This window comes from Halioxenophilus aromaticivorans, from assembly GCF_042850945.1.
GTDB lineage: Bacteria > Pseudomonadota > Gammaproteobacteria > Pseudomonadales > Cellvibrionaceae > Halioxenophilus > Halioxenophilus aromaticivorans.
Genome location: NZ_AP031496.1, coordinates 4,030,467 through 4,088,137 on the forward strand (window position 1 = coordinate 4,030,467; position 57,671 = coordinate 4,088,137).

Annotated in this window: 49 protein-coding genes (2 of these 49 cut by a window edge); 11 read left to right on the plus strand and 38 right to left on the minus strand. The window is 50.2% G+C overall.

Features of this window, described 5'->3' with window-relative positions:
* From ACGHM3_RS17290 to ACGHM3_RS17310, 5 genes are all read right to left on the minus strand, one after another.
* Nucleotides 1-299, minus strand: the start of a protein-coding gene (locus ACGHM3_RS17290) for an enoyl-CoA hydratase/isomerase family protein (RefSeq protein ID WP_345425640.1). 478 nt of this gene lie to the left of the window's left edge; 299 of the gene's 777 nt are visible here — the first part of the coding sequence; the start codon lies at nucleotides 297-299; its stop codon lies off the left edge, out of view.
* Nucleotides 300-330: 31 nt separating this feature from the next.
* Nucleotides 331-1,209, minus strand: a complete 879-nt coding sequence (locus tag ACGHM3_RS17295; RefSeq protein WP_345425642.1) for an alpha/beta hydrolase — start codon at nucleotides 1,207-1,209, stop codon at nucleotides 331-333.
* Nucleotides 1,210-1,417: 208 nt separating this feature from the next.
* Nucleotides 1,418-2,221 (minus strand): enoyl-CoA hydratase-related protein, encoded by an 804-nt coding sequence (locus ACGHM3_RS17300; protein WP_345425644.1) that lies wholly within the window; start codon nucleotides 2,219-2,221, stop codon nucleotides 1,418-1,420.
* A 63-nt stretch (nucleotides 2,222-2,284) separates the two neighbouring features.
* Nucleotides 2,285-3,442, minus strand: coding sequence for an acetyl-CoA acetyltransferase (locus ACGHM3_RS17305; protein WP_345425647.1), 1,158 nt, complete (start codon nucleotides 3,440-3,442; stop codon nucleotides 2,285-2,287).
* A 77-nt stretch (nucleotides 3,443-3,519) separates the two neighbouring features.
* Nucleotides 3,520-5,739: an acyl-CoA dehydrogenase gene (locus tag ACGHM3_RS17310; RefSeq protein ID WP_345425649.1), complete on the minus strand. Its 2,220-nt coding sequence runs from the start codon at nucleotides 5,737-5,739 to the stop codon at nucleotides 3,520-3,522.
* Nucleotides 5,740-5,835: 96 nt separating this feature from the next.
* Between ACGHM3_RS17310 and ACGHM3_RS17315 the strand changes: the two genes are divergently transcribed.
* The 3 genes from ACGHM3_RS17315 to ACGHM3_RS17325 all read left to right on the plus strand — a co-directional run bounded on the left by ACGHM3_RS17315 (nucleotide 5,836) and on the right by ACGHM3_RS17325 (nucleotide 10,830).
* On the plus strand, nucleotides 5,836-7,383 hold the full coding sequence (locus tag ACGHM3_RS17315; RefSeq protein WP_345425651.1) for a long-chain-fatty-acid--CoA ligase: 1,548 nt from the start codon (nucleotides 5,836-5,838) through the stop codon (nucleotides 7,381-7,383).
* A gap of 26 nt (nucleotides 7,384-7,409) precedes the next feature.
* On the plus strand, nucleotides 7,410-8,639 hold the full coding sequence (locus tag ACGHM3_RS17320; protein ID WP_345425653.1) for an acetyl-CoA C-acetyltransferase: 1,230 nt from the start codon (nucleotides 7,410-7,412) through the stop codon (nucleotides 8,637-8,639).
* 571 nt (nucleotides 8,640-9,210) lie between these two features.
* Entirely contained in the window at nucleotides 9,211-10,830 is a 1,620-nt protein-coding gene (locus tag ACGHM3_RS17325; protein WP_345425655.1) for a GMC family oxidoreductase N-terminal domain-containing protein, read from the plus strand.
* Between the two features lie 51 nt (nucleotides 10,831-10,881).
* On the opposite strand, the gene ACGHM3_RS17330 is transcribed toward ACGHM3_RS17325, so the two are convergent.
* Complete coding sequence (locus tag ACGHM3_RS17330) at nucleotides 10,882-12,360, minus strand: aldehyde dehydrogenase family protein (protein WP_345425658.1); 1,479 nt, start codon at nucleotides 12,358-12,360, stop codon at nucleotides 10,882-10,884.
* Nucleotides 12,361-12,513: 153 nt separating this feature from the next.
* On the opposite strand from ACGHM3_RS17330, the gene ACGHM3_RS17335 reads away from it, so the two are divergent.
* On the plus strand, nucleotides 12,514-13,275 hold the full coding sequence (locus tag ACGHM3_RS17335; protein WP_345425661.1) for a TetR/AcrR family transcriptional regulator: 762 nt from the start codon (nucleotides 12,514-12,516) through the stop codon (nucleotides 13,273-13,275).
* Between the two features lie 68 nt (nucleotides 13,276-13,343).
* Here ACGHM3_RS17335 and ACGHM3_RS17340 read toward each other — a convergent pair whose 3' ends face one another.
* From ACGHM3_RS17340 to ACGHM3_RS17385, 10 genes are all read right to left on the minus strand, one after another.
* Complete coding sequence (locus ACGHM3_RS17340; RefSeq protein WP_390517322.1) at nucleotides 13,344-14,582, minus strand: acetyl-CoA C-acetyltransferase; 1,239 nt, start codon at nucleotides 14,580-14,582, stop codon at nucleotides 13,344-13,346.
* Between the two features lie 54 nt (nucleotides 14,583-14,636).
* Nucleotides 14,637-15,665, minus strand: coding sequence for an acyl-CoA dehydrogenase family protein (locus ACGHM3_RS17345; protein WP_345425667.1), 1,029 nt, complete (start codon nucleotides 15,663-15,665; stop codon nucleotides 14,637-14,639).
* Nucleotides 15,666-15,692: 27 nt separating this feature from the next.
* Complete coding sequence (locus tag ACGHM3_RS17350; RefSeq protein WP_345425670.1) at nucleotides 15,693-16,847, minus strand: acyl-CoA dehydrogenase family protein; 1,155 nt, start codon at nucleotides 16,845-16,847, stop codon at nucleotides 15,693-15,695.
* Nucleotides 16,847-18,082: a CaiB/BaiF CoA-transferase family protein gene (locus ACGHM3_RS17355; RefSeq protein WP_345425673.1), complete on the minus strand. Its 1,236-nt coding sequence runs from the start codon at nucleotides 18,080-18,082 to the stop codon at nucleotides 16,847-16,849. The genes ACGHM3_RS17350 and ACGHM3_RS17355 overlap by 1 nt, the downstream gene beginning before the upstream one ends.
* A 72-nt stretch (nucleotides 18,083-18,154) precedes the next feature.
* Complete coding sequence (locus ACGHM3_RS17360) at nucleotides 18,155-19,345, minus strand: acyl-CoA dehydrogenase family protein (protein WP_345425676.1); 1,191 nt, start codon at nucleotides 19,343-19,345, stop codon at nucleotides 18,155-18,157.
* Nucleotides 19,338-20,459 (minus strand): acyl-CoA dehydrogenase family protein, encoded by a 1,122-nt coding sequence (locus tag ACGHM3_RS17365; protein WP_345425679.1) that lies wholly within the window; start codon nucleotides 20,457-20,459, stop codon nucleotides 19,338-19,340. The genes ACGHM3_RS17360 and ACGHM3_RS17365 overlap by 8 nt, the downstream gene beginning before the upstream one ends.
* Nucleotides 20,460-20,468: 9 nt before the next feature.
* The gene (locus ACGHM3_RS17370) at nucleotides 20,469-21,242 is read right to left on the minus strand and encodes an SDR family NAD(P)-dependent oxidoreductase (RefSeq protein ID WP_345425682.1); all 774 of its coding nucleotides are present in this window, start codon (nucleotides 21,240-21,242) and stop codon (nucleotides 20,469-20,471) included.
* A gap of 106 nt (nucleotides 21,243-21,348) precedes the next feature.
* Nucleotides 21,349-21,723 carry an OB-fold domain-containing protein gene (locus ACGHM3_RS17375; protein WP_345425686.1) on the minus strand — a complete coding sequence of 125 codons (375 nt, stop codon included), beginning with the start codon at nucleotides 21,721-21,723 and terminating at the stop codon, nucleotides 21,349-21,351.
* Nucleotides 21,724-21,949: 226 nt separating this feature from the next.
* Nucleotides 21,950-23,023: a hypothetical protein gene (locus tag ACGHM3_RS17380; RefSeq protein WP_345425689.1), complete on the minus strand. Its 1,074-nt coding sequence runs from the start codon at nucleotides 23,021-23,023 to the stop codon at nucleotides 21,950-21,952.
* A gap of 82 nt (nucleotides 23,024-23,105) precedes the next feature.
* A complete protein-coding gene (locus ACGHM3_RS17385; protein ID WP_345425692.1) occupies nucleotides 23,106-24,416 on the minus strand; it encodes an amidohydrolase family protein in 1,311 nt (436 codons plus the stop codon).
* Nucleotides 24,417-24,575: 159 nt separating this feature from the next.
* Here ACGHM3_RS17385 and ACGHM3_RS17390 point away from each other — a divergent pair, with 159 nt between their 5' ends.
* The 3 genes from ACGHM3_RS17390 (at nucleotide 24,576) to ACGHM3_RS17400 (ending at nucleotide 28,528) form a co-directional block, all read left to right on the plus strand.
* Nucleotides 24,576-26,207 (plus strand): AMP-binding protein, encoded by a 1,632-nt coding sequence (locus ACGHM3_RS17390; protein ID WP_345425695.1) that lies wholly within the window; start codon nucleotides 24,576-24,578, stop codon nucleotides 26,205-26,207.
* A gap of 70 nt (nucleotides 26,208-26,277) precedes the next feature.
* Nucleotides 26,278-27,036: a crotonase/enoyl-CoA hydratase family protein gene (locus ACGHM3_RS17395; RefSeq protein WP_345425697.1), complete on the plus strand. Its 759-nt coding sequence runs from the start codon at nucleotides 26,278-26,280 to the stop codon at nucleotides 27,034-27,036.
* Between the two features lie 439 nt (nucleotides 27,037-27,475).
* Complete coding sequence (locus ACGHM3_RS17400) at nucleotides 27,476-28,528, plus strand: hypothetical protein (protein WP_345425699.1); 1,053 nt, start codon at nucleotides 27,476-27,478, stop codon at nucleotides 28,526-28,528.
* A gap of 358 nt (nucleotides 28,529-28,886) precedes the next feature.
* Here ACGHM3_RS17400 and ACGHM3_RS17405 read toward each other — a convergent pair whose 3' ends face one another.
* From ACGHM3_RS17405 to ACGHM3_RS17440, 8 genes are all read right to left on the minus strand, one after another.
* A complete protein-coding gene (locus ACGHM3_RS17405; RefSeq protein ID WP_390518262.1) occupies nucleotides 28,887-28,970 on the minus strand; it encodes a hypothetical protein in 84 nt (27 codons plus the stop codon).
* Nucleotides 28,934-29,131 carry a hypothetical protein gene (locus tag ACGHM3_RS17410; RefSeq protein ID WP_345425701.1) on the minus strand — a complete coding sequence of 66 codons (198 nt, stop codon included), beginning with the start codon at nucleotides 29,129-29,131 and terminating at the stop codon, nucleotides 28,934-28,936. Before ACGHM3_RS17410 ends, ACGHM3_RS17405 begins: the two co-directional genes overlap by 37 nt.
* 542 nt (nucleotides 29,132-29,673) lie before the next feature.
* Nucleotides 29,674-30,909 carry an oxidoreductase family protein gene (locus ACGHM3_RS17415; RefSeq protein ID WP_345425703.1) on the minus strand — a complete coding sequence of 412 codons (1,236 nt, stop codon included), beginning with the start codon at nucleotides 30,907-30,909 and terminating at the stop codon, nucleotides 29,674-29,676.
* A gap of 82 nt (nucleotides 30,910-30,991) precedes the next feature.
* Nucleotides 30,992-34,519 (minus strand): indolepyruvate ferredoxin oxidoreductase family protein, encoded by a 3,528-nt coding sequence (locus ACGHM3_RS17420; protein ID WP_345425706.1) that lies wholly within the window; start codon nucleotides 34,517-34,519, stop codon nucleotides 30,992-30,994.
* Between the two features lie 315 nt (nucleotides 34,520-34,834).
* On the minus strand, nucleotides 34,835-36,205 hold the full coding sequence (locus ACGHM3_RS17425; protein WP_345425709.1) for an MFS transporter: 1,371 nt from the start codon (nucleotides 36,203-36,205) through the stop codon (nucleotides 34,835-34,837).
* A gap of 54 nt (nucleotides 36,206-36,259) precedes the next feature.
* On the minus strand, nucleotides 36,260-37,477 hold the full coding sequence (locus tag ACGHM3_RS17430) for a multidrug effflux MFS transporter (RefSeq protein WP_345425712.1): 1,218 nt from the start codon (nucleotides 37,475-37,477) through the stop codon (nucleotides 36,260-36,262).
* Between the two features lie 65 nt (nucleotides 37,478-37,542).
* Entirely contained in the window at nucleotides 37,543-38,676 is a 1,134-nt protein-coding gene (locus tag ACGHM3_RS17435; protein WP_345425715.1) for an acyl-CoA dehydrogenase family protein, read from the minus strand.
* A gap of 72 nt (nucleotides 38,677-38,748) precedes the next feature.
* A complete protein-coding gene (locus tag ACGHM3_RS17440) occupies nucleotides 38,749-39,549 on the minus strand; it encodes a crotonase/enoyl-CoA hydratase family protein (RefSeq protein WP_345425718.1) in 801 nt (266 codons plus the stop codon).
* 490 nt (nucleotides 39,550-40,039) lie between these two features.
* Here ACGHM3_RS17440 and ACGHM3_RS17445 point away from each other — a divergent pair, with 490 nt between their 5' ends.
* Nucleotides 40,040-40,789 (plus strand): alpha/beta hydrolase, encoded by a 750-nt coding sequence (locus ACGHM3_RS17445; protein WP_345425721.1) that lies wholly within the window; start codon nucleotides 40,040-40,042, stop codon nucleotides 40,787-40,789.
* 111 nt (nucleotides 40,790-40,900) lie between these two features.
* Here ACGHM3_RS17445 and ACGHM3_RS17450 read toward each other — a convergent pair whose 3' ends face one another.
* The 4 genes from ACGHM3_RS17450 to ACGHM3_RS17465 form a co-directional block, all read right to left on the minus strand.
* Entirely contained in the window at nucleotides 40,901-42,103 is a 1,203-nt protein-coding gene (locus tag ACGHM3_RS17450; RefSeq protein WP_345425724.1) for an MFS transporter, read from the minus strand.
* A 57-nt stretch (nucleotides 42,104-42,160) separates the two neighbouring features.
* Nucleotides 42,161-43,204, minus strand: a complete 1,044-nt coding sequence (locus ACGHM3_RS17455; protein ID WP_345425726.1) for an aromatic ring-hydroxylating dioxygenase subunit alpha — start codon at nucleotides 43,202-43,204, stop codon at nucleotides 42,161-42,163.
* Nucleotides 43,201-44,214, minus strand: coding sequence for a Rieske 2Fe-2S domain-containing protein (locus ACGHM3_RS17460; RefSeq protein ID WP_345425729.1), 1,014 nt, complete (start codon nucleotides 44,212-44,214; stop codon nucleotides 43,201-43,203). Before ACGHM3_RS17460 ends, ACGHM3_RS17455 begins: the two co-directional genes overlap by 4 nt.
* Nucleotides 44,215-44,343: 129 nt before the next feature.
* Entirely contained in the window at nucleotides 44,344-45,975 is a 1,632-nt protein-coding gene (locus ACGHM3_RS17465; protein ID WP_345425732.1) for an ATP-dependent acyl-CoA ligase, read from the minus strand.
* A gap of 387 nt (nucleotides 45,976-46,362) precedes the next feature.
* On the opposite strand from ACGHM3_RS17465, the gene ACGHM3_RS17470 reads away from it, so the two are divergent.
* Both ACGHM3_RS17470 and ACGHM3_RS17475 read left to right on the plus strand, forming a co-directional pair.
* On the plus strand, nucleotides 46,363-46,680 hold the full coding sequence (locus ACGHM3_RS17470; RefSeq protein ID WP_345425735.1) for a 2Fe-2S iron-sulfur cluster-binding protein: 318 nt from the start codon (nucleotides 46,363-46,365) through the stop codon (nucleotides 46,678-46,680).
* 112 nt (nucleotides 46,681-46,792) lie between these two features.
* Nucleotides 46,793-47,623, plus strand: a complete 831-nt coding sequence (locus tag ACGHM3_RS17475; protein WP_345425738.1) for an SDR family oxidoreductase — start codon at nucleotides 46,793-46,795, stop codon at nucleotides 47,621-47,623.
* Nucleotides 47,624-47,723: 100 nt separating this feature from the next.
* On the opposite strand, the gene ACGHM3_RS17480 is transcribed toward ACGHM3_RS17475, so the two are convergent.
* From ACGHM3_RS17480 to ACGHM3_RS17515, 8 genes are all read right to left on the minus strand, one after another.
* A complete protein-coding gene (locus ACGHM3_RS17480; protein ID WP_345425741.1) occupies nucleotides 47,724-48,527 on the minus strand; it encodes an enoyl-CoA hydratase/isomerase family protein in 804 nt (267 codons plus the stop codon).
* Nucleotide 48,528: 1 nt separating this feature from the next.
* Nucleotides 48,529-49,491, minus strand: a complete 963-nt coding sequence (locus ACGHM3_RS17485; RefSeq protein WP_345425744.1) for a lactoylglutathione lyase — start codon at nucleotides 49,489-49,491, stop codon at nucleotides 48,529-48,531.
* Nucleotides 49,492-49,565: 74 nt separating this feature from the next.
* Complete coding sequence (locus tag ACGHM3_RS17490) at nucleotides 49,566-50,402, minus strand: SDR family oxidoreductase (protein ID WP_345425747.1); 837 nt, start codon at nucleotides 50,400-50,402, stop codon at nucleotides 49,566-49,568.
* Nucleotides 50,403-50,426: 24 nt separating this feature from the next.
* Entirely contained in the window at nucleotides 50,427-51,602 is a 1,176-nt protein-coding gene (locus ACGHM3_RS17495; protein WP_345425750.1) for a thiolase family protein, read from the minus strand.
* Nucleotides 51,599-52,504 (minus strand): 3-hydroxyacyl-CoA dehydrogenase, encoded by a 906-nt coding sequence (locus ACGHM3_RS17500; protein WP_345425753.1) that lies wholly within the window; start codon nucleotides 52,502-52,504, stop codon nucleotides 51,599-51,601. Before ACGHM3_RS17500 ends, ACGHM3_RS17495 begins: the two co-directional genes overlap by 4 nt.
* A 56-nt stretch (nucleotides 52,505-52,560) precedes the next feature.
* The gene (locus ACGHM3_RS17505) at nucleotides 52,561-53,424 is read right to left on the minus strand and encodes a fumarylacetoacetate hydrolase family protein (RefSeq protein WP_345425756.1); all 864 of its coding nucleotides are present in this window, start codon (nucleotides 53,422-53,424) and stop codon (nucleotides 52,561-52,563) included.
* Nucleotides 53,425-53,426: 2 nt separating this feature from the next.
* Entirely contained in the window at nucleotides 53,427-54,509 is a 1,083-nt protein-coding gene (locus ACGHM3_RS17510; RefSeq protein ID WP_345425759.1) for an amidohydrolase family protein, read from the minus strand.
* A gap of 217 nt (nucleotides 54,510-54,726) precedes the next feature.
* On the minus strand, nucleotides 54,727-55,527 hold the full coding sequence (locus ACGHM3_RS17515) for a glucose 1-dehydrogenase (RefSeq protein ID WP_345425761.1): 801 nt from the start codon (nucleotides 55,525-55,527) through the stop codon (nucleotides 54,727-54,729).
* Between the two features lie 137 nt (nucleotides 55,528-55,664).
* Between ACGHM3_RS17515 and ACGHM3_RS17520 the strand changes: the two genes are divergently transcribed.
* Nucleotides 55,665-56,399: a hypothetical protein gene (locus tag ACGHM3_RS17520; protein ID WP_345425763.1), complete on the plus strand. Its 735-nt coding sequence runs from the start codon at nucleotides 55,665-55,667 to the stop codon at nucleotides 56,397-56,399.
* A gap of 103 nt (nucleotides 56,400-56,502) precedes the next feature.
* Here the strand turns inward: ACGHM3_RS17520 and ACGHM3_RS17525 are convergent, their stop codons facing one another.
* Together ACGHM3_RS17525 and ACGHM3_RS17530 are read right to left on the minus strand one after the other, a co-directional pair.
* The gene (locus ACGHM3_RS17525; RefSeq protein ID WP_345425766.1) at nucleotides 56,503-57,057 is read right to left on the minus strand and encodes a 3-phenylpropionate/cinnamic acid dioxygenase subunit beta; all 555 of its coding nucleotides are present in this window, start codon (nucleotides 57,055-57,057) and stop codon (nucleotides 56,503-56,505) included.
* A gap of 51 nt (nucleotides 57,058-57,108) precedes the next feature.
* Nucleotides 57,109-57,671: the final stretch of an aromatic ring-hydroxylating dioxygenase subunit alpha gene (locus tag ACGHM3_RS17530; RefSeq protein ID WP_345425769.1), read on the minus strand. The gene runs 832 nt beyond the window's last position; only the last 563 of its 1,395 coding nucleotides appear in the window; its start codon lies beyond the right edge, outside the window; it ends in the stop codon at nucleotides 57,109-57,111.

Consider the following 57,671-nt stretch of genomic DNA (forward strand, 5'->3'; position numbering starts at 1 on the left):
ATTGTGGGCTTCGGTCCGGCGCTGAGCAGACGAATGATCCGGTGAGCCCGCTCTATACGCAGGCGCGAGCCCAACAACGGTCGGTCTGCTTGCATCTCGGACACATCCCCTCCAGCACAAAAGTGATCACCTGCCCCGGCCAGCACTATCGCCCGACAGCGAACATCGGCGTGCGCCGTTTCAAGAGCGGCTATCATGTCGATCACCATTTGTGTCGAAAGGGCATTGCGGCTTTTAGGATTATCCAACGTCAAACAGGTTATCCCGTTGTACGACGTCACTGAAATGGCACCAGCCATACGATTTCCTCAATATTTATTTAACAGCCTGTCACACTAAGCCGACCTTACCGGTAAGTACTCCCATAACGACACGAGCGGTATCTTCAGGGTGATCCAGCATTAAATGATGGTAAGCACCATCTACGGCAATGGGCCCCCTACCTTGCGGTAAAGCGTGAACAACACTAGCCGCCCGCTCAGCGCTAACGATTGAGCTCATCGTTCCGTAAATAATCGATACAGGTAACGTTAATTTAGTCGCGACATCAGCCAGTGCTAATGGCTCAATTTTTGACAGGTTCGGATCAAACTTCCAACACCATCCGCCTTCAATATTGCACATACTTTTGTGAGCCAATGCCACCAACAATTTTGGCTCAATTGGTTGTGGAGGCGATAATCGAAAAGCCGCCGCCGCCAATTCAGCACTGGGGTATAACCGACGATTGCCTATGGGTACCGGGCCGAACTCACTGACCTCGCCTGGCAACACGCAATAGCTGTCCAAGATCAATAACTGGCTGGCAATACTGGGGTTAGCCGCCGCAGCCACCAGGGTAATTTGCCCTCCCCAGCTGTGCGCAATAATTGCGCTCACAACCTGCTTCGTATAATGGCTAATATAATCCACAACGCATTGTAAATCCCAAGCGTGGCCATCTTGGCTATAACCGTTGGCACCACGTGTTTCTGCACGTCGTTCGCTATCACCCATCCCGGAGAAATCCATCGCAAATACGCGGTAGCGAGTGGATAAGATGGGTAAAATACCGTCCCACCAAGATAAATGAGCGCGATGCCCATGCACTAATAACAGTACGGGTTTATCCGGTGTGTCTTTGAGGTGCTCGACCACATGTAGATTTACACCTCGACTCAATACCCGATGGGTAACGGGCTTTTGCGCATCACCCAACTGTTTACTCATGACCTTCAACCTTTTTGGCGCAAAGGATAAACAATATCAACAATACGCCACGAAAAGGGCTAAATATTGTGTTCTGATGACAGCGCGATTGAGAGCCAACGTCATTTTTTACATCAAGCAGCAAACCACACAAATTAGAAATCGTGTTTATTTTATTTTGATTCAATGAAACGGCTCCCACAGGTAAACGCCCTACCCTAAAATACGTTTATTTACCCTTGAATACCGGCTTGCGTCGCTCACGAAACGCGTTAATAGCTTCTTGGTGATCCTGCGTTTGACCAGCGATGTGCTCATAGGCCATTCCCGCATCCATCATGCTGTGAGCGAGCTGTTTTAATGGGATATTAATCACCTGCTTGGTCCACCGAACCGATTGCATTGGCATAGCCAATAACCGCTGGCAATACGCATCAACTTCAGCATTTAATGCTTCGGCCGGTACGGCTTGATGAATTAAACCCAACTCTTGTGCTTTGCTACCGCTGAGTATATCCCCAGTAAATAAGTAATGTTTGGCACGCGCATACCCCATTAATTGCGGCCAGATAACACTGCCACCGTCACCGGCAATCAGAGCAACATTATTGTGCGGATCACCAAATTTCGCCGTCTCGGTTGAGAAGGTAATATCAGCTAAGAATGACAACGTAGTACCCAAACCGATGGCATCGCCATTAACTTTGCAAATAACCGGCTTCTCACAATCCAGCAATGTATACACAAAGCGCTTGGCTTCTCGAATAGTACGATGCATTAATTCAGGGTTATCACGTAACTTTTGCATGTATTCCAAATCACCCCCGGCGGTAAATGCCCGGCCGGCACCGGTAACCACAATTATTTCACTGTCAAGGTCTTCGGCCGCATCAAAAAATACGCGCGACAACTCGCGGTGCCCGGTCTCACTAAAACAATTCAGCTTTTCTGGATTATTAAGAATAATATTGAGTATTTTGCCGTTGCGCTCGAACTTAAAAAATTCGTAACGACTGAAAAAATCATCTGACATGTAATATGCTCCGATAGAGGCCTTAACCTAAAACAAGTGCCGTTAATTATTATTAATCGGTAATTAAAGGGTTTCTTCCAACCCCATAACCAATGTCGCCTGACTGGACAGTGTACCGCCGTTGGCGTGAGAAACCGCCAGCTTAGCATTTGCTACCTGACGCCGACCCGCCTGAGAACGCAATTGCATGCAGTTTTCAACGATCGTAAACAAACCGTACATTCCCGGATGACAGCAAGATAAGCCTCCGCCATTAGTATTTACGGCCAGTGAGCCACCCGGCGCGATGCGGCCTCCAGACACAAAATCGCCACCTTCGCCCTTGGCACAAAAGCCCAAATCTTCAAGAAACAATATGGTGTTAATCGTAAACGCGTCGTAGACATTAACCACGTCCATATCGGCGGGCTTATAACCCGACAATGCGAACGCTCGCTGGCCGGACTCCGCCGCAGGCGTAACGGTTAAATCCTGCATCTGATCAACATTGGAATGCCAAACCGCCGCCGCGCCACCCAACACAAAAACCGGCTGCTTAACTAAATCTTTAGCTCGCTCTGATCGAGTCATAACAATGGCTGCTGCACCATCGGTAATTAAACAGCAATCGGTTTTAACTAATGGGTCTGAAATCACGCGAGCATTCATACAGTCGTCGATACTTAAATCGCCTTTACCATACATAAAGGCATCGGGATTCAGGTTGGCCCACTTTCTGGCAGCAACCGCGACCTCCGCCAAACTTTCACGACGGGTACCGTACTCGTGTATATGCCGAGCAGCGGCCAACGCATAAGATGAGAGCGGATTCATTGGGCGATACGGTTTCTCGTAAGGCGACGCCTGCCGCATAGAGACCAACCCACCAGCGCCTGTGCGTTGATTGCTGCCGTAGAGGATTAACGCCGTATCGATGTAACCCGCCTCAAGCATAATAGCGGCGGTAATCGCGTGAGATACAAACGCTGATCCTCCGGTTCTATTGTTATCGGTAAACCGTGGCCGTATACCTAAGTATTCAGCTGCCGATAAACCCGACAACGCATCGTCACCGGTACAAACAAATAAACCGTCTACGTCGGCTAAACGCAAATTGGCATCGGCTAGGGCAAGCTTGGCGGCATTGGCGGCTAAGTCCAGCGGTTTATAACCCGGCGCCTCACCCATACCAAAAGTGGCGGCACCAACAATGGCCGTATTGCCTCGCGGAAATGTTTCCATAATCTTCCTTACTGGTTTTTTCGGCAAGCAGGTTTGACACCAGCCAATTCGCACGCCGTTAATCCGCCAAATTGGGGTTAGCGGGACTTGGGCATCGCCAGGGCTTGCTCTGCTACCAACGAACGCTGCACCTCACTGGTGCCACCATAAATGGTCGTACCGATGGATTGTCGATAACCCAACTCCACATGCCCCAAACCCTGGTTGCTGGCAAAAATACTGTCGGGCGCGGTGAGATCCATAAGATCCAACGCGTCGGTCTGGTACATCTCACACGCAAAATATTTGGCCATTGGCCCCCAATAGCGGCTGTGTATTTTTTCTTGCAAAGCCCAAATCGCTCGTCGGCAAAGCACCGTAGATACTTCAAGATGGGTTTTGGCACGCGCTAAACGATCACAGGCATCGCGATCATTAAGCAGCGGTTGCCCTAAACGTTTGGCGTTTAATGCCCACTGCTCAGTAGCATGCACCATCGAAACGTGACCATGACGATACTGATCGGCTGCACCATGCTCCATCTCCAACGTACTGGCCATCACTTTCAAGCCGCCATCTAGAGGACCGATTAGATATTTGTCTTCCAGGTAAACATCGCTAAAATAAACGATATTCGTTCGCTCATCCTGCAACGTGTGCACAGCATGCACTTCTATCCCCGGGGACTGCATCGGCACCAAAAACACACTTAACCCGGCGTGCTTTGGTTTATCTGGATTGGTTCTGGCCAATAAGAAACAGTAATCGGCCAAGTTCGCTGCAGTGGTAAAAATTTTCTGTCCGTTGATCAACCAGCGGCCGTCTTTTTGTTTTTCAGCTTTAGTTTTAGCCGCAAAAACATCGCAACCACACGAAGGCTCGGTAAACCCCATACAGGCAAGAGATTCGCCACTACCAAAACGAGTCAACACCTCTTCTTTCACTTCATCACAGGCAAACAACATCAAAATCTGTGCTACCTGGTTGGTAATGGGTGCGGTGACGTGCTCCCAGCCATTGGCTTCTAGAACCGCTGTCATGGCTGCCAGATCATAGGCATCACGCTCTTGGCCTCCGTATTGTTTTGGCCAATGCGGAAACAGCAAACCATCACGGGCCAACTGCTTATTAAACGCTGGGTGAAACCCTGCCACCGAATGGTGAGCATGGGCTCGTAACTCGGGCGTCATATTGGTTTCAAAGTATGCGGCGACTTCAGCGCCAAACGCTTCGGCCCGTTCACCGAGGCTGAAGTCCAAGTCAATTTGGCCGGCATTGGGTAACGCCACGGAGACACCGTGCCAAAGTCGTTGTCCTATCTGATGCAATTCTTGCTGGGGATCCCCCAACGGTAAAACCGCCGATTTCGACTTGCGGTAGTACATTTGGATGTCGTATTCCAACGACACACCGTAACCACCAAAGGTACGCAAGGCACGCGTCATGGATTTCGAGGCCATCTGAGCGGCCCACCAATACGCCATGGACACGCTCGCGGCAGCGTCTACTCGGCCTTTGGCTATTGCCCAAGCGGCCCGCCAGGTTAATAACTGCGCGCCTTCTGTTTCCGTTATCGCATCGGCCAATGGGTGAGAAATACCCTGAAAGCTGCCTATAGGGCTACCAAACGCAAAACGCTCTTTGGAATAATCAGCCGCCATTTGCAAACCCTGGCGCGACAGCCCAGCCAAACGCGCTGCCGTTAACAATTTCCACTCCTCAATGGCGGCCTGAAACAGTTCGGCTGCCCGATTGCCTTCACACAACACCATCCGCTCACCGGCATCCTGCGGCAGTGTCAATTGCGCTATCGCATCAGACCCTAAATTGGCTTGCCGTTGTCGCGCGGCAAAGCCACTGCACAAAATAAGCTGCTCGCCATTAAGAATTAACACTGCATCAGCTATTAAACCTGCGGGCACCACTTGTTGTGGACACACCTGAACGTCGTGCAAGGCTAACGAAATAATCGCGCCATCAAAGACGCGCTCCAACCATTCCTGCGCAGCCGTATTATCGGTACTGGCTAAGCCCAATAAGCGGGTGGCAACTAAGATCTCAACAATCGGTGCAGCAGCGATGTAACGGCCCGCTTCCTCCGCAACCAACAAGGCATCCAATAACGAGCTTTCTAGCCCGCCTGCCTGTTGTGGAACCCGCAGCATCGCAATGCCAGCCGCAACAACCCGACGCCATAGAGCGGCGTCGATGCCTTCGGTTTCAGCCGCACGTAAACGCTCTGACGTGGACTCCGTGGAAAACAGTTTAGCCATGGATTCGCGCAACATGCGCTGTTCGTCGGACAAGTAAAGATTCATGCATTGTTATCCATGTACGAGTAATGGAACCCATGTTAAACTAACTATCCATCAGTTTTCAATACATATAAATCCGATGCTAATGGAGCAACGCCCATGCGCGAGTACCTACCTTTAACGTTAGGAGACACTCTGGAAGACAACGCCAGTCGCTTCTACGACCAACCGGCTTATGTGATGGAAGATCAGCTGTTGACCCACGGGCAATTGCTTACCGGGGCAAAAAAAATCGCCTCAGCCCTGGAAAAAGCCGGCGTTCGCCGCCAGGACAGAATCGGCATAGTGTCCATGAACTCTCTGCCTTTTACGCAAATTATGGCGGCCGGACAATGGAGCGGAATCATAGTCGCTACCGTTAACTTTCGCTTAGCGCCGCCGGAGATGGCGTACATCATCAACGACAGCTCGCCGCGTGTACTGTTTTTTGAAGCACAGTATTTGCCGATTATTGATCAATTACGGGATCAATTGCCCTCAGTGGAAATCTTCGTCTGTATAGGCGACAGCACAGATTGGTCGATCGGTTTCGAACAATTACTGGCCTGCGGTGACGACGAGGGTTCAACGTTTACAGCTCGAGAAGATGACATCGCATGCTTAATTTATACCAGCGGTACAACCGGCAAACCCAAAGGCTGTATTCTCGGCCAGCGTGAGATGCGCAACTCAGCCCAGTGCATGGCGACTGAAACCCGCTCCGGGCCAAGTGATCGAATTTTACTGGTAATGCCATTGTTCCATATCGGCGCTACCGCCATGCAACTGGGCACGCATTTTCGTGGCGGCTGTGTTGTGCTACACCGCCAATTTGACCCCGGCGCACTGCTGCACAGCGTTACCCACGATAACGTCAGCATATTGCATTTGGCTCCCACGCTGGTGCAAATGGTGCTCGATCACCCCGATATTGAAACCACGCACTTTACACGTGTCCATACCGTGGTTTACTCCGCCGCGGCCATGCCCCTACCGCTGCTTAAACGCGGTATCGAAAAACTCGGCAATATTTTCGTTAACCTATATGGCCAAACCGAAGTATTCAGCTCGGGCTTATTACGCGAGCAACATCGCCCCTACGGTACGGCACGAGAACAACAATGGCTAAGTTCGGTCGGGCAGCCGTTTCCCAATACTCGCATTCGAATTGTGGACGACAACGGTAGCGATTGCCCGATCGGCGAACCCGGGGAAATTGTTGTGCAATCGGTGGCTATGGCACGCGGATATTGGAATAACCATGCGGCCACTTTAGAAACTTTTCGCGATGGCTGGTGTTATTCCGGCGACGTCGGCAAGTTCGATGCGGATGGCATGCTCTACCTAATCGATCGAAAAAAAGACGTGATTATTTCCGGTGGCGAGAACATTTATTCTCGTGAAGTGGAAGACGCAGTGTTAACGCATCCGGCGATCAGTGAATGCGCCGTGATCGGCCTGCCGGATGAAAAATGGGGCGAAGCGGTCTGTGCGGTGGTGGTGTTTAAAGCCAATGAACAGCCGACCGAAACAGAAATAATCGAACACACCCGTAAACAGATAGCCAGCTATAAAAAACCACGATCCGTTATTGCTGTGGATCACATTACCAAAATGCCTACCGGTAAAATTGATAAGAAAGCGTTGCGAGCTCTATTACAGAGCTGACAAGCCGTAAACTACAGGAAACCACTATGAATGAAGCATGGATCATTGACGCCGCTCGCACCCCTCGCGCCATTGGCAAGGTGGGTAAAGGGGCGTTAGCCGATATACACCCCCAACACGTTTTATCAACCGTGCTCAAGTTTTTAGCCGAGCGTAATGACCTCAATACAGCCGACATAGACGATGTAATTGTAGGCTGCTCGGCCCAAATCGGCACCCAATCCAGTGACATCGCGCGCATGGCTGCATTAGACGCAGGCTTTAGCATTAACGCATCGGGCATCACAGTTGATCGCTTTTGCGGTTCCGGTATTAGCGCGACCAACATAGGTGCTGCGAGCATCATGGCCGGTATGGAAGATTTGGTTGTTACCGGTGGCGTAGAAATGATGTCGATGTGCGTGCCTAAGGTAATGGCGCAACCTACGGATGTCTGGAACCTTCGCCTGCGCGAACAATACCCAATGACCAACGTTGGCATAATGGCTGATCTTATCGCCAACGAAGAGGGCTTCAGCCGCGAAGCGCTTGATCGCTTCGGCGCAGAGTCTCAACGACGGGCTCATGTTGCGATTACGCAAGGCCGCTTCGATCGCAGTTTGGTTCCTGTCTATCGGCAAGACGGTAGCCTAGCATTAGACCAGGAAGAGTACCCCAGACCCAGTACCACCTACGAAACATTGGCGCAGATGGAACCCACCTTTGGGATGGTTATGGATTTACCATTCTTCGATTCCGGGGTCACGTTTCGTCAATTGATCGAACAACATTGGCCCGGTGTTAAAATAGATCACCGACACCACGCCGGCACCTCTTCAGGCGTAGTAGACGGGGCCGGCGCGCTGATTTTGGCGTCACCCCAATACGCTAAAGCTAACAACCTTAAACCACGGGCACGCATTCGAGCCATGGCGAACATGGGCCACAAACCGGAATACATTCTCAATGCTCCCGTCGATGCCGCCCGCAAAGTACTGTCAAAAGCGGGCATGAGCACCCGTGATATTGATCTATTCGAAATCAACGAAGCCTTTGCGGTGGTTGCATTAAAGTACATGCGCGACTTAAACCTCGACCCATCAAGGGTAAATATCAACGGCGGCGCTATCGCCATGGGTCACCCCGTTGGCGCTACCGGCGCCATGTTAATCGGTACCGCGCTAGACGAACTGGAACGGCAGGACAAATCCTTAGCACTTATCACGATGTGTGCAGCCGGTGGCATGGCACCAGCCATTATCATTGAAAGGCTGTAATCGACAACACCGGCACGTGCGATCTTGAGTAACAGAACTGGCCATAACGGACAGTATAATCTACTTGATTGGGTTGGCTTCCAGGCAGGCCAACCCAACACGCACCTGGCGCCACCAGTGCCCCGCAACACCGCTCGTTAAAACACGACCCTAAACACCCCATCCAGGGCGTCGCGTTGTGCTATACCGTAAACCACCATCACACCGGTTAAATGCCGCAAACGGTATAACTTGCGCGGCTTTTTAGTAAAGCTGGTAAAGCGACAAAACGGTTAATGATGACCACCGTGAGGGTCAAATAGACTTTGGCCTAAGGCCAGTTAACATTAATCTGATGCCACTGCTGGCGGCGATTTTTTCGCTCAACTAGACGCTAAACGAGAAACACAGTGGGCCTAGCTGAACGGTTTTCATCAACAATGAGTGAAAATACAGCTCCTGCCCGCTGGGATAAGCCTGAAAGTAGTGTCGTCGAGCCCCCACCAAAATGCGACCGTATATAGCTTGATAGCGCAGCTTGCCATTAGGTAATTTATAACGCCCAAGACGTTATAAAAATAAAGGCTCAAGTATGATCTACGACTACATTATTGTTGGCGCCGGCTCGGCAGGATGTGTGCTGGCAGACGCCCTCAGTGAAACCGGTAAACACCAAGTGTTAGTGATTGAGAGCGGGCCCAAAGACGACAGCTTTCTGCTTACTATGCCCCGGGGGATCGGAAAAATACTGCATCCGGAAAGCCCTTACGTTTGGCAATATGACGTCGACAAAGGGCTCGCCCAATTCACGCGTGGCGATAACAATAAAGAAACCTGGCTAAAAGGCCGTGTTCTGGGTGGCTCCAGTAGCATTAACGGTATGGTGTACGCCAGGGGGTTTGCCCATGACTACGACCAGTGGGAAACCCTAGGGTGCAACGGTTGGAATTGGCACAATCTACGACCGCACTTTATGGCCCACGAACAACATGAACTTGGTAGCAACAATGAACGCGGCGCCGACGGCCCATTGCGCATCACGGTGCACCCTAAAAACGATAACGGTCAAGCCGTCCGGCACCTAAGTGATGCCATTTTACACGCTATGGCAGACAACGGTATTACCACCACGGACGATACCAATGACAACGGCGGCGCAGGTTATCAACCCAGAACAATCTTCCAGGGTAAGCGCTGCAGTGCGGCGAAGGCATTTTTAAAACCGGCAATGCATCGGCATAATTTAACCGTAATGCACGATACTACCGTGCAAAAAATACTGTTCAACGAAAACCGCGCGATCGGTGTAGAACTGAAACACAACGGCAATATTATCCGTAAAGAAAGTCGCCGCGACATCATCCTGTCAGCCGGGGCCATTGAATCACCGAAACTGTTAATGCTATCGGGCATTGGTGATCGCGCGCATTTAACCGACCTGAAAATCCCGCTCGTACAACATGCGCCTGAAGTTGGCCAAAATCTGCAAGAGCATTTTTATATTCACACTCGATTTCGGGTCCGTAAAGGCAGCCTGAACAAAGCCTTCCAGGGTGTTGGATTAATCAAGAGCCTGTGCCGGTACCTATTAACGCACAAAGGCCCCTTCAGCCACGCCGCGCACGAACTGATCGCGTATAGCCGCAGCCAACCCAATATTACAAAGCCCGACTGCCAGATCGGTGTGGGTCTCTATTCACTGATTCCTCAAACATTCCCCCCACAACCCGATAAGTTTCCAGGGATCACCATCGGTGGCTACCCCTTACACCCAACCTCGAGAGGCCATTTACGGTTACAGTCAGCGCAACCCCAAGTGGCGCCAAAAATCCTGGCTAATTTTCTGAATACTGAAGACGATAAAAAGACCGCCGTCGCGCTGCTACGTCAAATCCGAAGTATTGCCCAACAATCTGCACTGGCTGATCATATCGAGGAAGAACTCAACCCTGGTGTCAACGCCACCAGCGATGAACAGTTATTGGCCTACTACCAAAACTATGGTGGCACGGCTTATCATGTAGCCGGTACTTGCCGAATGGGCAGTGATCCAGGTGCAGTGGTGGATACTCGCACTAAGGTATGCGGTGTGGAGGGTTTACGGGTCGTGGATACGTCGATTTTTCCGCGCTTACCATCGGGTAACACCAATGCGCCAACCATGGCCGTAGCACGCTTTGCGTCCAGCCTGATTCTGGCAGACGCTCGGTAATTTTGAATAGGGTAGGCACCCGGTTCAATGAACCGAGTGCACGCTTTGGGATCAACCAGCGTGAAAGCTAATGCTTTTGGTTTGACAAAAATCCAGCAGTCCGTGACGGCCTAATTCCCGACCAAAACCAGATCGTTTATAACCACCAAAAGGCGCCGAAGATAACATCGTGCCAGCGCCACCGTTGATAGAGACACCGCCGGTCCGCAATTGCAATGCCATGCGATACGCTTGCCCAACATCCTGGGAATAAATCATTCCGCCCAGCCCAAAATTTGACTCATTTGCCAACTCCACTGCTTCATCGTCACTATCGAAACCAATCACAACACCTACTGGCCCGAAAATTTCTTCTTGAGCAATAAGCGATTGGTTGTCGACATTATCGAATAACGTTGGATTAACATAAAAGCCTGTAGCCAAATCACTCGGGCGATCACCGCCAAACACCAGCGTTGCTCCACTATCGATGCCTGCGGCTATGTATTGCTCAACGCGTTGCGCGGCAGTCTCTCTAATTAACGGCCCCATCGTGACATCGGGCTGTTGCGGATTACCCACCTTAATGTGGGCAGACATTTGTTGTAACATCGCAACGTATTGCGCGCGCGCATCGTTGTGCACGAGGTGACGGGTCGTGAGCGCACAGCCCTGACCAGCCTGCAACGTAAAGCTCATCAACCCGGCCTGTGCTGCTTTTTGCAAATCGGCATCGCGCCTTATAATCAAAGCCGATTTGCCACCCAGCTCCATATGCAAGCGTTTTAACGTTGCGGATGCTTGGCTCATAATTTTCGCACCGACTACATCCGAGCCAGTAAAGCTAACCATATCGATACGGGCATCTGTAGTGATCCGCTCTGCCAACCAAAGATCACCATTGATGATATTCAACACGCCCGCGGGCAACTCACTGTGTTCGGCCGCTTCGCCCAGCACCAGCGCTTGCAATGGCGTGTAGGGTGAGGGCTTTAAAATCACCGTATTGCCGGTTACCAACCCATGAAACACTTTGACAATATTGAGGAAAAAGGGAAAGTTGTACGCGGTAATAGCCGACACCACACCGACCGGCTCGTAAACAAGTTGCCCACCACCCAGCACCGTCGTACCATCCATGGCTTGTGACAGTTCCATAGGAACGGATTCTGGCTCCAGTCGCAGCGCCTCTTCAAGTAGATTGTGCGCATGCTTCATACTGGTATCAAAATGTAGCGCCGCCGCAATCATCTGAGTCGCACCACATTCAGCAACGCACAAAGCAATAATGCGATCGCGTTGGGACATTAAATATTGATGAAATTTTCGTAACGATTCGACACGGCTCATGCGCGATCGCTGTGACCATAGGCCACTATCGAACGCTTGCCGTGCACTGGCAATCGCTAATTCCACTTCATTTTCGCCGGCGATGGGAACTTCGCCGATAACAGATTCATCAGCGGGATTGATGACCTCCTGGCGCAATAACGAATGATCATTAACCCATTGCCCATTGACAAACAACTGATTACGAAGAAAACTTTCCATGGTGCATCGCCTCTTTTTTTATATATGGTCACAGCCGCTATACCATAATCGCGTTCGCACCATTTTAAAAACGACTTTGGGTCGCATTTTGGCCTACGCCGGTAGCCAACGCCAATAACCGGGTGGCCAGCAAAGCACTTTGGACTTCAACCTATGCCTAACCAACATCCGCCTCCCAAACCACGCAAAGCGCCCAAACAGAGCCGTTCACAGCACATGGTTAGCGCAATTTTAGATGCGTGTCTACGGATTCTGACCGACTACGGAGAGGAAGCACTCACACTGACGTTATTGGAAAAAATTTCCGGTGCCGGCAAAGGGTCCATATACCAATACTTCCCCAATCTTGAAGCCATCGTAGCGGCGCTTTATCAGCGTGAATGCCACCGAATGATCGATCAGGATTTACTGCGCTTAACCGCCGTCGATGAGCGTTGTAATAACAGCCTGGAATCACTTCTAGAAACCATGATTACACTCAGTGTAAAAGCCCACGACAGATTACGCCGTTTGCATTCGTCCTTTCACGAACGTTACAGCACGTATTTTGATATTGGAAAAATGTATGGCGAAGACTACGGCGTAATAAAGTTTGTCGAGGATATCTTTGTGCCTTTAGCACACAAAGAATACCCAGAAGCGACACTAGAAAGCCTAAGAGACGCCACCGTATTTGCATTACATGGGATGCAAAGTCAATATTTTACGGCGTTAGCGTTTTACCCAAACAAGATCTACGAACCCCACTTTTCACGCTACTTGGTAAAAACCGGATTATGGATTCTTAACGAGTCCCTAATGTACAAAGAGGAAGACACCGCCATACCCAGCGCCTGCGACCAACGCGCACCCCAACCGTCAAAGCGCGAAAACGATAATCGTAAAAGCGAAAACAGCGTACGGGGGCTTACCTAAGCTCCAATCTCGGTCTCACCCGAACAATTCGTTTGGGACTCAATCAATGCGCGGGGCCTAGCACCTATTTATATCCGCTCAATGATAATGGCGGGCGCCATACCGGCAGCGGTGCACATCGTCACTAAGCCTCGATGTAAGCCCCGCCGCTCTAATTCATCCAATACTGTACCGATTAACATCGCCCCGGTGGCTCCAATTGGGTGCCCCAAAGCAATTGCCCCGCCGTTAACATTGACTTTGTTGTAATCCAGTTCTAGGTCACGAACGCACTTCTCCACCACAACCGCGAAGGCTTCGTTGATTTCAAACAAATCGATATCCGCAACACACAGCCCAGCTTGGGCCAATACTTTTTCAATGGCCGGCCCCGGCGCGGTTAACATCAAACTGGGACTGTCGCCAGCGTTGGCCACAGCGATTACCCGCGCCCGCGGTGTAAGGCCATGCGCCCGGGCGAAATCAGAGGCGGCCAGCAAAAGCGCCGCCGAACCATCCACAACACCGGATGAGTTCCCCGCGTGATGAACGAAATTCATTTCCAACCCAGGGTATCGCTGTTGCACCAAACACCTTGCCGTGGTGCCTGATTCATCCATAGGATGATCCGCCATAGCCGCAAAAGCCGGGTCAAGCTGAGCCAGGCTTTCTCGACTGGTTTGTGGCCGCGGATTCTCATCACGCGCCAGCAGTAACTCTCCTTCAGCGTTGTATATCGACACTAGGGATTGATCAAAATACCGGTTTTGTATCGCCACTGCGGCACGTTGCTGACTGATAAATGCCAACTGGTCTAGGCTATCACGACCGATACCATCCAATGTAGCGATAACGTCGGCCGCAATCCCTTGATGAGTCATCGGGTGAAGCGCGCGTAATTCAAGGTTGCCCCGATCAACGAAGGGGGATTGGCTTTTACTAAAGCTCGGAAACAGCGACATCATCTCTGTACCACCGGCGACCAGGAGCTGTTCAAAACCCGCGCGAATACTCGCCGCCGCGAAATTTACTGCCGACAAACCCGAACCACAGAATCGGTTAATCGTAATTCCGCCACAGGTCGGTGCATAGCCCGCCGCCAAAGCAGACAGGCGCCCCAGATCTCCACTTTGCAGTCCGATTTGTGAATTCGTCCCCCAAATTACATCATCTATCTCGGCGCTATCCACACCACTGCGCGCAGCCAGAGCCGTCAGTATCGCGGCTGATAAATGCTGCGGATGCAGGCCCGCGAGGCCGCCCTTACCCTGTTTGCCAATCCCTCTGGGAGAACGACAGGCGTCTATTATCCAGGCTTCGTTCATCATGGTTCCTAATGGTGTTTTGTAGCGCGATGACGCTCAGAAGTCGCACTTAATGGGCTATCCAGCGATCAATGGCCACAAAGCCGGGCCGCCTGCGTTTATTACATTACGCCCTAAGCGTTCAGCCCAGTAATGGTCACTGCCCGCTTCTGCGCGCCATTGCCATAAACGTCGCGTTAACAGGTGCAACTCATGCTCTTGCGTGATACCGATGGCACCCAGTACCTGATGGGCGGCGCTGGCCGAAACTGTGGCAGCGCCACCGGTACAAATTTTTGCCACCGCGGCCGCGTGCGAGGCGTTAGTACAATCGCGCTGCTGACAAGCAAAAATAACGGCTGCTTGCGCCTGCGCTGTTTGCATGGCGATGTTGGCAACGTGATGCTGAATGGCCTGAAACTTACCAATAGTGCGACCAAATTGTTGGCGAGTATTGGCATAATCCACCGTCAATGCGAGCACTCGATCTAAAATGCCGCTGATCATAGCCGCACGAACAATCGCAAGGTCGGCCACTATATCCTGGCCCTGTAGAGCCGCACAGGCCGTGACGGGCTGGTGTTGCAGCGTCAGTGAAGCTGATGGAATACGAGCCAACGAATCCGCCTGCCGAAGACGTAAGTCTCCGGTGGCGACAACAAAAAGACATCGCTCCGTGTTCCGATGTGACTGACCAACCAGTGCATTGCACTGTGGCAACCAGGCTACCAGTTGGTCCTCTCCGGTAATCCGATTGTGATCGTCCAATTCAAACTCAGCGGTACTGATCGCAATGGGCCCTTCCGGTAAATCCAAACCAACCGCAGTCAGAGCACTGGCGCCGATGAGGGTTTCTGCCAAAGGTACCGGCGCGCCGTGCCAACCTAACGTACGCAACATGGGCAAGGTCTCTTGCCAACTGAGTCCCGCGCCAATATCTCCGCCGGCCAGAGCCAAAGCAGCCCCCTGCTGTTCAACAGCAGACCATATATCAATGATCGGCAAACCCGCCTCAATGGCCACCAGTTTTGCAGGGTCGACTTGTCGAGTGAATAATTTATCCAGCTGATCAGCCAGAAGGGTTCCTATGTGCGTCTCTTGGCTCATTTACAATTCGTCCTGTTTGATTGGGGTTCAGCGCAGGCCGAGCCCTCTGGCGATAATGCCGCACATGATTTCATTGGTACCGCCACGCAACGAAAAACTGGGAACGGACTGTGTTAAATACCCTTGTAACTGTGATAAATGGTCATCGCCGATCAACGGCGAGTTATCCAATAATTCACGTGTCATTTCCGGCAGGCGTTGTTCCATTGTTGTCCCCAACAACTTGGTAACAGCGGCCTCTTGTAACGGCGTTTTACCTTCACTTAGCTGACTTAAAATTGACAAAGACATCTCTCTTAGCACGGTAATTTCTGCGAACGCCTGCCCTATTTTTCGTGCCGCCAGACGATCATTGGTGTCGTCGGTCAGGGCGCTCACGGTGGCCGGTAACAAAGGAAACGAACTCAGATAGCGATCCGGGCCGCTGCGCTCGAAGGTTAATTCGGCATTGACCTGTGCCCAGCCATCGCCCTCCTCGCCCACTAAGTCTTCATCAGCAATCGAAACGTTATCGAACACAATCTCATTAAAATGTGATTCGCCCGTCATGTCTTGTATGGGGTTGATTTCTATCCCGCTGCTTTGCAAGTCAATTAAAAACTGAGACAAACCTTTGTGTTTTTGCTCAGGAGAACCACTGGAGCGAAATAAACCAATCATAAAATCGCATTCATTTGCGTAAGTGGTCCATATCTTACGACCGTTCAAACGCCACCCCCCGTCGATTTTTTCCGCACGCGAACGCAACGAGGCGAGATCTGAGCCACTGTCCGGCTCTGACAGACCAATACAAAAAGCCGATTCTCCAGCGGCTATTTTTGGAATCAACTTTTGCCTTTGCGCTTCAGTACCTACGCGTAAAATCAAGGGGCCACTTTGGCGATCCGCCACCCAGTGGGCGCCAACCGGTGCGCCCGCTGCCAGCATTTCTTCAACCACTACATAGCGCTCTACCACACTGCGCTCATGCCCCCCGTAGGCTTTGGGCCAAGTCATCCCAATCCAGCCCCGCTGGGCCACTGCCCGGCTAAACGCTCGATCAAACCCAGTCCAAGAGTGACCAACGTCCCAACCACTCCAGGTATTGCTGTAATCGGCCAAAAACGCCCTTACCTCTTCTCTCAACGCCTGACATTGGTCGGGTATTACAAATGGCGGAAAGCGAAATGGGGAGGAGTTCATTAAATGGCTCCCTGATGACGCAATTGTTCAATCTGAGTATCGTCCTGAGCCAACCATTCGCGCAGTACCTCCGAAGTATGTTCTCCTATCTGCGGTGGCGGTAATCGATAGCTTGCCGGAGTCTCGCTAAAACGCATGGGGCTGGCTGCGCTTTTCACCTCACCCACCACGGGGTGTTGCTGACTGACAATGAGTTGTCGGGCCAGTACCTGAGGGTCTTGAGCCAGATCGGCCATTTCATTAATCGGTCCACAGGAAACCGTACCGTCGTTCATGATCTTTACCCACTCATCTTTTCCTTTACCTTTAAGCGCGCGGGTGACCAATTGCCGCAGGTCTTCTCGGTGAGCAACGCGCGCGCCCATGGTCGCGTAGCGTTCGTCGTCTGCCCACTCGGCATGCCCCAATACCTCGGCAAGACGGCCAAATTCTCGATCGTTGAACGTCGCAATTAGAATGTGACCATCGTCCACCTCAAACACGCCATAGGGCGCAGCACTGGGGTGGTCATTACCAGTACGCCCCAGGGCGACATTGCCATTAAACCAACCAGAGAAAGTATTCAGCATGGCTGATAATTGCGCCTCGAACAGAGACACATCCACCTGCTGCCCTTGTCCAGTACTGTGACGATGGTTAACCGCCGACAACACGCCGATGGTGGCAAACAAACCCGCTGTAATATCAGCAATAGGCACGCCCACACGCATTGGGCCATCGCCGGCAACACCGTCGTGATGCCCGGTAACAGACATTAACCCAGCCATCGCTTGCACCAAATAATCGTAGCCGGACCGATGAGCATAGGGGCCTGTCTGACCAAAGCCTGTGACCGAACAATAAATTAAACCGGGGTTTACCGAGCGTAATTGCTCATAACCCAAACCGTATTTATCTAAAGTTCCGGTGCGGTAGTTTTCCAACAATATATCCGCTTTAGAGGCCAATTGACGCAGCAACGCTGCACCTTCTGGTTGGGAAAAATCAACAGCGATCGACCGCTTATTACGGTTTACCGCTTGAAAATAAGTCGAATCGCCAACGCGATCAGTGCCATCATCTTGCTTCAACCACGGAGGGCCAACACGACGGCAATCGTCGCCTTCGCCTTTGCGTTCGACCTTAACGACTTCGGCTCCTAAATCGCCCAGAATTTGACCTGCGTACGGGCCGGCTACTACTCGTGTCATATCCAATACGCGTAAACCGCTCAGCGGGCCTGACTTTTTACTCATGACGTTCTACTCAATATGGTTTCAATAAAGTGGCGTATACACACTGCACGAGAGCAATACCAAGCGCCGAACCTAGGTTGGTAATCGCAAAACAGCTTTCGCAAGAATATCCCGCTGCACCTCGTTGGCTCCTGCAAAAATTGTCACTGGGCGAGCCATCATATACTGCCAGTGTAAGTCTGTTAGCGTATCGCCAATGACCGTATCACCCACTACGCCGCCCCACTCCGCCGCCGCTTGAACATTAAACTCAGTTACCCGTTGCAACAGTTCAGACGCGTACAGTTTTAACATGGAAACCTCAGGCCCAGGCTCACGCCCACTGTCTGAAATTTGATTACAAATACGAGTGTATAAAAGCTTGTAATCGTGGAGATCAGCACACAATTCGGCATAACGATCACGCGCGCCACAATCAACGTCTAACTCTCGCAACTCGATCAATTGGCGTGACAACTCAAGAGCTTTGGATACCAATGCCGGGCTGCCAATCCACACACGCTCGTAGCCCAACAGTGATTTGGCAACACGCCACCCCTGATCAATCTCCCCCACCAAATTGGTTTTCGGCACCGGTACATCATCAAAAAACACCTCACAGAACTCATCTTCTCCCGCTAAATTATTAATCGGACGAATCGTAATGCCTGGTGTGTTAAGGTCGATTAAGAGAAAGCTAATGCCCTGCTGTTTTTTCTCAAATTTTCCGGTGCGAACCAACGTGAAAATATGAGTCGCGTCGTTGGCATGGGTCGTCCAGATTTTTTGCCCGTTAACGACAAAATCATCGCCTTGCAGCACGGCAGAGCAACGTAGGCTGGCCAGGTCAGATCCGGCGTTGGGTTCCGAATAGCCCTGGCACCAAATGTGTTCGCAATTCAATATTTTTGGCAAGTAAAGCTGTTGTTGTTGTTCATTGCCCAACAAAATCAGCGTCGGCCCCAACTGGGAATCACCCAAATCAATAACCCGCGCAACCCCCGCATGTTCCAATTCTTCGTGATAAATTAATTGTTTGCGAAACGATAAACCCATACCGCCAAAATGACGAGGCCAAGCCGGCGCACGCCAACCGTTATCGTTTAAAATACGCAACCACTGCTTTTGCTCTGGGCCACGTAAACGGCGAAATGGCCGATGAAAATCCTGTCGCCATTCTCGTGGAAAATTCGCCTGTAAAAATAGTCGCAATTGTTGCCGAAATTCTTCATCGCTTAGCTGATTCCGATCGTCGTGGCGACTCGACCAGTTTGAGTCAGTCATTGCAGGCCTCCATTAACAGATCACGCTGACCACTACGGGCCAGAAAAAGACGTCGCATGGCCGCTGGGGCACCCAACCAACTGCTGTATTGCATCGCGGCTCGCAGGTACAGACCGATAGCACATTCCTCCGTAAAACCCATCGCGCCATGCAACTGCACGGCCGTACGCCCAGTCGTTAGGGCGACATCACCGGATCGCGCTTTCGCCGCATACACACAAGCCAAGCTTTCAGGTTGTTTAGCAACACTGACTTCGGCTGCAGCAAACCGCCACACAGCATCGGACAATTCCACCCCCACCAGCATGTCGGCACAGCGATGTGAAACGGACTGAAACGCGCTGAGCGTGCGATTAAATTGTGTGCGTTGCGAGACGTAATCGGTGGTGGCCAATAAGCAGCCGCGAGCAATGCCTGATAATTGCGCCGAAGCGGCTACGCGAGCCCATGCCACCGCACGCATAATAGCCGCATCGGCCACCGCCCCTACTAATAAAGGAGGTGCCATTGGAACAGCGCCGTCTAACTGGATATCCGCGTAGTGCCCCTGGGCCGTCGCCAATCGCTGATAACGCACGCCGGCAGCCTCGACCGCCAAAGCGACAATCACTGTACCTTCGTTACTCTCTGCGGCGACTAAGACAATACCGTCGTCTTCCAAAGCACTTACAAAACGTTTGCGGCCGGTTATTGTTGCGCCGTCCCAACGTGTGGCATAGGTGGCACTATCCGCTTCTCCGGCCTGCTCCTGCCAAGCCAAGGTTAGATAGCGGTTTCCGCACACCAGACCTTCAGCGAGTTCGAACGCCACAGGCTCGGTTGATTCAGCAAGCACCGCCGAAGGCATGAGTGCACCGGCAATATAGGGTTCAGCAAACAGTTTGCGCCCAAACACTTCGCACAGTACTGCGGCTGCGTCGACGGACATCCCCATGCCGCTATGGGATTCTGGTAAAGCCACCCCCAACCAACCAAGCTCGGCTATGGCCGCCCAAAGTTTGCGGTCACGTAGCACCGGCGTACCAATGCGCCCCGTTTGCGAATCGTTGTGTACTTGGGCCGATAGAAAATCCTCTGCGCTGTCACGCAACATACTGAAAATTTCGTCACTCATGTCAAACGCTCACACTGCGATCGTGAAACCACCGTTGACAGATAACACCTGCCCGGTGATGTAAGAAGCCCCTTCCGAAAGCATAAAACAAACAGGAACCGCCACTTCTTCGGGTGACGACCAACGCCCCATGGGGATCTGTGCTTTGTAATTTTCCGCAAATCGCTCGTCGGTGCGAACCGTTTCAGTCATCGGTGTTTCTACTACACCAAAGCAAACGGCATTGGAGCGAATACCAAACCGCGCCCACTCTCTGGCAGCCGTCATCGTCATACCAAATAGCGCAGACTTAGCGGAGGCATAGTTAATTTGACCCATACTGCCTCGACGCCCGGCATCAGAAGAAATATTAACGATTGCCCCCGGGTTTTTATCGCCGTCTTTCGCACGTGCGAGCATGTGCCGCCCTACCGCCTGAATAAAATACATTGGGCCACTGACGTTAACATCCATCACCAGACTCCACTGAGCCTGGGTCATTTTGTCGATCATCGCCGGTCGAGTAACGCCGGCATTGTTGACCAACCCGTGAATCGCACCAAAGGATTCAACCCCTTGCGCTACCGCAGCTGTGGCGAATTCTGGGTCGGTTACATTCCCCACAACGGGTAAAAATTGATTGCCCAATTCAGCGGCTGCCGCTTCTAGCGTGTCACGGTTAAGGTCTACAGCCACGACAGCAGCGCCCTGCGATAGAGCCGTTTTACTGATTGCCAAACCGATACCCTGGCCGGCTCCAGTGATTAAAATGGTTTTACCTTCTAAGGACATGGGGTTATTCATAATCACTCCTGCAAGAAACTCGCCGCCCGATCACCTTAGCAGGCTCGACAGCTGATAGTATGTTAGCCGTAATGTATTAAGGTGCTCGTGCACGCAGCCTACGTTGTCAGATATCGAGCGGATCAAAAACGATGTGCAAACCCACTTCGGAATCGTCTGCAATTCTGGCCTTAACCGGCATCCCAATGACGACCTTGTCTGGCTCAATCCCTTCAACACGGCTCATCATTCGCGGCCCTTCTTTAAGATCAATCAGCGCAACGTTATAGTCTGTCTTGGGTGGCTTACAACGCACTACGGTAGTGGAATAAACAGTACCAAGCCCACTGGCTTCCACCCACTCAAGATCATCCACTCCTGTACCAGGAGCAATCACTCTGGGATAGAAAACATAACGCTTACTGCTGGCGCTGCACTGAATCATAAAACGCTGCTGTTCGAGAAATTGTTTGAACTCAACATCGGGATGGATAGCTGGCATGGTGTACTCCTGACGAAAAATACTGTTGCTTATTGGGAGCGCTAGCCCACACCAATAACTAACATTTTGTTAGTTTATTTGGGCACACCTATCGCGTCAAGCCGCAAAGCCAACCTGAATGGCCCCGCCACCTTATCGAACTCGGTAGATTGAATAATTATCCCTGCAACGAAAATAGCCCGTGACCAGCAAGGCACAGGCTAAATAACAACGCTAAACGAGACGTCTATTCTGCTGCGGCCGTTAACGGAATCGCCGTCCAGCCATGCTCGACATAAGAGCGCATATCTTGCAAAGGAATCACTCGGCCATCAGCCAGCTTCATAGAGCCTTCGCTGTGCGAGTGCAGGCCGTAATGCATAGTCGCCCCCGATTTGGTGAGGTAGCTGTAGTAGGTACGCGAAGCCGCCTCAATATCCATATCAATATCACCGTTAGCGTGCTTCATCGAAAAATGCCATTTAATCGGGACTCGAAGCCGAGTTTGCGGATCAACCCAGTATTCCAATTCGTCCATTTTTATATCGGCCTGGCCATTATTCATAAAAGAGACATCTTCGCCGTCCACCGTTACGTGCGCGTAGCTTTTGTTCATTTGCGGATAAGAGTAAATGAAAATTCTTACACGCTCGCTGGCCCACCATACCCAATAGTAGGTTTCGCCACGCAACACTCCGGCCAAGTCAAACGCTGGTTGGGTAAACTTTTCCTGACAACCGAACGACTTATCTTTGCGCAGCGTATACGTTTTACCTTCGTACTTAATCGTACCTTCAGCACACAAAGGATGCTCAAAGCCGGCAATATTGTTCGCCTCCAGTTTATCGTATGGGCCCTTATGATAGGCCGCTTCACCAATTCCGGTGAGCAAAAGGTCGAACTCTATACCCATGTGCTCACCCTTAATCTGCCAGTACGGAGGCCGACAGATATGCTGACGATTACCCAACGTCCAGGTTACGGCCTCATCGGTTTTCTCAATTTTGGCGGGGGTCCAATCATCGGTTGCCCAGGTTCGATTGCCCACAAACGGCGTATCGTTCATGCCCTTGGGTAAATCGTGGGGTGCGATTAATAACGTCGTTTGGCCTTTAAACGCGTCGTCCACTTGCCAGGGGCCATCTTTGCCACCGCCAACGCGCATGATGCAAGATACAAAAGAGACTTCATCCCCCTCCTCGGTCTCCCCCATAATCATAAAGCCGTTGTTTTCCAAATACGCCATTCCCTTAGGTAGCTTTTCACTAAAGCTCAGTTGCTCGTCCAAAGTCACGTTAGTTATTGGGGTTATTTCTGACACAATTAATTCTCCACACCATTTGGTTGTTATAGATTATTCAAAAGGAAAGCCCACGACTTTTCGTGGGCTCAGTGGGTCGAAATTAGTCTTTGCTGGCTACCGTATGTAGACCGGCAAGCTGTTGTAATATGTCGCCGAAAGTAACAACACCGTCGTGCTGAGAAGGCGGAATACCCGCTGCTTTTGACGTATCGGTATAGCCTAGGTACACGTGTTCGGCTTTGGCTCGCAACGCCCCAACCGTCGCATCGGCTTTTTCGATGTGCAAAAACGGGTCGAAGCTGTAGGCACGCATAGCGTTTAGGTGGGTGATTTTGTTAACCTCTTGCGCCGATATGGTCTTCATACTTTCCCACAATAACTCGGGCGATTTTGGCCAAGTGGAATCTGAATGAGGGTAATCACATTCCCACATCATGGTGTCAATACCAATGTCGTCACGTAATTTAACCGCCACCGGGTCTTCAATAAAACAGTTAAAGCAGTGTTTACGAAATACTTCGCTGGGCTTTAAGCCACCAAAGTTTTGATTGGTCCACACGTGATGGGCGTTAACAAAATCCGCTCGCTCCATAAAATGCGGTATCCAACCCGATCCGCCTTCAGATAACGAAAAACGAATGTCCGGGTATTTCCGCAAAATGGGCGAGAACGTTAGATCGCTGGCGGTTGAGTACAACGAGACTGGCATATTGGTCATAAACACATCCACCGGCGAATCCATAGAAGGAACAGCACCAGAAGGATCTGCGATGTGCATGCAGATATTAACGTTGTTATCGGCGCACGCCTTCCACAGCGGATCCCATTTTTCGCTTTGAATACTGGGTTGGCCCGTCATAGATGGATTGGGGGGAAAGGTAATAGCGTGGCACCCCAGCTTGGCAATACGCTTTACTTCTTCTGCGGCCAATACAGGGTCCCAAGTGGGCACAATACCCAGTGGTATAAACCGGCCAGGAGCAGCACCACACCATTCCAGTATATGCCAGTCATTCCATGTTTGAACAATCGCATACGCTAACGCTTTGTCTTTCACTTTTTCCAAATTCTGACCACACACACCCGGTACCGATGGAAAATTCAAGCTAGCCAAAATACCATTTGCATTCATGTCGTCTACGCGGGCCTGTACATTGTATGTTCCCTTACGCAGTTGCTCATAACTGGTGGGTTCCATACCGTATTCTTCCGGACGGCGGCCAGCAACCGCATTTAACGCCATGTTTGGAAAGCTGATGTCTTCTACTTTCCACAAGTCCTCACCCTGCGTGCCTTTAACAATCTTTGGCATCTGGTCTTTGTATTTGTCCGGCGCGTGTTTCTCAAATGCATCAGCTGGTTCGACTACGTGGTCGTCCACGCTGATAAGGATCATATCTTCCATCTTCATAGCTTTTGCACCTCGTGGGCTGGCTTTATCATTATAATCATTATGCTCCCCCGTCCCTCAGCGCTACTATCCAATAGGTTGAGAAAACAGGTTTACACCAAAAGTGACGATGTGTTAGTTTATTTGCCAAAAGTTACATCGTCAAGAGTGGATAACAAGATGCCTAACAATAGCCCGGCAAAACGCTGGAATAACGACCAGCAAACAACCATCAACGATTTGTTACGCCACGAAGTAACACAACGGCCAGACAGCCCATTCTTAGATTTTTTAGGGGAGTCTTACACGGTTGGAGAAATCGATCGCCAAGCCTGCGCCCTAGCAAACGGTCTAGCTTTGCTTGGTATTGTCAAAGGTATGACCGTCGCAACCTTACTCGATAACAGCGCCGAAGCCATATTTATTTGGTTGGCGATCAACAAACTGGGCGCTGTCAGCGTGCCGATCAATACCGCCTATAAAGGCGAATATCTTCGACACCAACTGGGTGACTCCGGCGCACGCATTATCATTGCTGAGAGCGACTACGCCGAAAGAGTTACTCAAATTACTGATACCTTGTCAGAAATGGACACGCTTATATACCGAGGTAAAGCACCCAACCTCGATAAAACGTTCGAGAAATCACTTCTTAGTTGGGAACAACTGAAAAGCGACAACTGCTCAGACCCGATGGTTGACGTCAAACCTGGCGACTTATCCATGCTGATATACACCGGGGGTACTACCGGACCATCAAAGGGCTGTATGGTCAGCCACAACTATGCCTGCAACTTAGCTCGAATGATCAGTGAAGGTACCGGCCGCACAGCGCAAACAGTGAGCTGGACAGCGCTGCCACTGTTTCACCTAAACGCGGTAGTAAATGTGTTGTGCGATTTAAAAGCCGGCGGTCGCATGGCGCTCTACCCCCGCTTCTCTGTGTCAAACTTTTGGCCTGAAATCGAACGCACTGGCGCAAACTACGCAACTCTACTTGGTTCAATGTTTCCCATGCTGATTACCGCTCCTGAGCACGACGCCATGCAGCGCTGCTACGGCCAGCTAAAAATTGTTGGCGGCGCGCCCTTTCCCGCAAAATTACAAGAAGCTTGGTTAGCCCGCTTTGGCGGTGAACATATGGTGTGCCCAGGCTTCGGGCTCACCGAGTGTTCTCTCGTCACATCGATACCATACGATGTACCTGCCAAGCCCGACAGCTCCGGTTTGCGTAACGACAGTTTTGACGTACGCATTGTTGATGATAAGGGTGAGGAAGTACCTGACGGCTCACCGGGCGAGGTAATCGTACGACCACTACGCCCCAACGTTATGTTCAAAGGCTACTGGCGGCGCCCAGAAGACACCATGAAAGTTTTGGAAAACCTGTGGTTTCATACTGGGGATATCGGTAAATTCGACGGAGACGGATATTTCTATTTTGTTGATCGCAAAAAAGATTACTTACGGCGCCGCGGTGAAAACATTTCCAGTTTTGAGGTCGAGTCTTCTTTCCGTCGCCACCCTGCCATTGAAGATGTCGCGGCCCACGCCGTCATATCCGACCTGGGCGAAGACGACTTAAAAGTCGCCGTTGTATTGCGCGCAGGCACAACCTTAAGTGAAAAAGAGCTGTGTTTATGGTCCGCTGAACATTTGCCCTATTTTGCCGTTCCCCGCTATATCGAATTGCGCCAACAGTTGCCCCGAAACCCGGTCGGCCGAGTATTGAAATACAAGCTACGGGAAGAAGGTGTTACACCCAACACGTGGGATCGTGAAAAATCGGATATCAACCTGAGAAAACGCTAGTAATAAACGCGCTTTTTTAACGCACGATAGACTCGGCCATAGAACCACACCTAACAATAAAGGATTACCCATGAGCAACGATATCTTAATAGACGTCGACAACGGCATAATGGTGATAACCATCAACCGTCCAAGCGCCCGCAACGCCATCAACAGTGCAGTAGGCAAAGGCATCAATAATGCGCTGAAAGAGCTGGATGAAGACAACACCCTTCGCACCGCGGTGATCACCGGTGCCGGTGGCGGTTTTTGTTCAGGCATGGATCTAAAAGCCTTTGCCAGTGGCGACATTTTTGACCCCGAAGATTTCGCATGGATGACAAACAAACCACCCTCAAAACCGACCATTGCAGCGATAGAAGGCTTCGCGGTAGCCGGTGGCCTGGAAATCGCCATTAGCTGTGACTTAATCGTCGCCTCAGAAGCGGCAAAAATCGGCATTCCTGAAGTCAAACGAGGACTGGTAGCCGCCGGCGGAGCCTTAACCAAACTCCCAATTCAAGCCCCCGCTCGAATTGCGATGGAAATGGCGCTAATAGGCGAGAATTTAAGTACAGAACGTATGCTGCAATTGGGTATTATTAATCGCTGCGTACCACCCGGTACGGCCTTGGAAACCGCGCTGGGAATGGCACGTCAAATCAGTCGTAACAGTCCGTTAGGCGTGATGGCCAGTAAAAAGATTTTATTGGAAAGCCCCCATTGGTCAAAAGACGAAATCGATAGCCGACAAAAAACCATCACGGATCGGGTATTCGCCTCTAAAGATGCCATCGAAGGTGCTACCGCCTACGCGCAAAAAAGACAACCTGTGTGGGCAGGTGAATAGCACCGCTGCATCCTATGGTTACAGTGAACTGTTAAACGAAACTCTCGCACGTCTAATAATTTCCCACCGATAGCGATACCCTGAAACGCTCAGCCTGTTGATAATCAAAACTCAGCAGGCTTGTCTCTCCATTGTACAAAAATCTGACTATTGACCCAGCGGCACGTATCCAAACAGTGCTCACTGTTTACCGCGATTATCGACCAAATGACGGCTGTATCACCTTACTCTACACAACCGTTTAAAATGGTGGCGATCAACCACTCAACGAACCATGCATCTGGGCAATTTGCAGTCATATTGGACAGCCCCACATTGTTTTACTCCAAGGCAAACATCTTTTGAGTGCTGGCGAGTAAAACCTCTCTATACTCACCACCAAAATGACACTTTTGTCATTTTAATAATTTAATAACTATAATTTGCGTAGGGCCACACCATGACTCAAAGCGATAACGCGTACGATTATCCCGTCACCGACGACGCCAGCCACGTTGATAAACTGCCCAGTTCAGACAATGCAGAGCACTTTCAAGACCATGCAGGGCTGTTCCTTTGGGGCACCGCAGGAGACGTCGATCTATTCTTTGGCGCCACCATGTACCATGTTGGCGGCCGCAAATGGGGGTTCGACGACGGCGCCCTCAATCAAAGCTTCCTTATGATCGTGCCAAACAACCAACAAGACCGGGAGATGTCCGATAATACATTTATCTCCAACCGCTTAGACCCGATGCGCCGTTTTGATTTTCACGAATCAATCGAATCGGACAAAGTAATCTGGCAAGCGGGTAATCGCGTGATGACCTTTAGCGCCCCGACCTGGACCGTAAAAGGAGAACACTTTGGTATCGACTTGGATATTACCTTCACAGCAGAAGGCGCTCCCATTCCTTACCATGGCGATTGGGCAGGCTTAACACAGCGCAAAGTCGCCGGTAACGAAGTGCTCTGTAAAGGTGAAGGCAGCTGTACCGTCGACGGAAAAACGTATACGTTGGAAAAGGGTTTTGGCGTACGCGAGCGTACCTTTCTTGGTCGTGACTTTGACGTACCTTCTCTTTTGGGCGTGGGCCAAGGTTACCTATGGGGCTGGACATTTACCCACGGACTTAAAGTCTTCTTCTTTAAGCAAGGTGGCTCTGGCCATCAGGCTGGCCGTGTGTTTCTGGATGGTCAAGTTATTGATTTTGACGGTGAACATACCACCACGGAAATTTTGCAGGACTGGACAGATCCCTTAACACACGAAACGCGAGCCACCCGGATGAAACTGCACATGAAGTCTGAGCAGGGTGAACTGGCGTTGGAACTTAATACTTGGCGGCGAATGATATTTGGGTTTCATTTACTCGAAGCGTATACCACCCACACGGGTAAGCAAGGCCGCGCAAGCGGAAAATTCACCTACCCCGATGGCCGTACAATAACCATTGACGACGAAATCTGCTACATGGAGCACGGTTTTCCAACACCCAACATTGCGGCCTAACAGACACCTTACTGCAGGCTACCATTTCCCTCTTCAGCGCATCTCTGTTGAGGGAAATCCCTGTTAGCCCTTTACCATTTAACGATTCAATCAAACGATTGAGTTTATTAAAATGCGTCGCCGTTAAAAACCCTTTAGCGTTACCCGAACGAGCCAGATATTTTTCATCGTTCTCTACCCGAGTGTAAACTATCGCTAAACGTCAAGCTGCGAATACATCGTAGTAATCGAAATTTTCGACTTTACGGCCGCTGAGCTTCTCGTAGCTAGCAATAGTGTGTTGCGTATCCGGCAATCCCACCAAACGAGTTAATGGCTGAGGTCGACCGAGACTTGCGGCCCAATCAACATGACAATATCAGGCCAAATCGGCATTCGGGTCTCCCATATGAGCCATCTGCCAATCTAACGCGGCCGCGACGCGATTACCGTTAAACACCATGTTACCCAATCGGTCACCCGCCCACGTTTGCTAGCAAATTGAGGTGACTCTTCAATGGCAGGAATGACCGCATCAAACTCAACTTCCCAACTGTGCCCGATCTCGTTTTCCGCCAACGCCCAATACACTTTCTTCATGCCCTCTATTACGCCGTAAGACAAGGGGCCCACTTTAACTTCGGCGGTATTTGGCCTAAGTTCTCGAGAGGCCCGTAAGTTGTATTGAGTGGTATTGTCTATCGTCAATAAACCCGACGCATCATAACATTACGATTTGTCGAGACACCAAAATGAGCGCTGAGAAAATATTTACCCGACGTATCGTGGGCACAGCACCACACATTCTCCCGCCAGTTATCACCACTGTCGGAAACATGATCAAAAGTTGTTGTCGTTTGATGACAGAGCATCTCATCGTGAGCACTTAGCATGACATTCCTCTAGATTTATTGCGTTTTTGAGAAACAACATGCTAGCTGGCCAGCACTGCTTAGTCAGTCAAGTCAGTTTTATGAACCGTAAAACTTCACACGAGACAAGGCAAAAATAAGCTGCTATTCGACTGGGCGTCAAATAAAAATATTGAATTTACGAACGTAAATATGTTCTGCACACAATACATTCTGATGGCAAGACAAGGCATGGAAAAAGCGCGCGCCACACCCTAAGGCTGAGTGCAAGGGGCGCTCTGAAGTGGCTAATCGCTACAGCTCGCCACGATCGATCATCGCCTGTATACCGCTGGCGATTTCGCGCGCACCTTCTCCCAACCGGGTATTACGCCGCGCAGGCTTACCCGCGGTAAGCCGTGCAATGGTGTCGTAGTCAGCCGCTGCGGACCAAAATCGATTAACCATCTCCAGGCCGCTTTGCCCCCAGATATCCATATTCGATAACCAGGACTGCATGCCATACACCGGCCACAACTGGAAAAGATCCCAGCCTTCGTCAAAAGAACACAACCCTGAGACGTTAAAGCTGCGCAGATGATCGTAATAATGTTTAACTAAGTTCTGCCCGTCGGATCGACGTTCTTCTACGGTAAGGGCCCCCAGCATAAAATACGTGATATCACGCCACGGAGTGCCTTTTCGTACCAACTGCCAATCCAGCCAAACGCGCTCGCCCAGCCTATCGCCTTGATTATCACGTAAAAAGCTGTTGCCCTGGTGAGAATCTCCATGTACCAGGCACAAAGGGCCGGTGTGAGTTCTTTCCAGTTCCGCCAACTCATCAAACGCGTGCAAAAATAGCTCGGGGGTTTCGTACATCCACGCAGGCAGTATGGCGTTATAACTCGGCTTGGCCATATTTAATTTGGCGTAATTCCAATTGCGCAGCAACTGCTCAGTATCGACGGCCGTATTCATGGAGCGATGTAACCATGGCTGCTTAAGGGCCGCGTTATCCCACATTGCCGCATGCAAGCTAGCCAATGACTCCAACCCATGGGCTACGCCATCAACACCCAAATGATCAAGACTGTTACCAAATTTACCGTTTGCACAACCGAGATCCTCAAGCATAACAACGCCTCGACCCGACCCATCTCCATCCCAATCGGCAAAATAACTGCGTGGCAGTGGCGCATCGAGCTGATCCTGCATCAGATAATAAAAGCGCGCTTCCAGCTCGCAAATCTCGCCGCTTTCAAACCCCTCAGACCAATTTGACTTCAAACACACTTGGTTGGGTAAACCCAGGTTTTTGCCAACGTCATTGTACGTAAGAGCGACGCGATATTTGGTTGTGTGACTATTGATTAGCTCTACAACCTTAAATTGCTCAACCACTAAACCAGGGTAGCGATTTTGCAGTAATGACGTTAACCAAGCCGCATCTACCGCATCCAAATGACGCGGCAAGCTGCCCGATCGCTGTGGGTATGGCCTGGCATTTTTGCCAGCCCCATCCGACGAAGCCGTAGTGACTGAGACCATAAATCCCCCTAAAGAGTATCGTTTCATTATTGTTGTTTTGACTGGCCAAACTACGGCCGCCTGAGGGCAAAACTATATCGGCTTATTTATCACCCTTATACTGAGTAAGTAAACGGTGCCATTTCTCTCGCGCCTGAAGCATATTTTTCTCTTTTACATGCCCATAGCCGCGAATTTTCTCCGGAATGGTGGCCAGCTCTATGGCCACGTCCATATTGTCCGAGCACAGTGTTTGGCAAAAGTTTTCCACTAAATCTTGATAGTCGCTAACCCACTGCCGCTCCTGCTTACGTTCTTCGGTATAGCCAAAAATGTCCAGCGCGCTACCCCGTAAAAACGCTAATTTTGCCAGGCACTTGAACACCGGTAACAACCAACCACCAAATGGCCTTTTCTGCAAATGGCCTTGAGCGTCTTTTTTCGACAACAATGGCGGTGCCAAATAAAATTTTAATTTAAAATCTTTACCCAACTGGCCAGAAAACTGTTGCTCCAACTGGGCCTTAAACTCACGAGAAGAATGTAAACGGGCCACTTCGTATTCATCTTTGTAGGCCATCAACTTCGCTAGGTTTTTGGCCACCGCCATACTTACCGGCTCACCTCGATTCGCCGCCACCTTTGTTTCTCGCGCCGCTAACCGCTCCACTAACCGTTGATACCCCTGAGCGTACTCTGCATTTTGGTACGCCGTCAGTAATGCAACGCCGCGCTCAACGACCTCTTGTAAGGTCTCAGGCTCAATCATTATGACTGCCCGGGTATCCCGATCCACGTGCGGTAACAAACTTCGATCGTGGGCCGCTACTCGCCCCCACTCTAATGCCTCCAGATTTTTACCAACAGCCACGCCATTGAGCTCTATCGCGCGCTTGATTGAATCGAGTGACAACGGAATCCACCCTTTCTGCCAAGCGAAACCCAACATCAAAGGGTTGGCAAAAATGCTGTCTCCCATTACCGACGCCGCAACAGCGGTGGCATCTATGTATTCACAACTGTTACCCAAAGCCCGAGTGATATTGCCCTCTGCGTGATCGCTGGGAAATTTCCAATCGGGGTCTGACAAAAATTCGGCGGCGGGTGTCAGAGCCGTATTGACCACCCCCTTGGTAACGCCAATCCGCACTCGCGACAAACAATCTACCGAGGCGGCAACAATCTCATCACAACCAATTAAAACGGAGGCCTCTGCCACAGCAATTCGAGTGGCGAAGATGTTATTCGGCTTGGCGGCAATCTGAATGTGGCTCATCACCGCCCCACCTTTTTGCGCCAGGCCAGTCTGGTCCAGTACGGTAATGCCTTTGGACTCCAAATGCGCCGCCATTCCCAGCAACGCCCCAATGGTTACCACCCCAGTACCACCGATGCCGGCCACTACGATACCGTAGGTTTGTTCCAACTCCGGTAGGTTGGGCGCGGGTAATTTCTCGAAGATCGCCGTGTTACTTTTGGCGGCCACAGGTTTTCTTAACTCACCACCTTCTACCGTAACAAAGCTAGGACAAAAACCTTTTAAGCACGAAAAATCTTTGTTACAGGTATTTTGATTAACTTGACGTTTGGTTCCCAATGGCGTTTCCAAAGGCTCAATGGAGACACAGCCCGACGCCACAGAGCAATCACCGCACCCTTCGCACACTGACGGGTTAATAACGGCTCGCTGGGCTGGGTCTACCATCAAACCGCGCTTGCGCCGACGGCGCTTTTCGGTGGCGCAGGTCTGATCATAAACGATAACCGAAACACCGGATTGTTCGCGCAACCTTAGCTGCACCTGCTCCAGCTCATCTCGGTGCAACACCTCGGCGTTAATTGCGATTGTGCCCCGGTATTTTTCAGGCTCATCGGTAACGACTAATACTTCGGCAACGCTTTCAGCACGCACCTGATCCACTATCTGCGGCACCGTCAACACGCCATCAACTGGCTGACCGCCAGTCATTGCTACGGCATCGTTAAACAATATTTTATAGGTCATATCAGCGCCGGCTGCCACCGCCGCGCGGATCGCTAACAAACCAGAGTGAAAGTAGGTTCCATCGCCCAAATTGACGAACACATGGCGATCGTTTGAGAAGTGCATTTGCCCTAACCAACTGACACCTTCGCCGCCCATTTGGGTAAACGTCTCGGTGTTACGATCCATCCACATCGCCATATAATGGCAACCAATACCGGCCAGCGCCCGAGAGCCGTCGGGTACTTTCGTGGAGGTATTGTGCGGGCACCCTGAGCAAAACCAAGGTTTCCGCTCAATCGCTAAGCCAGACGATTTAGCCGCCTGGTCTTTCGCTTCGATGATTTCAATACGCGATAAAATCCGCCGACGTACGCTGTCTTCCAAATCCATACGCGTCAATCGCGAGGCAATGGCCTTAGCGATGATTGCTGGAGACAATTCGTAGCGTCCGGGCAGCAGCCAATTGCCGCGTGGCTGGGACCATTCGCCCCCCGCGTTGTCGCGTTCATCAAACTTTCCGTACACACGCGGCCGCACATCTTCACGCCAATTGTAGAGCTCTTCTTTCAAGGCATACTCTAATATTTGACGTTTTTCCTCTACCACTAAAATCTCTTCCAGGCCGTCGGCAAAGGCACGAGCATCTCGCGCATCCAACGGCCAAACACACCCGACTTTCATGATCCGAATACCTAAGTTACGACAGGTATCGTCATCCAACCCGAGATCCGCCAGCGCCTGGCGAACATCTAAATACGCCTTGCCAGCGGCCATAATACCAAATCGCGCTTTAGGCGAATCAAGCACTACCCTGTTCAGCTTATTGACACGAATGTATTCCAATGCGGCATACCATTTGTAATTAAGCATGCGTACTTCTTGGTCCAGTGGTGTGTCTGGCCACCGAATGTTGAGCCCACCTTCGGGCATGTCAAAATCATCGGGAAGCAGTATTTTTACTCGATCAGGATCCACTTCAAGCGACGCCGAAGACTCGACAACATCGGTGACACACTTCATTCCAGACCAGAGCCCCGAGTAACGGCTCATGGCCCAGCCATGCAAGCCAAAATCGAGATACTCTTGAACATTGGCTGGGTAGAGAATAGGAATGCCACAGGCAATAAGAATATGCTCTGATTGATGGGCAATAGACGATGATTTCGCGGCGTGGTCATCACCCGCCAACATCAAAACACCACCGTGCTTAGATGTACCCGCCGAATTAGCGTGCTTAAGAACATCCGCAGACCGATCCACTCCCGGCCCTTTGCCATACCACATGCCAAACACGCCATCGTACCGGCCGTTGTTCTGTAAATTAGTTTGCTGCGTCCCCCACACTGCCGTAGCCGCTAAATCTTCATTTAACCCCGGCTGAAAAACCACTTGGTTCTCGGCCAGCTCTTTTTTCGCCGACCACAAGGCCATATCAACCCCACCTAAGGGCGACCCACGATAACCAGAAACGTAACCGGCGGTATTCAGGCCCGCCCGTTGATCACGCAAGCGCTGCATCAAAGGTAAACGCACCAATGCCTGGGTACCACTGGCATAAATTTGGCCACTTTCAAGCCGGTATTTATCTTCTAAAGTGACTTCTCGTAGGGCGTGTTGTGGGGAAAGGGAAGAAACAGAATTCATAGTCAGGCCTATTCAACGAATGCGTAATGTTGAAGCGCTACGCTTTTTATTTATTGACCAGATTCTAGGAAAGCATTTTACTATCGTAAATTTAAATATTCTGCTCTGTGATATTGATAAAACCAATACCACCATTAAGCCACAGCCGGTTAGCGCCTTTACGGTGTTTTTGATCGCGAGCGCCCTGGACCTTTCGCAACCTACTCACAACAAGCTGTGCACGGTTTATAAGTACCTTACGAACAAAACCTCTGCAGGCGCGCTAGGCACACCGACCTAACGGCCCCCAGAGGAATTACCTGGCGCGATATCTTTTTAGTCTTTGCCCGATATCAGCGACTGCTGAGTAATGGCGTAAGGTTTTTGACCGCTCCAAGTCAGCCACACCCCAATAACCGAAGCAGGAAACGCGGTTAGCGCAATCGACCACGGCAGTGCGTTATCATCCTGAAAAACGTAATCAGTTACCAGGGCTGGTAAGGTAGGCCCCAAACCAATACCAAGAAGCCCGCCTAATAAAAGATACAACGCGATCAACTGGCCGCGCATACGATTTGGCGTCACCTCCTGAATCGCGGCGGGCGCCGCTGTTTGAGCAATTGCCAAACCTAATATTGCAACAAACAGCATGGCCAATGCCAGTGTGGGCGACGGCATTAGCGCCCACAAAGAAACGGTGGGAAATAACAATAACTGCCCACACAGCGTCACTCGAAAACGCGCCGCACTGTGCCCTTTAGCCGCCCATCGATCACTCACAAAGCCACTGATTAAACTGCCCACCACCCCCGCCACGGCAATTAATCCGCCCAGAAGGATCCCCGAATGAGCGATCTGCAAACCGAACTTACGAGCAAACAATACGGGCGCCCAAGCCAAGCTTCCGTAGCCAATAATAGCCAGAATCGACGGATACACTAGCAGTCGAGAAAACGTCGCACAATGGTGTCGTAAAAACACGCACACATCTCTAATGGTTGGTAAAGCGCAATCATCAATAAGATTGGCGCCGCTGCCCTGCCGGGCAGGCTCTCGCACACTAAATAATAGAAAGGATAAGAGTAAACCAGGTACTCCTGCCGCTAAAAACACCCATCGCCACGCCTCCAAATACCCCACGCCAGGAAATACCATCCCCTGCTCGGGAATGAGTGCTAATAACGCGCCACCAATGACAAGTGATGCACCCGAGCCAATCGCAATCGAAATATAATAAATACCCAGCGCTCGGCCCCGCCGTTGAGGGACAAAATAATCGGCTATCAAAGAATACGCGGCAGGAGCCAACACCGCTTCACCCACCCCCACGCCCATTCGAGCGAGAAACAACGTGGTGTAGCTGGTCGCAAAGCCCGCCAAAAACGTCATTAAGCTCCAAAAAAGGAGACCAAAAAAAATCATATTGCGCCGACTTTTTCGGTCCACTAACCGCCCCAGAGGCAACCCGGCCAGGGTATAAACCAACGCGAATGCGTAGCCTTGAAGAAAACTAAACTGGGTATCTGAAATTGAAAATTCAGATCGAATCTCTTCGACTAACAGAGTCGGCAATTGGCGGTCTAATTGCGATAGAATCGTGACAAAAAACAAGACGAAAACCACATACCAAGCATACTGCTCGTTGGGATAACGCACGGTTTCTCGTTGGCCTAACAACTGAGTAGTATCCGTATGTGATGTAGTCATGAAAGATTATTCTGATCTTCAGGCCTTGCCAGGCTGGTATAATTTTTTGACACGTTACACTTGCTCTGCTTTAGGCGTTCTTCCGGATACCGTCATCCAACGTAAGAAATAAATACCCATCAAAGACAACGCTAACAGCGTCGCAGCGCCTAGGGCTAATTGCAGCGGGCTGTTCCAAAAAAGCGGTGCAATCACTGCAGAGAGTAAAGCATTAAAACTTGTCTGCACAAAAAGTTGCACCGACGAGCCCAAGCCTCGGCGATGCGGCACACAATCCAAGCCCAAGACCATGATTACCGGCTGAACCAGTGCCATACCCAAGGTAAAAAAGAACAAATACGGCAGGTACCAATAAAAAGATACTGGGTTCACCACACACACCGAGACATTCAACACCACTGCAAACAGCATAACGGCGAACCCTGTGCGCAAGAGCCGCCTAACCGACCAAGCACTGGCTAATCGTCCGCTCAAAAAAGAGCCCAACATCATACCCGCTGTGGCAGGACCAAATAGCCAAATAAATTGTGTTGCACCAAGGTGTAAATGGCGTGTTAGAAATATCGGAGCCGATAATACGTATATAAAAAAGCCACCGAACATCAACGCAAAAGAAATGGCCCAACTCATGAACCGAAAATGAGAGAATACTTGCTGATATCCTTTTAATACATTGGCCAATGAAAACGGTTGACGGCTCTCATGAGACAGGGTTTCAGGCAGCAATACAAAGGTTAACAGACTTAACACCGCGCCCATTCCACCTAAAAATATAAACGGCGACCGCCAGCCAAAATGCACCTGAAGAAAGCCACCGATAACCGGACCAATAGCCGGGGCAATGGCAAATAACATGACCACCGTGGCGTAAACCCGCTGCGCCATAGCGCCTTCATAAACGTCTCGAATCACGGCCCGGCCAATTACAATACCCGCACCGGCCGAAAACCCCTGCAATACCCGCAGCAAATATATATTGTGAATGTCGTCGCTAAGGGCAATACCAAATGTCGATACCGTAAACACCGCTATCCCGACCAACACCACCGGCCGGCGACCAAAACTATCTGCCAACATGCCATGCCACAAGGACATAAACGCAAAAGACACAAAATAGAGCGACAATGTAATCTGTAATTGCACATCGTTCACACCTAGACTAGTGCGCATATCGGCGAATGATGGCATATAGATATTGATGGAAAAAGGACCAAGCATTGCCAAGCCCGTAAGCAGTAACGGTAAAAGACGAGAGGTCAGAGGAGAAAGCACCGTCGCACTCCGGTAAGTGTTCGGCAGCTAAATACTACCGAACCGGTAAGGTAAGAATTTGAGTGTTATTTAGGTGCTAACGATCGCGATATAATTTCCTTCATGATTTCTGACGTACCACCATAGATACGAGCCACGCGAGCATCAACCCAGGCTCGACTGATGCGGTATTCGGACATAAAGCCATACCCACCGTGCAGCTGCAACAGTTCGTCTAATAACGCGCCTTGCAGCTCTGAACCCATTAATTTGGCCATAGCTGCTTCATCAGCGCTTAATTCATCACGCATTACCTTTTCTAAGCAACTGTCTATAAAGGCCTGCAGCATGGTTGCTTGGGCTTTAACTTCGGCCAGTTTAAACCGTGTATTTTGAAAATCAAAAACCGTTTTGCCAAATACTTTACGATCCTGCGTGTACTGGATCGTCTCATCAAGCAGGCTATTAACGCTGGATGCGGCGCGCACGCCAATAATCAACCGCTCCCAGGCCAACTGATGAGTCAGATAACTAAAACCTTTATTTTCTTCACCCAGGCGATTGCCCACCGGAACCCTAACATCGTCGAAGAACAATTCAGAGGTGTCTTGCCCTTTCAATCCAATCTTATCCAGTAACTTGCCTTTGCTAAAACCGGGTCGATCCGTCTCGACGCAAATCAGTGTTAAATCCCGGGAGGAACTGTCTGTTTTACAGGCCAACACCACCAAATCCGCGTTACCGCCGTTGGTAATAAATGTCTTTTGACCGGAAATAACGTATTCGTCTCCTTCTCTGCGAGCCAGCGTTCGCATAGACCGAAGGTCACTACCAATACCAGGTTCACTCATCGCAATCACACCAATTAGCTCACCGGATACCATACCAGGTAACCATTTGGTATTTTGTGCTTCATTGCCGTAGGCTACAAAGTAATTGGCTACAATTTCAGAGTGCGTAGTAAAACCGATAGCCGTAGCGTTCACACGGGCCAGCTCTTCAATCATAATCGCCGAATGGCCGTAATCGCCACCGGCACCGCCGTACTCTTCACCAACCATCGAACACAGCAAACCAGCTTGGCCGGCCTTTAACCATATATCCTTGGGCACAATACCTTGCTTTTCCCACTCATCCAGATAGGGGACTATTTCTTTGTCTATAAAGCGCCGAGCTGCATCACGAAACATTTCATGGTCTTCACGGAACACACTTCTCATCGGTTACACCTAAATAAATTGATCACAGAAATTTTGTTGAGTTTAAAATTAAGATAATGCCTACGCTTAATTTCAACGACCGCTAAATTTGGGTTCACGTTTCGCTAAAAATGCTTCAACTGCTTCAACGTGATCCTCAGTATTGTGGGCCAACGCCTGATAAGCGGCCGACATCTCCAACAGCGAGCTTAAACGCATATGTTCGCCCTCTCTCAACAGACGCTTTGTCATCCGTAAGGCGGCGCTTGGGTTTGCCGCCATACTGCGAGCAACCTTCATGGCTTCTGCCATTAATTGATCGGAAGGATAAACGTCGGTGACCAAGCCGTACTCCAGCGCTTTCGAGCTATCAATCATATCACCAGTAAGAGACATTAAGGTTGCGCGAGGCATTCCAACCACACGAGGCAATAACCAAGCGCCTCCGTCTCCAGGAACCAGGCCCAATTTAATAAAGCTTTCAGCAAATTTAGCCTTTTCAGAGGCAATACGAACATCACACATACAAGCCAAATCCAACCCGGCGCCAATTGCTGGGCCATTCACGGCCGCGATTACTGGTATGTCCAGCTCATACACGCACAACGGGATGGTTTGAATACCATCGCGATATTGATTCCGTAACTCGGCCGGCGAACCTTCGAAAATGCCACTTTTATCGCGCATATCTTTAACGTTACCGCCAGCACAAAAAGAGGACCCATTCCCCGTCAAAACCAGCACGTTGACGGTTTTATCGCGACGAATCGCCGCACAGAGATCAACAAATTCCTGCATGTACTCAGGAGCGGTTAACGCATTACGTGAATCCGGACGGTTCATACGGGCAATAAGAATATTCTCTTCCCGCTCGACGACTAAAAACGGTTCCATTAGAACTCTCCAATCTTGTGTCTATGAAGGTTTGCACGCGACTAACCAATCGAAGGTTTTTCAAGGATCAGGCGTCACATAGCAACTCATAACTATTATTATAGTGTGTACGGGAAAGACCAAACCTCCTGTGATTTAGATCTTCCATAAGGATTTTAAACAATTAAAGATTTTATGTCTAACTTATTAATTTCTTTACCGTTTATCGTGCTGGCCATATACAGACCAATTTTTACCGATCAGTGGCCAATACCAGTACGTTAAACTCAGTAAATGTAGATTTTAATAACACGAGACGTTATTCAACGTTCTTGGCCTCAAAGCCTCTTGACAACCCGCTACGGCAATCCATACAGTGACCTGCAACGCCTGTTGCGCCAGCATAAACCTTACTTGGTTCGTAAGGCGCTAGCGCAGTTTCATCAAAATAAAACAGCAATTATTTGCCAAAAGCGTCTGTTATCGGCGCATTTAAATTAGGGATCCCTTAGTGACTGCATTAATCGTCTTCATTCACGGCGGGCAGCACACCGGCCATTGCTGGCAGCCAACCCAGGCCTACGTTAATCAACTTGCTCAATATCACGGGATATCTCTGCGCACCCTTGCCGTCAACCTTCCCGGCCGTGCCAACCAAGCCGGAGATTTATCCAAACTGGATATTGAACAGGCTACACGCAGTGTTTTAGATCAAATTGAAGCGTTCGACAGCGACAGCCAAAATATTATTTTAGTTGGTCACTCTATGGCCGGTATTACCTTACCCAATGTTGCCATCGGTTTGGGTACGGACAAGGTTCGAGAAGTCGTATTTTTGGCGTGCTGTGTCCCACCCCAGGGTAAAGCGGTGGTAGATACCTTACGCCCACCGATCAGTTGGGTGACCGCGTTACTGATGAGAAATCGACACGTTTCCAAACCGATGCCAACTGCCTTGGCCAAATGGCTTTTCACTAACGGTGCCAGTGCGCAACAACACCAAGTCATGATAGACAGTCTTTGTAGCGAATCCAATTATCTGCCGAAGGACACGGTAGATCGGAGTCAATTTAAAGGCTTTCGCACACGTTGGATTGTTACCCAGAAAGATCGATCACTTTCTCCTAAGCTACAACAATCGTTTATCAAAAATCTGGGCGGTGTCGATCGTATCGACAGTCTGAACACCTGCCACAACGCGATGATTACTGAACCTGAAGCACTGGCAAATCTACTTTTATCTGAACTAATCAGCCCATAAAGCGTAAGTGACATTACCGAACACATTCGCCGATTATTTTTTAATGCTTACTGATGGCAGAAGAATAAGCCTTTACCGGCAAAGCCACTATACTTCACAGGTAACCCCTTATTATCCGCCAGCAGGAGCCGCTTCACCAACAGGCTGGCTATTTCTTGCAGCAACCCAGATAAAACAAAGCGCCGCCGGCGGCAATAACGCAGCCATCCACATAAAGGCCGCGGGATAACCTCCGGAGGTGTCTCGTATCATTGCTGCCATCAAAGGTCCTAAACCAGATATCCCGGCAGCAGCTTGAACAATCCCCATCACCCGTCCAAAAGACTCCAACGGCCAGTGCCTAGAAATCATATTGGCTATCAGCGGCGCGACCCCACCCATCACTAAGGCCAATAACCCCACGCCCAAGATCAGCCGGACAATGGAATCAGACAGCGCGAGCAAAACCATCGCAATGGCCATAATGAACACCAAAGACAAATAAATCAGCACGTGATTTAGACGATCGCTCAGGTAGCCTGCGCTGAGTTTTCCTATGGCCATCGTCACCGAGCTTGAAGAAATGATGAAAGCAACACGTCCCTGGCTAACGCCGATGTCCATGGCAAAAGCGCCCAGATTATGCAGTACGCCAACAAACAGCATCGCCGGCACCATAAAACAAAAACCCAGCATAAAAATTGATGGTTTGTTTACCAAACCGGGGCTTACGCTATCGGGTTCTTTTTTCGGTGGTCGCTCAGCGCCCAATAAAATCAATGCGGGTAGAATAACCAACACTACGCCAATAACCGCCAACACCAAAAATGTGCTGCGCCAACTAAAACTGGTGAGCAGCCCGGAGATGACAAACGGCATTATCAAACCGCCAATAGAGGACCCCAGTGCCGTTACCCCCATAGCCATGCCCCGCCGCTGCGTAATTTTACGAGCCGCGAGCGAGTAAGCCATCAATGGTCCGGCCAGCACCAAGCCTACTGGAATCAGTAATACAAACAATACAATAACAAGCTGATAATTGGGCGCCACGGCGATGGACACCAATGCGCCGATAAAGATCGATAAACTAGCAATAATCAAAATTTTGTTATCGAACCTATCCAGTAACCAGCCACAGACAGGGGAAATTATCATCGCAACCAGCGATGCACCGGTAATGGCTAACATCATCGCGCTGCGCTCTACAGCAAACTCTTGCATCCAGGGCACGACAAACAACGCAAAGCCGTAGCTACCGATACCGGTTGTAAACGCCTGCATTAAACAACAAAAAGCAACGCTAACCCAGGGGTTTTGCCGCAAGGTATTTAACATAACATTTTACTCGCCAAGGCCAGGACAAAACACACTGTGCAACGACACTTTTTTCGGTTAGCCATCCATGCCTAACACAGCGCTTATATCCTTACCGGGTTCTGCATCCGATAGGTATGAAAAATCTCCGTCTTGTTGCCGTTGCCATAATTTCCGCACCAAGAATCGATACCGCACACCCGGTGCGTCAAAGCGTGAATGCTGATCGGCACGTTCGTCATCCGTCAGATAGCAAGGGTTTTGTGGCCGAACAACGGAGTTATCTTGCGGGCCTACGACATAGGCCATACGGGGCATGAGCTGGCGAAATGGGGTGGGCGCTTTGCCCAAACTAAAGGTCTGATCAACTCGTGATCGAAAAGGCCCACTGGGCACAAATGTCTGTACGTTTGGGATGTCAAATCCGGGACGAAAACGCGGGTAAGAAATGCATACATTACTGCGTAAATGAACGTGCAGTGTTGAGCGGAACTCCTGATACTTCGCGCGCACACCTCCAACCCAGCGCATAACGGGTGATACCGGCTTACCCACAACATGTCTTACCCGAGTAAGCGTTTCCGATGTATGCTCAAACGAAACCTCATCCGATTCGGCCTCACCTTCGCCGCCAATTACTTCACCGTGCAAAAAATCGGCATGGGTCAGATCCAGTAGATTCTCAACCGACAGGGACGAGTTACCGTCAAATCTAACTGAGGTGCGCATATAATTGGGGATGCCAACACCATCACGGGGTAAAAACGGTATCTGGGGAATCAACTCAATATCCATAGCATCCGGGTTGCCATACCATACCCATACGTAGCCATAAAATTCCGCCACAAAGTACCGGCCCGAACCACCCGTGAACTGAGTTTTTTTAACCTGTTGCGATGTCAATTGTTCGGGCAGACATTCAGCCGCCATCGCTTTGCCGTTTTCTCGCCAAACATACACAGGTTGCGCATGTATCGCTCTACGTATTGCTTTACTGTTAACGTGAGTCGAATGCGCAATTGGAAACCACGTGTCATGTAAGTCAAAGATGATTGGCGTCCAATTATCTGTTTTTTGACGACGTTCCTCTCGCGGTTTTTTGACCAGCTCTATAACACTCATACCCAATCCTTTTGTTGGTTAACCAGCTCTTTCTGCGACGCGTTGGTAGACGAAGGCTCGACCATAGAATCGTAATCAGAAGTGGGTAAATACAGAGAAGGCCCCGGCAATAAGTCGGCTATGGCCTCACCCTCTACCGAGGCGTTTAGGCTCACCGGGCAACCATTCCCCACCCCGCGTAATTTAATACTCAACGGCGCGGAGGCGGCATAATCGCTGCGCCATACACAACGCCAATGCACCTGCGTGGTGCCGCGTTTACCCGGTACAATCGCCATCAGTACACTCAGTAAAGGTTGATCACCCAAATCCATCAATTGCAACCGGGCAACGGATTCTCTGGGGCAAAGCTCAGTACGCACTAGCAGGCCGGACTTACCCCAGGCGGTCTCGGGTGGTTTACGGTTGTTGGACCAGATCGCGGTTCGGTCGAGTATCAACTTATCAGGCTTTCTCGTAACGTCGCCGAGAAAGAAATCGGTAATACACACTCCCTTGAGAGACAACAATAGATGAGGACCATCGAGCAACGCCGCCAGGTAATCAGCCGCCACCATTGTCACGGTAAAACTGCCCGACGCCGACCGTTCGCCGTCTAACGCCTCCGGCGCGGTCAACAAAAAGTCGTCCGAGGCTTGCTGAGTTAGGTCCGTAACCTCACCGTCTTGGCCAGGAAGCTTGGCGGATAGATAAACAAAACCTTCGTGCACCGATACACTGTAGGCATCAGCGCCTAAATTTGGTGAAATTCGCTCATTAGAATCCAGGTTAGGTATTTTAACGCACCGGCCATGCTCGCCTTCGAACGTCCAACCGTGGTAGGCACAACGCAAATTGCCATCGATGACTTTGCCCAAAGACAACGGTACTCGACGGTGTGGACAACGATCTTCCAACGCCCGCACCTGCCCTGTACCATCGCGGAACAGAACAACGCCCTGCTCGCCAACCTGGACGGCATATGGTTTATCAACCGGTATTTGATCAACTAACCCAACGGGGAACCACACGACGCACCTCCCTACTCATTATTGTTTTTATGACTTAATATTATTGATTGCAGTGCAATCAATACACTGTGTGAACCGGCTGGTTTCGAATAGGCAGTAGCGTAGCCAAAGCCAGCCGGAAGAGAACGATCAGCGTTTCTTCACCTGGATATCGGTATCTTCTAAATCCCAAGTATTGGCGGTTTTACCTTCTTCACGTAGCAGGTATTTCAATACACGGCCTTGTGGGTTTTTAGGTAACTCTGAGCGAAATTCTATGTAACGTGGCAGCGCATAGTACGGCACAACATCGGTTGACCAGTGAAATAAATCCTGCTCGGCCAAGGCCGCGCCAGGATGAAGAACCGCGGTTACCTTCACGTCATCCTCGCCTTTGTCAGAGGGTACGGCGTGAACCGCCACTTCGGCCAGCGCCGTGTGCTGGGAAAACGCCGATTCCATTTCAAAACTGGAAATATTCTCGCCCCGTCGCCGTAAATAGTCTTTTTTACGGTCGACAAAATAAAAGAATCCGTCTTCGTCAAACTTACCGATATCACCGGTGTGAAACCACATATTACGCATTAACTTAAGTGTTTCTTCCGGGCGCCGCCAATACCCCATAAACATCACATCAGGGTGTAAAGGCCGTACCACGACCTCACCAGATTCACCGACCGGCAATTCGCAATCCAATTCGTCTACAATCCTAACATCGTATTCGGGTATACGCTTACCGGAAGAACCCGGTGCGGCGTATTCACCACCTGGTAGCGAGGTAACAACGCAGGCTTCGGTAAGGCCGTAACCGTTACCGCCCACCTGCTTAGCGCCAAATCGTTCGCGCCAAACGGTTTTAGCCTCTTCGGTAAAGGGGTTGCCGCGCACGGTGTGTATTTGACCGTAACAAGCCTTCATTGCTTCATTGTCATCAGCTTGCGCTAACAGCCAACCCATACCGCCAAGAATAGACGCGATGGTTGCACCACTTCGTTGTACTTCGGGCCAAAAGTTTGAAACCGAGAAACGCGGAATGATCGCAACCCGAGCGCCAACCAAAATATTTGAAATAACCCCCACGCAAATGGCGTTCATGTGAAATAACGGTAACGGCGTGATAGTAATATCTTCTGCGGTAGCCGGCCCAGCTCGCAGCTGTTGCCGCGCTAAACTGCACATAAAGTTATAACTCAACATGCACCCTTTGGACGGGCCTGTTGTGCCGGAGGTGTAAATGATACAAGCAAGATCAGAGGGGTTGGGTTTGGCCTCAATCGGGGTAGTATCACTGCCTCTATGATCGTCGAGAGGTGCGCAATTGACTTCAGACAGGTCCGGTTTTGCAACGCTGCCACGATGCAAAATCAACCGTACATCTTTCAACTGGTCAGCGACTTGCCCAATTCGCGCAACATAATCGGCTTCGCAAATGACGATACCTGACCCTGAGTCCACAATTTGGTGCTCAAGAAACTTACCGCGCAACGCTGTGTTGATCGGCACACTTACAGCACACAATTTATTGACCGCCAACCAACTGACGATGGCATCAATATTATTATCCAGCATGCTAACAACGGTATCGCCCGCTTTTACACCCAAATCCGAAAGAGAATGTGCCATGGCGGTGGATAAGTTATCCACTTCTGCGTAGCTATAAAGCTCTCCGCCAAAATCGAGCAGTATTCTCTCAGGGTGTGCCTTAACGGCCCGTTCCAATGCAGCGATAACCGTATCGCGCTCGCCCAAAGACCAGGTTTCTTGGTTTCCCATCCCCTTCATGTTGCAACTCTCTGTCATCGAATTATTGTTTATCGTTATGGCGGCGTGAACCAGAATATAGGCCTGAACAACGCTCGCGATCGATTCAACTCCCCATTGATTAGTATTACTCACCAACGCAGTGTGTGGCTGTACTCAGAGGTCAACAGCACACTCAAAGACCAGTGGCATCAACAGCGCTTGAATTACTGTAAACGTAAATTATACAGATTTTTAAAATATGTCAATTTTAGAGTGAGTCAATTTCTTATGCGACCCTCAATTAATAGCTCAACGACTTTACCGAGCGTCAAATAATCGATGTTGGTCTCTTACGCTAATTCCCTTAGGCTCAGGCGCCTACCAAAGCATTACGTATTAAAAGAATAAACACCCGAGGAAACCAAAGTGATCAATATCACCGTCATTGAACATAATGATACTGAACATACGCTACAAGCCGACACCGACCAATCGGTGATGCAAGCGGTCACCGCCGAAGGCATACCCGGGTTACCAGCCGATTGTGGTGGCGCCTGTGCGTGCGCGACCTGTCATGTGTACGTTGACCCTGCTTGGGTTGACAAATTTCCGCCAGCCGAAGAGCTGGAGCAAAATATGCTCGAGTGTGTGATTCAGCTCGAATCGAACAGCCGACTGTCCTGCCAGTTGCAACTCACCGAGGACGCAGACGGCTTAATCGTTCGCTTGCCAGAAGCGCAATAAGCAATATTTACAGCACTGATGGACTTTAGTTTGCTATTGGTTAATACCGTATAAACTGGTTCAACTACCACTATCCTGAACTTACATTTAACAATAACAAAAGGGTTAGATCATGACAGAAGGAAAACTTGCCGGGCGTGTGGCTATCGTTACCGGTGCCGCGGGTGGCCTGGGCGCAGAAGCGGCCAAAGTGATGGCATCACATGGCGCAAACATTATCATCGCAGACATAAATAAAACCGCAGCAGAAACCGTGGTAAGCGAAATTCAAGGTATGGGCCAGTCGGCTTTCGCCATAGAAACCGATGTATCACAAGAAGAGTCCGTCGCCGAGATGGTTAAGGAAACCATCCGTCAATTTGGTCGGATAGACATTCTACACAACAATGCAGCCATACTAAGCGAAGCACAACGTCAGGGCGATTTGGACGTTATTAATATGGACGTCGAGGCCTGGGATCGCGCTATGGCCGTGAATTTACGCGGCGCTATGCTATGCAGTAAGCACGCCATTCCCCACATGATAAAACTCAATCGCGGCTCGGTTATAAACGCAACATCCGGCCTAGGCACTATGGGCGACCTCACACTCTCGGCCTATGCAGCCTCCAAAGCGGCCTTAATTATGCTTGCTAAGTCCATTGCCGCTCAATACGGCAAACAGGGCATTCGTGCCAACGCACTGTTGATAGGGCTGGCCCCGGCCGAAAACGCTCACGCGACTATGCCACCGGCACTGCTTGATATCATCCGCGAAAACCACCTGACGCCCGAGCTGGGAACCCCTCGCCAAATCGCCGATGCCGTTGCCTTCTTAGCCTGTGATGAATCGTCTTTTGTAAGTGGTTCCGTATTGAGCGTTGATGGCGGGTTTTGCAGTCACACCCCATCCATGGCGGCAATGCGTAAAATGTTTGCCGAAACAGGCAAAAAATCAATGTGAAAAAATAGGGCTAAATTAGCCCTATTTTGTGCCGCCTTTTTATGCCAAGTGTTGTCGTTAATGACTACTGAGCTATGGCTTTTTCGTTACCTTTACGACATTAGTAGCCTTTAAAGTTTGGCACCCTTTTCTCTTTAAAAGCTTGAGCTGCTTCCTTAGCGTCTTCAGACAATTTCAAAATCGCAAATAAATCCAATTCCAACTCGAAGCCTTTTATCAAATCCATATCACCCGACGCTTTTACAGCCCGCTTCACATAATTAGTTGCTACCGGCGGGCGCTTAGCGATAACGCCAGCAAGCTCGGCAACTTCTTTAATATGCGTTTCATTGGAAGACGCAACTCGCGTCACTAAGCCAATCGTGTTTGCTTCATCAGCCTTAACACGCCGGCCTGTTAACATCATATCCATCGCCCGGGCCTGACCAACCACTCGCGGGAGCCTCTGGGTACCGCCGCCTCCAGGGATCAACCCCAACGCCGTCTCGGGCAGGCTCATTACAATATCCGGTGAAGCAAATCGTATATCGCAAGCCAAAGCCAGCTCTAGCCCACCCCCCATACAATAGCCATGCACGGCAGCGATAACCGGTTTATTGATACGGTCGATCGATTCAATCCAACGATTGGCACCCATTCTTTGGCGAATTTCTATGGACGTTTCAATCGGACGCTTCTCTTTGATATCTGCCCCAGCGCAAAAACCACGCGGGCCTTCGCCCCGTATAACAATAACACTGATCTCAGAATCCAAATCCAACAGCGATAGGGCCTCGGGCACCCCGTAGCGAATGTCATCGTTAATTGCGTTTATTTGCTCGGGACGTGTAAGAATAACCCAGCCGATACCTTCGCCTTTTTTTACCGTTACGGCGGGGTTTATTATTTTGACTTCAGTCGACACCTCATGCCTCCTCAAATTCAAACAATTGGCCACGCAGTTGTGCTGGGTCTACACGAATCAACGAGCCCCCACCAACGGCCTCGCAGGATTCCACCCAAGTGTAGGTAACACCGCGCGCGTCCAAATCAGCCGCTTTGGCTTTTAAATCATTAACGGAAACACGAATGTAATAAAGACCTGGCCCCCAATTGTTTAAATACAAACCGGCGTCACAGTCCCAACGCGTTGGCTGGATGATATCTAGGTTAGCACTGGCCACTGCACGAAACGGCATTCTCGCACGTCGATAACCTTCCTCATTGAGCTGCTCCACCGAAAGTGGCTCCCAATCCAAATTAGTGGACAAGCGCCACAGTACATCTTCAAGATTGCGTACCAAAAAGCCTCGTGCTGTCACCCGCACCATATCCGCGGGTTTTGGGTCGCGCGGTAGAGTGGGCTCGGGAGCAAACACCGCTTCAGGCATTTGCAAAGGCTCGGTACCCATAACCTCTATACACAGGCCGCCATCCACAGACGGGCTATAGGTCGGGTTTTCGGGCGTAGTCCCTAACCAAAGGCGATCAAAAGGCATTTCAGGCGTACGCTGAGCCATACGGAAAGGCAGTTCACGACGCATCAATTTATCAATAAAATTACTGAATTTATCTTGTGATAGAGTAATAACGACAGCGTGTGTCATCATGGGACGGTGATGCCCCTGATAATCCTTTAAACTTTCCAAAAAATCATGGAACATCGGATCGCCTGGATTCGGCGCATCCAAATGCCATTGGGGCTCGATGCGTGTTGGCGATACCGCCAACGATTTATGAACACGAAGAAAATGCGCGATATACGGATGGTTATCAAACGCTTGACGCCAGTTTTCGTGCTTGTGGATTCCCAGCTTTTCATGCAGAAGCTGCGCCATTGCGTCTGGATCTTCCAGCATCATATCGGCGCTCATCAATAAATCAAACATGTACATTCTCCGTTATTTTTTATTGCGTTTGTTTCATCAACATGAAAACCGCAATTTTTATGAATTCGTTAAAATCAGGATCTGCGCGCTTTAACCATCTCTGAAAAATCTTTTTTCACTGTCGGATAATAGGTAATTTGACCCTGCATACCGCCGGCGATATCGATGGAAGCGGCACTGATAAAACTGGCAAACTCACTGGCTAAAAATAATGCCATACCGGCGACGTCTTCAGGTTTACCAAAACGCCCGAGCGGTACCACTTTAAGAGCCATAGCGTCGAACTCCTCTCGCGTGACACCTGGGCCCATTTCTTTGTAGTGACGATCCCACTGACCGGTATCAATCCAGCCCATATTAAGGCTATTAACCAAGATATTGTCTTCCGCCAGCTTCATGCCTAAAGACTTACTGAGCGCATGACACGAAGCACGATTGACCACAGAGGGGATGCCTTCAGGCGTCGGAAAAACACCAGCTAACGCGTTAATTTCTATTATGCGCCCCCAGCGCTGTGCACGCATGTGGGGGACAACCGCTTGCGTAAAACGAAAATGCCCCATTTGCAAAACGTTGGCGTGCTCTAGAATATCCTCAGGGCTGAGCGTATCGAGATTACCGCCCTTGCCTTGCCCGGCATTGTTGACAAGCACATCAACACTGCCCCAAGCATCCACCACCTCAGCGACAAACGTTTTGACTTGCTCACTATTGGTCACATCTACCGACCGAGCTATAACCGCTTTGGCCGACCGAGACAGTTCACTACCAATCGCTTGAATAACGTCCTCGTTGCGCGCACACACCGCAACGCAGGCCCCCTCTGCCGCAAAAGCCATTGCAATCGCTTTACCAATACCGCGAGAGGCTCCGGTAACAATAACCCGCTTACCAGTTAGATCTATCTGCATAGTTTTGCCCCGTTATTATTGTTGTTAATCGAGCCGCTCAATGAGGGTCGCTGTGCCCATACCTCCAGCGCAACAAATCGCCTGCAGAGCATAGCGCCCCTGGCGTCTCTCAAGCTCATTTAGCATAGAGGTCATGATGCGAGCACCACTTGCCCCGAGTGGATGTCCCAGCGCAATAGCGCCCCCATTGACATTTAATTTATCGTGCGACACTCCCAGTTCCTTCGCCCAAACCAATGGTACCGGAGCGAACGCTTCATTCACTTCAAAAATATCAATATCGTCTACAGTCAAGCCAACTTGGGCCAATACCTTTTTGGTCGACGCGATAGGGCCGGTTAACATTAACGTAGGGTCAGAGCCTACCGTTAAGCATTTAACGATACGCGCTCGCGGTGTGAGGCCATACTGCTTACATGCTGCTTCAGATGCTAACAATACCACTGCAGCACCATCCGAGATTTGAGAAGAGTTGCCTGCCGTTAGCCGCCCATCCTCGCGGAAACTGGCTTTAAGCGTTGCAAGTTTTTCGATGTTGCTGCCCGCTCTGATGGTTTCATCCGCAGCCAGACTCTCAGGAACACCGTCTACATTATTTCGTTCTTGTAATTGTTGTACCGGCACTGGGATGATTTCGCCATCAAAATAACCCGCGCTGACAGCCGCCGCCGCAAGCTCATGAGAACGCACCGCAAAGCCATCTAACTCCGACCGCGTTAACGACCAATGATCAACCAAGCGCTCGGCGGCTTCACCCTGCCCGGTAAGCTCATAACGCTGCTCAATCATCCAGCCAAAAGCCTCGCCGTAGAGCTCACGATTACCACCCATTTTAACTCGGCTCATTACCTCGGCACCACCGGCAACAATCAGGTCAGCGCAGCCATTGGCAATAAAACCAGCACCCACGTGCACGGCAACCTCACCAGACCCACATTTACGATCAACCGTAAGCCCGGGAATGGAATCAGGCCAACCCGCACTCAGTAAACCGGTACGCGCAATATTTGCCGATTGCTCCCCGACCTGGGTGACACACCCTAAAATCACATCGTCAATCGCTTTTGCGGGTAAGTCATTGCGCGCTATTAATGCGTTTAATACATGTGCACTAAGATGGTCTGCGCGGACATTGGCAAGGCTGCCATTATAGCGACCAACCGGGGTGCGTACGGCATCAACAATAAAAACATCACTCACAATAAGCTACCCTTCAAACCGCTTCCGGCGATACGCTTACCTTGTTCATCATACTGATAAACGCCATGACCGGTTTTGCGGCCATAACGCCCGGCCGCAACCATTTTAATAATCAGTGGACAAGGTCGAAATTTTTCACCTAATGTAGAGTGCAGATATTTGAGAACCGAAAGCCGAGTATCCCAACCGGTTAGGTCGCCCAATTCCAGTGGCCCCATCGGATGATTGAACCCCATGCGCAAAGCGGTATCGATATCTTCAGCGCTGGCGGTTCCTTCTTGTAACATCCACATTGCCTCGTTGCCCAGCATCGCCGACATACGACTGGTGGTTAAACCCGGAGACTCGTTAACTAAAATAGACGTCTTTTTGATCGCTTCACACCATTGCTGTGTCGCGCCGATGGTCGCTTCGTCGGTAGCCAGGCCCAACACCAGCTCTACCAATTTCATTTTATGCACTGGGTTAAAAAAGTGCATACCGATCACTCGGTTAGGACGATCCATTACGCTGGCAATTTCAGTAACACTCAACGCTGATGTGTTAGTCGCGATAATGGCGTCAGCACTGAGCACGGATTCAGCAGCCGTGACCACGGCTTGTTTAATCGCCAAATTTTCGGACACGGTTTCTATTAGCAGGGAAGCGTCTTGGGGAGAAGACTCTACACTGGTGGATGAGGTTAAACACGCCTTGGCTGTTGCGGCCTCTGCTTCGCTCACCTTACCGAGCTTTACTCCGCCATCCAGTATTCCATGAATAGAATCAACGGCTTTCGCCAGTGCCTGCTCGTTTGTATCGACCAGTAGTGTACTGAATCCTTGGCTGGCAAACGCGTGCGCGATACCGGTACCCATTAGTCCTGACCCAACCACGACTACTTTGCTGTTTTTGTCACTCATTTATTATTCTCCCATGCTTACTACTGGCACATTGTTCGTACAATATTTATTGCCAACTAACAGTTCTTTTCTGCAACGCGATTCGCTAACGCACCAATATTTTCGATCGATGCCTCCACCAATTCTCCGGGATTAAGAAACTTCCCAGTGCCCTGGCCTACACCGTCTGGGGAGCCGGTGAACAGTATATCGCCCGCACAAAAACTAGACCGTTGCTCTACAAAGGTTATCAATTGGCCTACATCCCAGGTCATGTCTGCCGTGGTGCCGTTTTGACGCAGATCACCATCAACGGACAAACGCAGATTCAATATCGGGCTACCAGTAGGAAATTCGTCGCGCGTTACAATCCACGGGCCAACACCGGTTGTTTTATCTTGGCTCTTGGCTGCGAACAAATCCATGCCGATACCCTTAGGACCGCTGCGCTGTAAATCACGCGCACTAACGTCGTTACCTACGGTATAACCCAACACACTGTGCAATGGATTTGCTAGATCTACAGGCGATAAACCCAGCGCCACCACCAACTCAACTTCGTGATCTAATTCATTGGTTAATTTGGGGTAACAAATGTCGTCGTTGGCCCCGATTAAGGCGCCATACGCTTTGAGAAACGCCACCGGTTGCGGCGGCGCCGACAAGCCAAAGTCGTCAGCCAGGTGTTTAGCGTAATTTGCGCCGGCTACCACCACTCTATTAACCGGCTCAACGGGTGGCAATAATCGAACTTCAGACAACGCCAGCGACTGATCAACCAAAGGTAGAACCGACACCTGAGCAGCACCTTCATTGATAGTGCGCGTTAACGCCGGGCCCCACTCAGAAAATGGCGCGTCGATCGGGGTAACGGTTTGCGTATCGGTATCTACAAGCGCCCAAAATGGGCGCTCATTTATTTCGCAACGGGCCAGTTTCATAATCAGACAACCTTGGCAGGTGAGCCGATTTTAGCTGGATCCAAATGCAGTAACTCACACGCATTCTTCCAACGAATCTTCTGTAAATCCTCATCGGTTAATTTTAAACCTTCGGTCAAATCATGACGCACAGCATCACTACCGCCAAAATTAGACCCATAGAGCACGCGGTCGGCACCAATAATATCGACCATGGCCTGCCGCATTGGTAGCTCATGCAACTCAACATCGAAATAGAAGTTTGGAAGATACTCTAAAAAGGGCTTTTTATTATGGAAGGTATCCAAGTTAGGGTTAGTTTGAGCAAAGCGCCCCAACTGATACGGAATAAAACCACCACCATGGGTGATGTACACTTTTAATTTAGGGAAACGATCAAACACGCCGCCATTGATCATGTACCAAAGGCACTTCGATTCGTCGTAGTTCATGCCAACGATAGCGGTGGTCTCATAGCGATCCGTGTTGGCTTTATCCCCCCAGGTTACCGACTGGTTATAACCATGAACAAACATCGGCAAATCAAGATCGCACAATGCAGCCCAAACCGGGTCCATCTCTGGCGAGTCAAACTCCAGCCCACCAAAATTCGAACCACCGGCTACCAAACCTTTTGCCCCAAGCTGGGTGCAGGCCCGGCGAATTTCTTTCGCCGCTTCTTCGGGTACATTAAGCGGAGCGTGTGCCCAAAACATCAAACGATCGGGTGCGCCCGAACAGTAGTCCGCCAAAACATCATTTACTTTACGAGCAAAGGGAACGCCAAACTCAGGCTCTGCCCAATACATGTAACAGTGGCTGGGAACTGACACCACTTGGGCATTCTGACCGGCAGCATCCATTCCGGCCAAACGCGTTTTTGGGTCGCGCCATTTCTCCATATACTCTTTTACGTCCAAGGTCTTACCCTCAGCATGCGCCTTGCGCAGTGCCGCCTTGCGCTCGGGGGCACCCAAGGTTAAAACCCAGTCGCCAACGCGTAATTTGATATCACCGTCGCTTTGCAGCTCAAAGGCTGGGCCCCAGTACGGGTGTTGGTTGTAGTAATCAGGATGCGGTGCGTGAGCGTGAAGATCGATAAGCATGGATTAGAACCCTCCGATACACGGCAGAACAGCGAAAGCCAATAGCCGTGTTACCTATAATTTTTATTAATAATCAAATCGTATAGGCTGATAAAGCCCCAACGAAACCGAGACACCGACAAATATATACAGATATTTATTTTATGTCTAACTTGTTTTGTCGGTTTCCCGTAAATCAGTAAGAAAAAAGGCTAGTTTAAAACAGCTCGCGGTAAATTTAGACGTCTATAATCGGTGTGCCTTGAGGCCTGGAATTATAACCGGGCAAATGCAAACCACCGTCAACATGCAGTGTTTCTCCCGTCACATAACGCGATAAATCACTGGCTAAAAACAATGCCGCCGGGCCGATATCCTCTTCAGGGTCGCCGCAACGCCCAAGCGGCCTCATTGCTGCCGCACGCTCTTTAAACTCGGGGTTCTCGGCAGCCATTTTATGAAACGTAGCCCCCATCGCAGTCGGTGCAATGGCGTTGACGGTAATATTAAAACGCCCCCACTCCGCAGCAGCACTGCGAGTCAAGCCTATAATGCCTGCTTTGGCGGTATTGTAATCCGCATGCAACCAAGCGCCGATGTCGACATCGATAGAAAAGAAATTAATTATTTTGCCACCGCCGCGTTGACGCATATGAGGCAAGCATGCCTGCATTGCCCACCAGCTGGCCTTGATGGTAGACGTCAGCGTTTGTTCTAACATCTCATCTGTTTTCTCTTCAAACAAAACATTGGGCGTAGGAACAAAAGCATTATTTACTAGGATATCAACACCGCCGAACGCCTCTACGGCTGCATCCACAGCGCCCAACAAGGACGTTTTATCCGTCACATCGGTTTTAATAAAAAGCCCTTCTCCACCTAACGCGCTCAATTCATCAGCAACTTGAGCCCCCGCTTTTGAATCGATCTCGGCCACGACAACACAGGCACCTTCGCGAGCAAAACGACGCGCAATTCCTCGGCCTATGCCGCCCCCGCCACCCGTGATTAGAGCCACCTTCCCGGTAAGTAATCCCATAGTATTTCTCTCATTTATTGTTTGTTCCGCTACCGACAGTTTACGTGCAAATTATTTTGCACCACTATACGAAACCGTATATATTGAACATATTTAATAATAATGTATATGTTTTTGTAATCCTAGGGGAATTCGCCATGCCTAGCTTTAGACGTGTCATCGAGATTAGGACACTAGGCAACCAACAACAGGGCTCTATTAAAGCCGCACTAGAAGACGACTACCATCACTTCCGCGTCGAGTTGAGGGTGACGGACGGCACCATTAAATTTGCCAAAGGTACGGCCCTACGCACCCCCTACACACTGTGCAAAAATTCCGTGGAAGCCTTACCATCTCTGGAAGGTAAATCCGCCGTATCAACTAGCCAAGCCATTAATCAAATAACCGATGCTAAATTGCAATGCACCCATCAACTCGATTTAGCCGGGCTCGGCTTAGCCGCTCTAGCCAAGCATATTGCCCGCCGACGTTATGATATCGAAGTACCTCGTCATGTGAACGGCCAAACGACACCATCATTATCCCGCGATGGCGATCCCTATCTTTGCTGGACTGTCGACAACGATGAAATTAAATCGCCTGATCTATTTGCAGGCGTTTCAATTGGCCGGGGGATGGCAAGCTGGGCAAGCAGCCACCTAGATCCTGAGATGACAGAAGCGACATTGGTTCTACGCCGATGCACCATGATATCCGTTGGCAGGTTAAGAAATTTAGATCTAGAGCGGCACGCCCACCCCTGGGGCCGATGTTATGTGCAACAGCCCGAGCGAGCCATATACGCAACGCGTATCATTGGCTCAACGCAGGACTTTACCAACCGCTTAAACACGCTTTGCTCACAAGACCAGAACTGGTTACGGTTATAACCCGCCCTCCCCGTTTGGACCTGCTCACAAATCAATTTATTTTAGCCGTATCGGCCCGCCCACACACTAACCGCAAGCAGCGTACGTTGCAGGCCGACCACGCTTACAAAAAAATCTGTAAATTAGGCGTGCCCAATAAAGCCTGATCAATAATGACTTCTCGCTCGAACAACTTAAAGCCGTTATCAACCTTGCGTAATTTATCATGTCGCTCGCAAGGTATCAGGTCAAAAAAATCATCGTCAAATCGATTACGGCTAACCATGGCGTAATTAATTACCGAAAATTCATCGCTTTTGTCTGTATTAAAAACCTGCACATTGGACACAAATCGACGGATCCTCGACGGCGGGTTTTCAGCCCAAGCACTGCGCCCACACAAACGCATAATACGGCCCATGATAGAACGATAGTTATCGTCCATATGCATTACAGTACGAATCACTGTTTTAGATTGGCTGGCAAGGTCTAGCGTGTGTCGCATAGGGACGGTGTAAACCAAATCCTCAGCCAACATAGAGCCCCATTCTTGCAATTTCATGTTGTCAAGTAGCAACGCTTCTGTGTAGTAGTGCTGCAGGATTTGATTATAGACTTCAGCTCCGATTGCCACCGGCTCTCCGAGCCCCTGATAAACAGAAAATGTCGTTTCACTCATGATTTCATCTCCTAGGAATTGGTATTCTTGGTAAATAGTTAGCTTGCGAGCTTAGTCTTCAGCCGTCATTAACTCGTACCAATATTTCCACCAATGCCACTGAGTGTCGTCTTTCGTGAAACCTTCATTTACGATGCCAGGCCCAGGCCAACCTTCCGGTTTACCCGTTTCATATATTGCTTGATATTTTAAAGTACTGTTTCGCCCTTGAGCGCCTTTTGCCGATAAGGTCATGTGCGGCCAAGTATCGGAGTCATCGGATTCGACCATGCCAGACGTACCCAACAATTGAACACTTTGCTGAATCATCTGCTCTTTCAACTCAGGAGGCGTATCTCTCTCTACGAATATCCAATTGGTGAACTCCAGCTTATCTGGGCCTTTTGGCACATAAGTGTGCAAAGCCAAAGAGCCCACCACAGTTCCATCCGGTTGCGGCAGATAGAGAAATTCAAAAATTATGTTCGGAAACATACCGCCCACCTGCGGCGGCATCCAGGCCATTACTTCCAGCTGCTCAGGCGTCATGGTTTCAAATAAATCATCAACCATTTCTGAGGTCATACCAGGAGGTGGTAAAGCGCGAAGCTTTTCCTCTACCGACAGCTCTGAAG

Coding starts and splice junctions, on each gene's coding strand:
- ACGHM3_RS17295 (WP_345425642.1), bottom strand. CDS start 1,209: ATGAGTAAACAGTTGGGTGATGCGCAAAAGCCCGTTACCCATCGGGTA.
- ACGHM3_RS17300 (WP_345425644.1), bottom strand. CDS start 2,221: ATGTCAGATGATTTTTTCAGTCGTTACGAATTTTTTAAGTTCGAGCGC.
- ACGHM3_RS17305 (WP_345425647.1), bottom strand. CDS start 3,442: ATGGAAACATTTCCGCGAGGCAATACGGCCATTGTTGGTGCCGCCACT.
- ACGHM3_RS17310 (WP_345425649.1), bottom strand. CDS start 5,739: ATGAATCTTTACTTGTCCGACGAACAGCGCATGTTGCGCGAATCCATG.
- ACGHM3_RS17315 (WP_345425651.1), top strand. CDS start 5,836: ATGCGCGAGTACCTACCTTTAACGTTAGGAGACACTCTGGAAGACAAC.
- ACGHM3_RS17320 (WP_345425653.1), top strand. CDS start 7,410: ATGAATGAAGCATGGATCATTGACGCCGCTCGCACCCCTCGCGCCATT.
- ACGHM3_RS17325 (WP_345425655.1), top strand. CDS start 9,211: ATGATCTACGACTACATTATTGTTGGCGCCGGCTCGGCAGGATGTGTG.
- ACGHM3_RS17330 (WP_345425658.1), bottom strand. CDS start 12,360: ATGGAAAGTTTTCTTCGTAATCAGTTGTTTGTCAATGGGCAATGGGTT.
- ACGHM3_RS17335 (WP_345425661.1), top strand. CDS start 12,514: ATGCCTAACCAACATCCGCCTCCCAAACCACGCAAAGCGCCCAAACAG.
- ACGHM3_RS17340 (WP_390517322.1), bottom strand. CDS start 14,582: ATGATGAACGAAGCCTGGATAATAGACGCCTGTCGTTCTCCCAGAGGG.
- ACGHM3_RS17345 (WP_345425667.1), bottom strand. CDS start 15,665: ATGAGCCAAGAGACGCACATAGGAACCCTTCTGGCTGATCAGCTGGAT.
- ACGHM3_RS17350 (WP_345425670.1), bottom strand. CDS start 16,847: ATGAACTCCTCCCCATTTCGCTTTCCGCCATTTGTAATACCCGACCAA.
- ACGHM3_RS17355 (WP_345425673.1), bottom strand. CDS start 18,082: ATGAGTAAAAAGTCAGGCCCGCTGAGCGGTTTACGCGTATTGGATATG.
- ACGHM3_RS17360 (WP_345425676.1), bottom strand. CDS start 19,345: ATGACTGACTCAAACTGGTCGAGTCGCCACGACGATCGGAATCAGCTA.
- ACGHM3_RS17365 (WP_345425679.1), bottom strand. CDS start 20,459: ATGAGTGACGAAATTTTCAGTATGTTGCGTGACAGCGCAGAGGATTTT.
- ACGHM3_RS17370 (WP_345425682.1), bottom strand. CDS start 21,242: ATGAATAACCCCATGTCCTTAGAAGGTAAAACCATTTTAATCACTGGA.
- ACGHM3_RS17375 (WP_345425686.1), bottom strand. CDS start 21,723: ATGCCAGCTATCCATCCCGATGTTGAGTTCAAACAATTTCTCGAACAG.
- ACGHM3_RS17385 (WP_345425692.1), bottom strand. CDS start 24,416: ATGAAGATGGAAGATATGATCCTTATCAGCGTGGACGACCACGTAGTC.
- ACGHM3_RS17390 (WP_345425695.1), top strand. CDS start 24,576: ATGCCTAACAATAGCCCGGCAAAACGCTGGAATAACGACCAGCAAACA.
- ACGHM3_RS17395 (WP_345425697.1), top strand. CDS start 26,278: ATGAGCAACGATATCTTAATAGACGTCGACAACGGCATAATGGTGATA.
- ACGHM3_RS17400 (WP_345425699.1), top strand. CDS start 27,476: ATGACTCAAAGCGATAACGCGTACGATTATCCCGTCACCGACGACGCC.
- ACGHM3_RS17405 (WP_390518262.1), bottom strand. CDS start 28,970: ATGGTGTTTAACGGTAATCGCGTCGCGGCCGCGTTAGATTGGCAGATG.
- ACGHM3_RS17415 (WP_345425703.1), bottom strand. CDS start 30,909: ATGGTCTCAGTCACTACGGCTTCGTCGGATGGGGCTGGCAAAAATGCC.
- ACGHM3_RS17420 (WP_345425706.1), bottom strand. CDS start 34,519: ATGAATTCTGTTTCTTCCCTTTCCCCACAACACGCCCTACGAGAAGTC.
- ACGHM3_RS17425 (WP_345425709.1), bottom strand. CDS start 36,205: ATGACTACATCACATACGGATACTACTCAGTTGTTAGGCCAACGAGAA.
- ACGHM3_RS17435 (WP_345425715.1), bottom strand. CDS start 38,676: ATGAGAAGTGTGTTCCGTGAAGACCATGAAATGTTTCGTGATGCAGCT.
- ACGHM3_RS17440 (WP_345425718.1), bottom strand. CDS start 39,549: ATGGAACCGTTTTTAGTCGTCGAGCGGGAAGAGAATATTCTTATTGCC.
- ACGHM3_RS17450 (WP_345425724.1), bottom strand. CDS start 42,103: ATGTTAAATACCTTGCGGCAAAACCCCTGGGTTAGCGTTGCTTTTTGT.
- ACGHM3_RS17455 (WP_345425726.1), bottom strand. CDS start 43,204: ATGAGTGTTATAGAGCTGGTCAAAAAACCGCGAGAGGAACGTCGTCAA.
- ACGHM3_RS17465 (WP_345425732.1), bottom strand. CDS start 45,975: ATGAAGGGGATGGGAAACCAAGAAACCTGGTCTTTGGGCGAGCGCGAT.
- ACGHM3_RS17475 (WP_345425738.1), top strand. CDS start 46,793: ATGACAGAAGGAAAACTTGCCGGGCGTGTGGCTATCGTTACCGGTGCC.
- ACGHM3_RS17485 (WP_345425744.1), bottom strand. CDS start 49,491: ATGTTTGATTTATTGATGAGCGCCGATATGATGCTGGAAGATCCAGAC.
- ACGHM3_RS17490 (WP_345425747.1), bottom strand. CDS start 50,402: ATGCAGATAGATCTAACTGGTAAGCGGGTTATTGTTACCGGAGCCTCT.
- ACGHM3_RS17500 (WP_345425753.1), bottom strand. CDS start 52,504: ATGAGTGACAAAAACAGCAAAGTAGTCGTGGTTGGGTCAGGACTAATG.
- ACGHM3_RS17505 (WP_345425756.1), bottom strand. CDS start 53,424: ATGAAACTGGCCCGTTGCGAAATAAATGAGCGCCCATTTTGGGCGCTT.
- ACGHM3_RS17510 (WP_345425759.1), bottom strand. CDS start 54,509: ATGCTTATCGATCTTCACGCTCACGCACCGCATCCTGATTACTACAAC.
- ACGHM3_RS17515 (WP_345425761.1), bottom strand. CDS start 55,527: ATGGGATTACTTACCGGGAAGGTGGCTCTAATCACGGGTGGCGGGGGC.
- ACGHM3_RS17520 (WP_345425763.1), top strand. CDS start 55,665: ATGCCTAGCTTTAGACGTGTCATCGAGATTAGGACACTAGGCAACCAA.
- ACGHM3_RS17525 (WP_345425766.1), bottom strand. CDS start 57,057: ATGAGTGAAACGACATTTTCTGTTTATCAGGGGCTCGGAGAGCCGGTG.